The 40,649-nt window shown below is 58.1% G+C and carries 29 protein-coding genes, 3 tRNA genes and 2 pseudogenes; 26 read left to right on the forward strand and 8 right to left on the reverse strand.

Annotated features, from left to right (window positions below; all coding sequences use genetic code 11):
* Nucleotides 1-128 precede the first annotated feature (128 nt).
* The 16 genes from ftsH to FBY01_RS24135 all read left to right on the forward strand — a co-directional run bounded on the left by ftsH (nucleotide 129) and on the right by FBY01_RS24135 (nucleotide 16,760).
* A complete protein-coding gene (ftsH, locus tag FBY01_RS24060; RefSeq protein WP_010463496.1) occupies nucleotides 129-2,042 on the forward strand; it encodes an ATP-dependent zinc metalloprotease FtsH in 1,914 nt (637 codons plus the stop codon).
* Nucleotides 2,043-2,050: 8 nt separating this feature from the next.
* Nucleotides 2,051-2,902, forward strand: coding sequence for a dihydropteroate synthase (gene folP, locus FBY01_RS24065; RefSeq protein ID WP_077747388.1), 852 nt, complete (start codon nucleotides 2,051-2,053; stop codon nucleotides 2,900-2,902).
* Nucleotides 2,903-2,918: 16 nt separating this feature from the next.
* A complete protein-coding gene (glmM, locus tag FBY01_RS24070) occupies nucleotides 2,919-4,256 on the forward strand; it encodes a phosphoglucosamine mutase (protein WP_010463493.1) in 1,338 nt (445 codons plus the stop codon).
* Nucleotides 4,257-4,322: 66 nt separating this feature from the next.
* Entirely contained in the window at nucleotides 4,323-5,078 is a 756-nt protein-coding gene (gene tpiA, locus FBY01_RS24075) for a triose-phosphate isomerase (protein ID WP_145309768.1), read from the forward strand.
* 4 nt (nucleotides 5,079-5,082) lie between these two features.
* Nucleotides 5,083-5,466 carry a preprotein translocase subunit SecG gene (gene secG, locus FBY01_RS24080; protein ID WP_010463489.1) on the forward strand — a complete coding sequence of 128 codons (384 nt, stop codon included), beginning with the start codon at nucleotides 5,083-5,085 and terminating at the stop codon, nucleotides 5,464-5,466.
* Nucleotides 5,467-5,488: 22 nt separating this feature from the next.
* Nucleotides 5,489-5,574, forward strand: a tRNA-Leu gene (locus FBY01_RS24085).
* A 96-nt stretch (nucleotides 5,575-5,670) separates the two neighbouring features.
* A tRNA-Met gene (locus FBY01_RS24090) sits at nucleotides 5,671-5,747 on the forward strand.
* A 138-nt stretch (nucleotides 5,748-5,885) separates the two neighbouring features.
* On the forward strand, nucleotides 5,886-6,344 hold the full coding sequence (rimP, locus tag FBY01_RS24095) for a ribosome maturation factor RimP (RefSeq protein ID WP_010463487.1): 459 nt from the start codon (nucleotides 5,886-5,888) through the stop codon (nucleotides 6,342-6,344).
* A 47-nt stretch (nucleotides 6,345-6,391) separates the two neighbouring features.
* Nucleotides 6,392-7,873 (forward strand): transcription termination factor NusA, encoded by a 1,482-nt coding sequence (gene nusA, locus FBY01_RS24100; RefSeq protein WP_010463485.1) that lies wholly within the window; start codon nucleotides 6,392-6,394, stop codon nucleotides 7,871-7,873.
* Nucleotides 7,874-7,900: 27 nt separating this feature from the next.
* Nucleotides 7,901-10,429 carry a translation initiation factor IF-2 gene (gene infB, locus FBY01_RS24105; protein ID WP_010463483.1) on the forward strand — a complete coding sequence of 843 codons (2,529 nt, stop codon included), beginning with the start codon at nucleotides 7,901-7,903 and terminating at the stop codon, nucleotides 10,427-10,429.
* A 159-nt stretch (nucleotides 10,430-10,588) separates the two neighbouring features.
* On the forward strand, nucleotides 10,589-10,990 hold the full coding sequence (gene rbfA / locus FBY01_RS24110) for a 30S ribosome-binding factor RbfA (RefSeq protein WP_007942872.1): 402 nt from the start codon (nucleotides 10,589-10,591) through the stop codon (nucleotides 10,988-10,990).
* Nucleotides 10,991-10,993: 3 nt separating this feature from the next.
* Complete coding sequence (truB, locus tag FBY01_RS24115) at nucleotides 10,994-11,911, forward strand: tRNA pseudouridine(55) synthase TruB (RefSeq protein WP_010463480.1); 918 nt, start codon at nucleotides 10,994-10,996, stop codon at nucleotides 11,909-11,911.
* A gap of 117 nt (nucleotides 11,912-12,028) precedes the next feature.
* The gene (gene rpsO / locus FBY01_RS24120; protein WP_003176135.1) at nucleotides 12,029-12,298 is read left to right on the forward strand and encodes a 30S ribosomal protein S15; all 270 of its coding nucleotides are present in this window, start codon (nucleotides 12,029-12,031) and stop codon (nucleotides 12,296-12,298) included.
* Between the two features lie 195 nt (nucleotides 12,299-12,493).
* Nucleotides 12,494-14,599 (forward strand): polyribonucleotide nucleotidyltransferase, encoded by a 2,106-nt coding sequence (gene pnp / locus FBY01_RS24125; RefSeq protein WP_010463478.1) that lies wholly within the window; start codon nucleotides 12,494-12,496, stop codon nucleotides 14,597-14,599.
* Nucleotides 14,600-14,727: 128 nt separating this feature from the next.
* A tRNA-Thr gene (locus tag FBY01_RS24130) sits at nucleotides 14,728-14,803 on the forward strand.
* A gap of 622 nt (nucleotides 14,804-15,425) precedes the next feature.
* Nucleotides 15,426-16,760: an O-antigen ligase gene (locus FBY01_RS24135; protein WP_172792248.1), complete on the forward strand. Its 1,335-nt coding sequence runs from the start codon at nucleotides 15,426-15,428 to the stop codon at nucleotides 16,758-16,760.
* Nucleotides 16,761-16,850: 90 nt separating this feature from the next.
* On the opposite strand, the gene FBY01_RS24140 is transcribed toward FBY01_RS24135, so the two are convergent.
* The 3 genes from FBY01_RS24140 to FBY01_RS24150 form a co-directional block, all read right to left on the reverse strand.
* Nucleotides 16,851-17,918, reverse strand: a complete 1,068-nt coding sequence (locus FBY01_RS24140; protein ID WP_145309764.1) for a hypothetical protein — start codon at nucleotides 17,916-17,918, stop codon at nucleotides 16,851-16,853.
* Nucleotides 17,919-17,920: 2 nt separating this feature from the next.
* On the reverse strand, nucleotides 17,921-19,246 hold the full coding sequence (locus tag FBY01_RS24145; protein ID WP_145309762.1) for an MBOAT family protein: 1,326 nt from the start codon (nucleotides 19,244-19,246) through the stop codon (nucleotides 17,921-17,923).
* A 198-nt stretch (nucleotides 19,247-19,444) separates the two neighbouring features.
* Nucleotides 19,445-20,479 carry a hypothetical protein gene (locus tag FBY01_RS24150; RefSeq protein WP_083375049.1) on the reverse strand — a complete coding sequence of 345 codons (1,035 nt, stop codon included), beginning with the start codon at nucleotides 20,477-20,479 and terminating at the stop codon, nucleotides 19,445-19,447.
* Nucleotides 20,480-20,793: 314 nt separating this feature from the next.
* On the opposite strand from FBY01_RS24150, the gene FBY01_RS24155 reads away from it, so the two are divergent.
* Nucleotides 20,794-21,099 carry a DUF6388 family protein gene (locus FBY01_RS24155; protein ID WP_042932942.1) on the forward strand — a complete coding sequence of 102 codons (306 nt, stop codon included), beginning with the start codon at nucleotides 20,794-20,796 and terminating at the stop codon, nucleotides 21,097-21,099.
* A 90-nt stretch (nucleotides 21,100-21,189) separates the two neighbouring features.
* On the opposite strand, the gene nadC is transcribed toward FBY01_RS24155, so the two are convergent.
* The gene (gene nadC, locus FBY01_RS24160) at nucleotides 21,190-22,038 is read right to left on the reverse strand and encodes a carboxylating nicotinate-nucleotide diphosphorylase (RefSeq protein WP_010463472.1); all 849 of its coding nucleotides are present in this window, start codon (nucleotides 22,036-22,038) and stop codon (nucleotides 21,190-21,192) included.
* 285 nt (nucleotides 22,039-22,323) lie between these two features.
* Here nadC and FBY01_RS24165 point away from each other — a divergent pair, with 285 nt between their 5' ends.
* The 5 genes and pseudogenes from FBY01_RS24165 to FBY01_RS32305 all read left to right on the forward strand — a co-directional run bounded on the left by FBY01_RS24165 (nucleotide 22,324) and on the right by FBY01_RS32305 (nucleotide 28,343).
* The gene (locus FBY01_RS24165) at nucleotides 22,324-24,531 is read left to right on the forward strand and encodes a DUF1631 domain-containing protein (protein ID WP_145309761.1); all 2,208 of its coding nucleotides are present in this window, start codon (nucleotides 22,324-22,326) and stop codon (nucleotides 24,529-24,531) included.
* Between the two features lie 64 nt (nucleotides 24,532-24,595).
* Complete coding sequence (gene ampD / locus FBY01_RS24170; RefSeq protein WP_010463469.1) at nucleotides 24,596-25,171, forward strand: 1,6-anhydro-N-acetylmuramyl-L-alanine amidase AmpD; 576 nt, start codon at nucleotides 24,596-24,598, stop codon at nucleotides 25,169-25,171.
* Nucleotides 25,168-26,004 carry a regulatory signaling modulator protein AmpE gene (gene ampE, locus FBY01_RS24175; RefSeq protein ID WP_010463467.1) on the forward strand — a complete coding sequence of 279 codons (837 nt, stop codon included), beginning with the start codon at nucleotides 25,168-25,170 and terminating at the stop codon, nucleotides 26,002-26,004. Before ampD ends, ampE begins: the two co-directional genes overlap by 4 nt.
* Before the next feature lie 1,277 nt (nucleotides 26,005-27,281).
* A pseudogene (locus FBY01_RS32300) lies at nucleotides 27,282-27,485 on the forward strand (HAMP domain-containing protein); the annotation flags it as partial.
* A 153-nt stretch (nucleotides 27,486-27,638) separates the two neighbouring features.
* Entirely contained in the window at nucleotides 27,639-28,343 is a 705-nt protein-coding gene (locus FBY01_RS32305) for a methyl-accepting chemotaxis protein (RefSeq protein ID WP_371857853.1), read from the forward strand.
* Nucleotides 28,344-28,391: 48 nt separating this feature from the next.
* Here the strand turns inward: FBY01_RS32305 and FBY01_RS24185 are convergent, their stop codons facing one another.
* Entirely contained in the window at nucleotides 28,392-29,168 is a 777-nt protein-coding gene (locus tag FBY01_RS24185) for a TatD family hydrolase (RefSeq protein ID WP_010463463.1), read from the reverse strand.
* A gap of 3 nt (nucleotides 29,169-29,171) precedes the next feature.
* Complete coding sequence (cra, locus tag FBY01_RS24190) at nucleotides 29,172-30,167, reverse strand: catabolite repressor/activator (protein ID WP_010463461.1); 996 nt, start codon at nucleotides 30,165-30,167, stop codon at nucleotides 29,172-29,174.
* Between the two features lie 291 nt (nucleotides 30,168-30,458).
* Here cra and ptsP point away from each other — a divergent pair, with 291 nt between their 5' ends.
* From ptsP to FBY01_RS24210, 4 genes are all read left to right on the forward strand, one after another.
* Nucleotides 30,459-33,320 (forward strand): phosphoenolpyruvate--protein phosphotransferase, encoded by a 2,862-nt coding sequence (ptsP, locus tag FBY01_RS24195; RefSeq protein WP_145309759.1) that lies wholly within the window; start codon nucleotides 30,459-30,461, stop codon nucleotides 33,318-33,320.
* Nucleotides 33,320-34,261 (forward strand): 1-phosphofructokinase, encoded by a 942-nt coding sequence (pfkB, locus tag FBY01_RS24200; RefSeq protein ID WP_077747394.1) that lies wholly within the window; start codon nucleotides 33,320-33,322, stop codon nucleotides 34,259-34,261. Before ptsP ends, pfkB begins: the two co-directional genes overlap by 1 nt.
* Before the next feature lie 11 nt (nucleotides 34,262-34,272).
* Entirely contained in the window at nucleotides 34,273-36,012 is a 1,740-nt protein-coding gene (locus FBY01_RS24205; RefSeq protein WP_145309757.1) for a PTS fructose-like transporter subunit IIB, read from the forward strand.
* Between the two features lie 164 nt (nucleotides 36,013-36,176).
* Nucleotides 36,177-37,718: an alkaline phosphatase gene (locus FBY01_RS24210; RefSeq protein ID WP_102593602.1), complete on the forward strand. Its 1,542-nt coding sequence runs from the start codon at nucleotides 36,177-36,179 to the stop codon at nucleotides 37,716-37,718.
* A gap of 131 nt (nucleotides 37,719-37,849) precedes the next feature.
* Here FBY01_RS24210 and FBY01_RS24215 read toward each other — a convergent pair whose 3' ends face one another.
* The gene (locus tag FBY01_RS24215) at nucleotides 37,850-40,378 is read right to left on the reverse strand and encodes a sulfite reductase flavoprotein subunit alpha (RefSeq protein WP_145309754.1); all 2,529 of its coding nucleotides are present in this window, start codon (nucleotides 40,376-40,378) and stop codon (nucleotides 37,850-37,852) included.
* 169 nt (nucleotides 40,379-40,547) lie between these two features.
* Nucleotides 40,548-40,649, reverse strand: a pseudogene (locus tag FBY01_RS31965) (IS110 family transposase); the annotation flags it as partial.

The raw sequence follows: 40,649 nt of genomic DNA on the forward strand, positions 1-40,649 counted from the left end.
TGTTTCACAAAGGGTTACAGACGGCGCCTGCCAGAGTCGTAGGTAATGTAGTAAGTTAGGCCGGTGAATATCATGCGAAGCGCGCGCCATTAGCGGAGCTTGCTTCAGAGGGTAGTTAATTGAACGATATGGCAAAGAATCTGATCCTGTGGTTGATCATCGCGGCTGTCCTGGTGACGGTGATGAACAACTTCTCCAGCCCTAACGAGCCGCAGACCCTCAACTATTCCGACTTCATCCAGCAGGTCAAGGATGGCAAGGTCGAACGCGTAGCAGTTGACGGCTATGTGATTACCGGTAAGCGCACCGATGGCGATAGCTTCAAGACCATTCGTCCTGCCATTCAGGACAACGGTCTGATCGGCGATCTCGTGGATAACCACGTCGTGGTCGAAGGCAAGCAGCCTGAGCAGCAAAGCATCTGGACTCAACTCCTGGTCGCCAGCTTCCCGATCCTGGTGATCATCGCCGTGTTCATGTTTTTCATGCGGCAGATGCAGGGCGGTGCGGGCGGCAAGGGCGGGCCGATGAGCTTCGGCAAGAGCAAGGCACGCCTGCTCTCCGAAGATCAGGTGAAAACCACCTTGGGTGACGTTGCCGGTTGCGACGAAGCCAAGGAAGAGGTCGGTGAACTGGTCGAGTTCCTGCGTGATCCGGGCAAGTTCCAGCGACTGGGCGGCCGCATTCCACGCGGCGTGCTGATGGTGGGTCCTCCGGGTACCGGTAAAACCTTGCTGGCCAAGGCGATTGCCGGCGAAGCCAAAGTGCCGTTCTTCACCATTTCCGGTTCCGATTTCGTCGAGATGTTCGTCGGTGTCGGTGCCAGCCGTGTTCGCGATATGTTCGAGCAGGCCAAGAAGCACGCACCCTGCATCATCTTTATCGATGAAATCGATGCTGTCGGTCGTCATCGTGGCGCCGGCATGGGTGGCGGTCATGACGAGCGCGAGCAGACACTCAACCAATTGCTGGTTGAGATGGACGGCTTTGAAATGAATGACGGCATCATCGTCATTGCTGCAACCAACCGTCCCGACGTACTGGACCCCGCGTTGCTGCGTCCGGGCCGTTTCGACCGTCAGGTTGTGGTCGGTCTGCCGGATATTCGTGGTCGTGAGCAGATTCTCAAGGTTCACATGCGCAAAGTGCCAATGGGTGACGACGTCGCTCCTGCGGTGATTGCACGCGGTACGCCTGGTTTCTCTGGTGCCGACCTGGCTAACCTGGTGAACGAGGCCTCGTTGTTCGCTGCCCGTACCGGCAAGCGCATCGTCGAAATGAAAGAGTTTGAACTGGCGAAAGACAAGATCATGATGGGCGCCGAGCGCAAATCCATGGTCATGTCGGAAAAAGAGAAGCAGAACACCGCTTATCACGAAGCGGGTCACGCCATCGTCGGTCGTGTCGTGCCAGAGCACGATCCGGTCTACAAGGTGTCGATCATCCCGCGCGGTCGTGCGCTGGGTGTGACGATGTTCCTGCCGGAAGAAGATCGCTATAGCCTGTCCAAGCGTGCGCTGATCAGCCAGATCTGCTCGCTGTACGGTGGCCGTATCGCTGAAGAAATGACCCTGGGCTTTGACGGTGTTACCACCGGCGCGTCCAACGACATCATGCGTGCCAGCCAGATTGCGCGGAACATGGTGACCAAGTGGGGCCTTTCGGAAAAACTCGGTCCGTTGATGTATGCCGAAGAAGAGGGCGAAGTATTCCTTGGTCGCGGCGGCGGTGGTCAGGGTGCGAGCTTCTCTGGTGAGACAGCCAAGCTGATTGACTCCGAAGTGCGCAGCATCATTGATCAGTGCTACGGCACGGCCAAGCAGATCCTCACGGATAACCGTGACAAGCTCGACGCCATGGCGGATGCCTTGATGAAGTACGAGACGATCGATGCCGATCAGATCGATGACATCATGGCCGGACGTACCCCTCGCGAACCACGCGACTGGTCGGGTGGCGGCACCGGTACTTCCGGGACACCTCCGGTGGTCCAGGATGAGCGTCCGCAAACACCGATCGGCGGTCCGGCTGCTGACGTCTAAGGTTTGAAATGACTTCTGTTCAGTCCTCGACCCGGTTGCCTTGCGGCAACCGGGTTCTTGATTTGGCCCAGACGCATGTCATGGGTATTCTCAATGTCACTCCCGATTCCTTTTCTGATGGCGGCCGATACAGCCAGCTCGACGCGGCCCTGCGCCACGCCGAGGCGATGGTAGCGGCGGGCGCCACGCTGATCGATGTCGGTGGCGAATCGACCCGGCCCGGTGCAAGGGCGGTTTCGCCACTTGAAGAGCTGGAGCGCGTGGCGCCTATCGTTGAACTCATCAATCGCGAACTGGATGTGATTATTTCGGTTGATACCTCCACTCCGGCGGTCATGCGCGAAACCGCACGGCTCGGAGCGGGCTTGATCAATGATGTGCGCTCGCTGCGCCGAGACGGTGCCCTGGATGCGGCAGCCGCCACCGGATTGCCGGTGTGTCTGATGCATATGCTCGGTGAGCCGGGCGATATGCAGGATAATCCGCACTACGAGGACGTGACTAAAGAGGTCTGCGAGTTTCTCGCTGAGCGTATGGCCCAGTGTGCGTTGGTGGGAATCCCTGCTGAGCGGATTATTCTTGATCCGGGGTTTGGGTTCGCAAAAACCTTGCAGCACAATCTAAGCTTGTTCAAACATATGGAAGACCTGCATGCCTTGGGGCGGCCCTTGTTGGTTGGGGTTTCGCGAAAGAGCATGATAGGTCAGGCCTTGAATCGCCCGGTTGGAGAACGCCTGTTTGGTGGTCTGGCGCTCGCGGCGCTGGCTTCGGCCAAGGGTGCGCGTATATTGCGCGTCCATGATGTAGCCGAAACAGTGGACGTGGTGCGGATGATCGCCGCAGTGGAATCAGCCGAATAAGAATGATGGAGCACTTATGAGCAAAAAATACTTTGGCACCGACGGTATCCGTGGTCGGGTCGGTGAATACCCGATAACTCCTGATTTCATGCTCAAGCTCGGTTGGGCTGCAGGCATGGCGTTCCGCAAAATGGGCGCCTGCAAGGTGCTGGTTGGCAAGGACACCCGGATCTCCGGTTACATGTTTGAGTCCGCGCTCGAGGCTGGTCTGACGTCGGCAGGTGCTGACGTGATGCTGTTGGGCCCGATGCCAACGCCGGCGATCGCTTACCTGACGCGTACCTTTCATGCTGAAGCCGGTATTGTGATCAGTGCCTCGCACAATCCTCATGATGACAACGGCATCAAGTTCTTCTCCGGAAAGGGCACCAAGCTGCCGGATGAAGTCGAACTGATGATTGAAGAGTTGCTCGACACCCCGATGACCGTGGTTGAGTCGAGCAAGATCGGCAAAGTTTCGCGAATCAACGATGCCTCTGGCCGCTATATCGAATTCTGCAAGAGCAGCGTGCCGACCGGTACCAACTTCGCCGGCCTGAAAATCGTGATCGACTGCGCTCACGGCGCGACCTACAAGGTTGCACCTAGCGTGTTCCGCGAGTTGGGTGCCGAAGTCGTTGTGCTTTCTGCTCAGCCAAACGGCTTGAACATCAATGACAATTGCGGTTCGACCCATATGGGGCAGTTGCAGGCTGCGGTATTGGCCGAACACGCCGATCTGGGTATTGCCTTTGACGGTGACGGTGATCGCGTCTTGATGGTCGACCACACAGGCGCCATCGTAGATGGTGACGAGTTGCTGTACATCATCGCCCGCGATCTGCATGAGCGCGACAAGCTGCAAGGCGGCGTGGTTGGTACATTGATGAGTAACCTTGGGCTCGAATTGGCCCTGGCGGATCTGTCGATTCCTTTCGTGCGTGCCAACGTTGGCGACCGTTATGTGATCGCTGACTTGCTGGAGCGTAACTGGTTGGTAGGCGGTGAGAACTCGGGTCATATCGTCTGCTTCAATCACACCACCACAGGTGATGCGATCATCGCGGCGTTGCAGGTGCTGATGGCGCTGAAAACGCGCTCGGAAGGACTTGCTCAGGCCCGTCAGGCGCTGCGCAAGTGCCCTCAGGTGCTGATCAATGTCCGGTTCGGTGGGGGCGCGAGTCCGCTCGACCATCCGGCGGTCAAGGAAGCCAGCGACCGTGTTACCCAGGCTATGGCCGGCCGCGGGCGCGTGTTGTTGCGCAAGTCCGGGACGGAGCCGTTGGTGCGCGTGATGGTTGAAGGCGAGGACGAAACACAGGTCCGTGGCTACGCCGAAGAGCTGGCAAAACTGGTTACTGAAGTTTCTGCCTGAATTCGGCTTGCCAGCCATGATTGTGTTGGGTAACATCTGCGCCCACTTTGACCGACGAGGTACAGCATGCGTCGCCCTATGGTAGCTGGTAACTGGAAGATGCACGGTACCCGCGCCAGCGTCGCTGAGCTGATCAATGGCCTTCGTCATCTGGCCTTGCCGAGCGGTGTTGATGTAGCGGTATTCCCGCCTTGCTTGCATATCAATCAAGTGATTGATGGCTTGAACGGCAAGTCGATTTCGGTCGGCGCGCAGAACTCTGCGGTGGAAGCCATGCAAGGTGCACTGACCGGTGAAATCGCGCCGAGTCAATTGGTGGATGCAGGTTGTTCCCTGGTTCTTGTCGGGCATTCCGAGCGCCGCCAGATTATGGGCGAGCAGGACGGTGTGCTGATTCGCAAGTTCGCAGCGGCGCAGGCATGTGGCTTGATCCCGGTGTTGTGCATAGGGGAAACCCTTGAGCAGCGCGAAGCCGGTAAAACTCTAGAGGTTGTCGGGCGTCAGCTAGGCAGTATCATAGAGGAGCTGGGTGTAGGTGCCTTTGCAAATGCAGTAATTGCTTACGAGCCAGTCTGGGCCATTGGCACTGGGCTGACTGCTTCGCCGCAACAAGCGCAGGATGTGCATGCAGCCATTCGCGCTCAGTTGGCGGCAGAGAATTCTGAGGTCGCACAAGGTGTGCGGCTTCTATACGGCGGCAGCGTGAAGGCGGCCAATGCGGTCGAACTGTTCGGCATGCCGGATATCGATGGGGGGCTCATTGGTGGAGCTTCCCTGAATGCAGATGAGTTCGGTGCGATTTGTCGCGCCGCGGGAAACTGAAAAAATGCTGGAAACAGTCGTAGTCGTTTTTCATCTGCTGGGTGCATTGGGCGTAGTTGCTCTGGTATTGCTGCAGCAGGGTAAAGGTGCGGATGCTGGCGCGTCTTTCGGAGCAGGTGCTTCAAATACTGTGTTCGGAAGCCAAGGTTCCTCTACCTTTCTTAGTAAGTTTACTGCTATACTTGCCGCCGGTTTCTTCATAACCAGCTTAGGGTTAGGTTACTTTGCTAAAGAGAAAGCTCAGCAGCTGACTCAAGTAGGTTTGCCAAACCCGGCAGTGTTGGAAGTTCCAAAGCAACAACCGGCTTCTGATGATGTACCGGTGCTTCAAGAGCAAAAGTCGGCTACTCCAGCGACTGACGTGCCTCCAGCTCAAGAGCAAAAGTAAGAAGGGTTTCAAACGTAGTATTGCCGAGGTGGTGGAATTGGTAGACACGCAACCTTGAGGTGGTTGTGCCCATAGGGTGTAGGGGTTCGAGTCCCCTTCTCGGTACCAATTATCAGGAGAGCCCGCTGTTGCGGGCTTTCTTGTAGGTGGAAGGTTACATTGACCCTGTCAGGGATCGGTCGTATACTTCCGCCCCAGCTTTGTCGCGGGGTGGAGCAGTCTGGTAGCTCGTCGGGCTCATAACCCGAAGGTCGTCGGTTCAAATCCGGCCCCCGCAACCAGTTTAAGGAGCCCCTTTTAAGGGGCTTTTTGTTAGCTGGACACTTTCTACGCCGCTGTTCGACGGCGTTTCAAGGATGGGCGTTTCGCCCATTTTTTTATTTTGCATAGCATGCACATACATGCACGAGGGGGTTCAGGTGTCGAGCAAGCTAGAAGAGTTGCAGGCCTTGTTGGCCCCGGTGGTCGTGGCCCTGGGCTATGAATGCTGGGGTATTGAGTTTTCGGCTCAAGGTCGCCACTCAATGTTGCGCGTTTATATTGATAAAGAGGGCGGTGTGCTGGTGGACGATTGTGCCATCGTCAGCCGTCAGATCAGCGGTGTCCTGGATGTTGAAGATCCAATCGCCGTTGAATACACCCTTGAAGTTTCCTCGCCTGGCATGGAACGCCCGCTGTTCACTATTGAGCAGTTTGCAAAATTTGCCGGTGAACAAGTGAAGATCAAGCTGCGCTCGCCTTTTGAGGGACGACGCAACTTTCAGGGCCTTCTGCGCGGTGTAGAAGAGCAGGACGTCGTGGTGCAGGTAGAAGACCATGAGTTCCTGTTGCCGATCGATATGATCGACAAGGCCAACATTATTCCCAGTTTTGACTGAGACGCGGATCCCGCGGATCCAATGGCTTGCGAAAGGCGAGGCGTACGATGAGCAAAGAAGTACTGCTGGTTGTTGAGTCGGTATCCAATGAAAAGGGCGTACCGGCAAACGTAATTTTTGAAGCGCTGGAGCTGGCCCTGGCCACTGCTACCAAAAAGCGTTTCGAGGACGAAGTCGATCTGCGTGTGGAAATCAATCGCCACACCGGTGCTTACGAGACATTCCGTCGCTGGACGGTCGTCGAAGAAGCAGACCTGGATGATCCGGCCATCGAAACCTGGCCGAGCAAGGTTGCCGAAACGCACCCGGGCGCCCAGGTGGGTGATGTAGTCGAAGAGAAAATCGAATCCATCGAGTTCGGCCGCATTGCTGCACAGACTGCCAAGCAAGTCATCGTGCAGAAAGTTCGCGAAGCCGAGCGCGCTCAAGTCGTTGACGCTTATCGCGAGCGCCTGGGGGAAATCATCTCCGGCACCGTGAAGAAAGTGACCCGCGACAACGTGATCGTCGACCTGGGCAACAACGCTGAAGCGTTGCTGGCTCGTGAAGACATCATCTCTCGCGAAACCTTCCGGGTTGGCGTGCGCTTGCGTGCGCTTCTCAAGGAAATCCGCACCGAGAACCGCGGCCCGCAGCTGATCCTGTCGCGTACCGCGCCGGAAATGCTGATCGAGTTGTTCCGCATCGAAGTGCCGGAAATCGCTGAAGGCCTGATCGAAGTAATGGCAGCCTCCCGTGACCCGGGTTCGCGTGCCAAGATCGCGGTCCGCTCGAAAGACAAACGCATCGACCCGCAGGGCGCTTGCATCGGTATGCGCGGTTCGCGCGTCCAGGCAGTGTCGGGTGAGTTGGGCGGTGAGCGTGTGGATATCGTCCTGTGGGATGACAACCCGGCTCAGTTCGTAATCAACGCCATGTCCCCGGCTGAGGTTGCGGCAATTATCGTTGACGAAGATGCCCATGCAATGGACATCGCCGTTGGCGCAGACAATCTGGCTCAGGCCATCGGTCGCGGTGGTCAGAACGTGCGTCTGGCTAGCCAGTTGACTGGCTGGACCCTGAACGTGATGACCGAATCGGACATCCAGGCTAAGCAGCAAGCAGAAACCGGCGACATCCTGCGCAACTTCATCGACGAGCTGGAAGTCGACGAAGACCTTGCACAGGTGCTGGTAGATGAAGGCTTCACCAGCCTGGAAGAGATTGCCTACGTACCGTTGGAAGAAATGCTCAACATCGAAGGCTTTGACGAAGAAACCGTCAACGAGCTTCGCGCTCGCGCCAAGGATCGTTTGTTGACCAAAGCCATCGCTACTGAGGAAAAGCTGGCAGACGCCCATCCGGCCGAAGACCTGCTCTCGCTTGAGGGTATGGACAAGGATCTGGCGATGGAACTGGCGGTGCGCGGCGTAATTACCCGCGAAGACCTGGCCGAGCAGTCTATTGACGACCTGCTCGACATCGACGGCATTGACGATGATCGTGCCGGCAAGTTGATCATGGCCGCCCGAGCCCACTGGTTCGAGTAATTAGGCGCGGCCTGAGGAGAGAAGTGCATGACGCAAGTCACGGTGAAACAACTGGCCGATGAGGTCAAAACACCGGTAGAGCGCCTGTTGCAGCAGATGCGTGAGGCAGGTCTGCCGCACACCGCCGCCGATGAAGGTGTGAGCGATAGTGAGAAGCAGTCTTTGCTGACTCACTTGAAGAGCAGCCACAAGGCGAAAGTGGAAGAACCGCGCAAGATCACACTGCAGCGCAAAACCACCAGCACCCTGCGTGTTGCTGGCAGCAAAAGCATCAGCGTTGAAGTACGCAAGAAGAAAGTCTTCGTACAGCGCAGCCCGGAAGAAATTGAAGCCGAGCGCAAACGCGAACTGGAAGAACGTCGCGCAGTAGAAAATGCTGCTCGTCAGAAGGCTGAAGAAGAAGCCAAGCGTCGCGCCGAAGAAGAAGCGCGTCGCCAGCCTGCTGCTGCGCAATCCGCTACTAACGACGCCGTTGCAGCCCCTGCTGCAGTTGCTGAGCCAGTACGCGAAAGCGCGCCGGTTGTAGCCGCTGCTCCAGCACCGTCTGCTGACGTTCGCAACAAGCAGAACGAACAGCGCCGTCCGGACAAACCACGCGCCGACGATAACAATCGTCGTGGCAGTGGCGATGGTGAGCGCAAAAACGCTCCGCATCGTGCTTCGGTTAAAGAGAAAGCGCCTGCTCCACGCGTTGCACCACGTACTACCGACGAAGAAAGCGATGGCTTCCGTCGTGGTGGTCGCGGCAAGGCCAAGCTGAAGAAACGCAACGCCCACGGTTTCCAGAGCCCAACCGGCCCTGTCGTGCGTGATGTGCAGATCGGCGAGACCATCACTGTTGGCGATCTCGCCAATCAGATGTCGGTCAAGGCTGCTGAAATCATCAAGTTCATGTTCAAACTGGGTACGCCAGCGACCATCAACCAGGTGCTTGATCAGGAAACTGCTCAACTGGTAGCCGAAGAACTGGGCCACAAAGTGACCCTGGTCAGCGACACCGCCCTGGAAGATTCCCTGGCCGAGTCCCTGAAGTTTGAAGGTGAGACGTTCTCCCGTGCGCCAGTCGTGACCGTAATGGGCCACGTTGACCACGGTAAGACGTCGCTGCTCGACTATATCCGTCGTGCCAAGGTAGCTGCAGGCGAAGCCGGCGGTATCACCCAGCACATCGGTGCGTACCACGTTGAAACTGATCGCGGCATGGTCACTTTCCTCGATACCCCGGGTCACGCCGCGTTTACCGCAATGCGTGCCCGTGGTGCCAAGGCGACTGACATCGTGATCCTGGTGGTTGCAGCGGACGACGGCGTAATGCCGCAGACCATTGAAGCGGTCCAGCACGCCAAGGCTGCCGGTGTTCCACTGGTTGTTGCAGTGAACAAAATCGACAAGCCGGGCGCTGATCTCGATCGCATCCGTAGCGAGCTGTCGGTTCACGGCGTGACTTCGGAAGAGTGGGGCGGCGACACCCCGTTCGTATCGGTTTCGGCGAAAGTCGGTACTGGCGTGGACGAGTTGCTCGAAGCTGTTCTGCTGCAAGCCGAAGTTCTGGAACTGAAAGCGACGCCTTCGGCTCCTGGCCGTGGTGTGGTGGTTGAATCGCGTCTCGACAAGGGTCGTGGCCCGGTTGCAACCGTTCTGGTTCAAGACGGTACCCTGCGCCAAGGCGACATGGTCCTGGTCGGTTCGAACTATGGCCGTGTACGCGCCATGCTCGACGAGAACGGCAAGCCGATCAAAGAAGCCGGTCCTTCCATCCCTGTCGAGATCCTCGGCCTGGACGGTACCCCGGACGCTGGCGATGAGATGAGCGTGCTGTCGGACGAGAAGAAAGCCCGTGAAGTGGCTCTGTTCCGTCAAGGCAAGTTCCGCGAAGTCAAACTGGCTCGCGCTCACGCCGGCAAGCTGGAAAATATCTTCGAAAACATGGGTCAGGCAGAGAAGAAGACGCTCAACATCGTCCTCAAATCCGACGTCCGTGGTTCGCTGGAAGCGTTGAACGGTGCCTTGAACGGCCTGGGTAACGACGAAGTGCAAGTGCGTGTTGTCGGTGGCGGCGTCGGTGGTATCACCGAGTCCGACGCTAACCTGGCACTGGCCTCCAACGCTGTACTGTTTGGCTTCAACGTGCGTGCCGATGCTGGCGCTCGCAAGATCGTCGAGCAGGAAGGTCTGGATATGCGTTACTACAACGTGATCTACGACATCATCGAAGACGTCAAGAAAGCCCTCACCGGTATGCTGGGCAGCGATGTTCGCGAGAACATCCTGGGTACCGCTGAAGTGCGTGACGTGTTCCGTTCGCCGAAGTTTGGCGCGATCGCCGGTTGCATGGTTATCGAAGGTGTTGTTCACCGTAACCGTCCAATCCGTGTACTGCGTGAAGACATCGTTATCTTCGAAGGCGAGCTGGAATCCCTGCGCCGCTTCAAGGATGACGCTTCCGAAGTACGTGCCGGCATGGAATGCGGTATCGGCGTGAAGAGCTACAACGACGTCAAAGTCGGTGACAAGATCGAAGTCTTCGAGAAGGTTCAGGTTGCTCGCAGCCTCTAACTCGCGCACTTCAAGGGCCACGCCAAGCCGCCGCATGCAAATGCGCGGCACCGCGTCAGGACTCTAAACGCAACGCCCGGTCTGGCTTTTGTCAGGCCGGGCGTTTGCCGCTTTCAGACCCCTCGGGTTTCACCGTGGGGCAGTAACAGGTAACAAGACATGGCAAAAGAATACAGCCGTACCCAACGTATCGGCGATCAGATGCAGCGTGAGCTGGCACAGCTGATCCGTCGTGAAGTCAAAGACCCGCGCGTCGGTCTGGTCACCATTACCGCTGTTGAAGTCAGCCGTGACGTCGGTCACGCCAAGATCTTCATCACCGTGATGGGCCAGGACAACGCCGAAGACATCGCGCAAAGCATCAAGGTGCTCAACTCAGCCGCCGGTTTCCTGCGCATGCAGTTGGCTCGTGAAATGAAGTTGCGCAGCGTTCCGCAGTTGCACTTCCACTACGACGAAAGCGTCGTGCGTGGCGCGCACCTGTCGGCCCTGATCGAGCGTGCGGTGGCTGAAGACAATCAGCACCCGGTAGCGGCTGAACCCGAAGACGCCAAGGAGTAATCGGTGGCTCAGGTCAAACGTATCCGTCGTAACGTCAGCGGTATCATTCTGCTCGACAAGCCATTGGGGTTCACCTCCAACGCCGCGTTGCAGAAGGTTCGCTGGCTGCTGAACGCCGAGAAAGCCGGTCACACCGGCAGTCTCGATCCGCTGGCCACCGGCGTGTTGCCGTTGTGCTTCGGTGAGGCCACCAAGTTCTCGCAGTACCTGCTCGATTCCGACAAGGGTTACGAAACCCTGGCGCAACTGGGCAAGACCACCACCACGGCCGATGCCGAGGGTGAAGTTTTGCAGGAGCGTCCGGTGACCGTTGGTCGCGCAGATGTCGAAGCTGTTCTGCCGAATTTTCGCGGGCAAATCAGTCAGATACCGCCGATGTACTCGGCGCTCAAGCGTGATGGCCAGCCGCTGTACAAGCTGGCCCGTGCAGGCGAAGTAGTGGAGCGTGAACCGCGTTCTGTTACTATTGCGCGCTTGGAATTGCTGGCCTTTGAAGGTGATACTGCGCGGCTTGCGGTGGATTGCAGCAAAGGCACCTATATCCGCACCCTGGTGGAGGATATCGGTGAGCAACTCGGTTGTGGCGCTTACGTGGCTGAATTGCGACGTACCCAGGCCGGGCCTTTCACGCTGGCGCAGACGGTCACGCTTGAAGAGTTGGAAGCGGTACATGCCGAAGGCGGCAACGAAGCGGTCGACCGCTTCCTGATGCCATCGGACAGCGGCCTTCTGGATTGGCCACTGTTGCAGTTCTCGGAGCACAGTTCGTTCTACTGGCTTAACGGCCAACCGGTACGAGCCCCGGATGCACCGAAGTTCGGCATGGTACGGGTACAGGATCACAACGGTCGCTTCATCGGTATCGGTGAAGTGAGCGAAGACGGGCGCATCGCGCCACGTCGACTGATTCGGTCAGAATGACCGGACGAGGGTGGCTGTTAACAGGCACGGTCACTACTCATTTTTAGATACAGGGATTTGTCCCTGGCCTGTTGAAGCTGTTTCTTTGAAACAGTTTCCTGATAAAAGGATTGCCTCATGGCTCTCGACGTTCAAGAAAAAGCTCAAATCGTAGCTGACTACCAGCAAGCTGTTGGTGACACTGGTTCGCCAGAAGTGCAAGTTGCACTGCTGACCCACAACATCAACAAGCTGCAAGGTCACTTCAAGGCCAACGGTAAAGATCACCACTCCCGTCGTGGTCTGATCCGCATGGTTAACCAGCGTCGTAAGCTGCTGGACTACCTGAAAGGCAAGGATCTGGGTCGTTATCAGGCTCTGATCGGTCGCCTGGGTCTGCGTCGCTAATAAGCGATTGCGCTAGAGGTTGGTTGTCTGTCGTGCGCCAGTGGGTTTCCCGCTGGCACATGGCAGGCTCCCAGCCTCAAGTTTTATCTGGATAGTCGTTTTACCCTGGACAGGCGTTGGGCCGATTCCCGACATTGCCCAAGAATTTCGCAAGAAGACAAGTTCCCCAAGAGCCACAAAAGAAGGTAGGACACCGTGAACCCGGTAATCAAAAAATTCCAGTTCGGTCAGTCGACCGTTACCCTCGAGACTGGCCGTATCGCCCGTCAGGCCTCCGGCGCAGTATTGGTCACCGTTGACGACGACGTCAGCGTGTTGGTGACTGTGGTCGGCGCCAAGCAAGCCGATCCAGGCAAGGGCTTCTTCCCTCTGTCTGTTCACTACCAGGAAAAGACTTACGCTGCCGGTAAGATCCCTGGCGGTTTCTTCAAGCGTGAAGGCCGTCCTTCCGAGAAAGAAACCCTGACTTCCCGACTGATCGACCGTCCGATCCGTCCGCTGTTCCCAGAAGGCTTCATGAACGAAGTGCAGGTTGTCTGCACCGTCGTTTCCACCAGCAAGAAAACCGATCCGGACATCGCTGCGATGATCGGTACCTCGGCTGCGTTGGCTATCTCCGGTATTCCTTTCGATGGCCCGATCGGCGCTGCCCGCGTTGCGTTCCACGAAAGCACTGGCTACCTGCTGAACCCGACTTACGAACAACAGAAAGCTTCGAGCCTGGACATGGTCGTTGCCGGTACTTCGGAAGCCGTGTTGATGGTTGAATCGGAAGCCAAAGAGCTGACCGAAGACCAGATGCTGGGCGCGGTACTGTTTGCTCACGACGAGTTCCAGGTGGTGATCAACGCCGTCAAGGAACTGGCCGCCGAAGCTGCCAAGCCGACCTGGACCTGGGCTCCACAGCCAGAAGCCACTGCTCTGCTGGGCGCTATCCGTGCCGAGTTCGGCGACGCGATCTCCCAGGCTTACACCATCACCATCAAGGCCGACCGTTACGCTCGCCTGGGTGAGCTGAAGGACCAGGTGGTTGCCAAGCTGTCCGGTGAAGAAGGCCAGCCTTCGTCCAGCGAAGTCAAAGCCGCTTTCGGCGAAATCGAATACCGCACCGTTCGCGAAAACATCGTAAACGGCAAGCCACGTATCGACGGTCGCGACACCAAGACTGTACGTCCTTTGAACATCGAAGTCGGTGTTCTGCCAAAGACTCACGGTTCGGCTCTGTTCACCCGTGGCGAAACCCAGGCGCTGGTTGTTGCAACACTGGGCACCGCCCGTGACGCACAGCTGCTGGACACCCTGGAAGGCGAGAAAAAAGACCCGTTCATGCTGCACTACAACTTCCCTCCGTTCTCGGTAGGTGAGTGTGGTCGCATGGGTGGCGCTGGCCGTCGCGAAATCGGTCACGGCCGTCTGGCCCGTCGTTCGATTGCAGCCATGCTGCCTGCTGCCGACGTGTTCCCATACACCATTCGTGTTGTGTCGGAAATCACCGAATCCAACGGTTCGAGCTCGATGGCTTCCGTTTGCGGCGCTTCCCTGGCTCTGATGGACGCCGGCGTTCCGATGAAGGCACCGGTTGCCGGTATCGCCATGGGTCTGGTTAAAGAAGGCGAGAAGTTCGCCGTCCTGACCGACATCCTGGGTGACGAAGACCACCTCGGCGACATGGACTTCAAAGTAGCCGGTACCGCCAAAGGTGTTACCGCGCTGCAGATGGACATCAAGATCAAAGGCATCACCGAAGAAATCATGGAAATCGCTCTGGGCCAAGCCCTGGAAGCGCGCCTGAACATCCTCGGTCAGATGAACCAGATCATTGGTCAGTCCCGCACCGAACTGTCGGAAAATGCTCCGACCATGATCGCGATGAAAATCGACACCGACAAAATCCGTGATGTCATCGGTAAAGGCGGCGCGACCATTCGTGCGATCTGTGAAGAGACCAAGGCTTCGATCGACATCGAAGACGACGGCTCGATCAAGATCTTCGGCGAAACCAAGGAAGCGGCTGAAGCAGCACGTCAGCGCGTTCTGGGCATCACCGCAGAAGCTGAAATCGGCAAGATCTACGTTGGTAAGGTTGAGCGCATCGTCGACTTCGGCGCATTCGTCAACATCCTGCCTGGCAAGGACGGTCTGGTACACATCTCGATGCTGAGTGACGCTCGCGTTGAGAAAGTGACCGACATCCTGAAAGAAGGCCAGGAAGTGGAAGTACTGGTACTGGACGTGGACAACCGCGGCCGTATCAAACTGTCCATCAAAGACGTAGCAGCGGCCAAGGCTTCGGGCGTTTAATCACCCCCGCTTGATTGCTTCAACGTTATAAAAAATGCCCCGCAGTGAAAGCTGCGGGGCATTTTTTTGTCTGTAAAACAGGGTGTGAAGTTGCTGGCTTTCGAACCCGGTGCTAGGTTTAGCCCACCGCCCGTGTAGCTCAGCCGGTAGAGCAGCGCACTCGTAACGCGAAGGTCGCAGGTTCGATTCCTGTCTCGGGCACCAATTCAAATTCCACCGGGTGCCGGTGAGCAACAGTTTGGAATCACGGACGAAAGCGTCATCAACTGGTTTTGAACGACGGAAATCAGCTGCTGGATATCATGTAGAACTCAAGATCGACAATGAAGGGGGCGGCACTACGACTGCTCCCCTTATTACGGTATCTTGCTCGACACAGGCGCGGTACGCCGATATGGAAAATAACCAGTTCGATAGTGGCACCACACTGTCAATCTTTTACTGGATAACGTCCTTAAGCGCCGGTCGGGATCTCAGGCTACGGTTTCCGGTGCGATGCCGAGGCAATCAACCAAGAGGATCGACAACCAAATCACGAACTCGAGATTGTGAATGTGAAGGTGAATGTGTCCTTGAGCAAGTATGTGATCGGTGATGAGGCCGTATGACGAACGGGGGCGGAATTACTGCAGCAGGCTGGCTGGAAACTGAAACCTAGAGAAACATTTTTGCCTGATGTATCCTCGGTGCGCCGCTGACGCTTTTTTCCAAGGATTCGGTACCTTGTGCCGCACCTTGCCAGCAGCACTTAGGGCAGATGCAAAGCTGTTTGGCTTCCTCGATACAGACTTGCATCAGCTCATTTATATTTTCAGGAAGAGTTAGAATGTCTCTCGCGCAAACGCTGAATTATTCAAATACCAGGAGCGGGGTACTTGTACCTGTGATTGGGGCTGCAATGTCGTTACCAATAGTGATGTTTTCGCTAATGGGCTATGATATTAATCCGGCATTTCTGCTTGCTCCTATTATTGGAGTCGCATTTTTGATGACCTTCGGCCGCACTGCGCTTGCGTATATTGCGACAATGGTTTTTGGCCTAATTTCAATATTCGCGGCCAATAAAATATCCCCTGACGGAGATGTGGTTAAACATATTTTTTCACTAGTGTTAATTATGTTCGCACCGTCTTTCTTGTTTCTTGGTAAATATGTCTCTAAAACTCATGAGATAGGAAAAGTTTTTTACTGGCTGTCACTCTTTTCTGCTCTATTTTTGATCGTGGTTACTACCCGCATACTTTACCTTGAGCAGGACGTTCGCATTTATATTGGCACCCAAGGTCTCGCGGCAATGAATGCCGAATTCTTTGGCCTTCCAGTGTTTGCAACGTTTGGCGTTCTGAGCCTCGCACACCTGGTGTGCTTGCAGGCAGTGATTCTTTGCGGAACTCTCATTGGTGGTAAAGCCAGCAAGCCGGTATCAGTATTGCTGTGGGTTGCGCTGTTCTGCGCATCCTTCCTGATCATCGGCAGCGATTCTCGAAGCGCCCAGATTCTGTTGGTGTGGATTCTTGGGGCTGTGGTGGTTTACGCATTCCGTAATGCTGACGCTCGGCGTGCTTGTGTCGTCGTCATTCTCACTATCCTGATGGCGTTTGCGGTGACGTACGCGCGGGGCATGAACGAAAGCCGCATGTTGTCTTCCATTGAAGCTATCAGAACTGATTCTGGAAATGACGTTTTGGCCGGCTACGAGCCGCTCGGTTCGCCGCAGGGCCAAATTGTTGATAAGAAGTGGGAGAAACAGGCCGATCAGTTTGCAACTGGCCGTGTAGAGTTGGCTATCGCTGGCTTTAATGAAGTTAAAGCGAGCCCAATCATCGGCAGCGGGTTCGCTGGCTACGGTCGGTATTCGACAGAGGGGCTGTCCAAGGCTTTGGAAGCTAACACCTCAACCCACGTTTATTACCTTACACTGCTGTGGAAAGGCGGGCTGATATTCTTCATTCCAATTGTGGTGATGCTCCTCCTAAACTTGAAGGCCGCGATAGCCGTAACGAAAACCACTGCCCGCTCTGCTGAGCGATTCTTTGCATGGGCTGCTGTTTTGATGGCGTTCGGACCAATGGCAATGGCTTGGGATATCCTGATCGTACCGAGCGCGGGGGCTTTGGCCTTCTTCCTGTTCGGATTGCTGGCGACAACGAAAAAAGCTTAGCTGCCCCATTAAGTTCAGCCGCCTTTGGGCGGCTTGTTTGTTTAGAAAAAGGGCGAGCATAAGGCCCCGTCGATCTTTTCTGGCAATCCGCTAGTTGGTGGCTCTGGGTGAAGCTGTCAGAGTCGTCTTTGGGAGGTAATCTTTTATTATGGTGTATAGCCTGCTAGTGCGCTCAACCGTGTTCTCACAATTTATATGAAATGCGGTGTCATAAAAACTGGATAAAGGGAAATAGAAGTCATCCGGGTTGCCCACGATAGGAACACCAGCAGCCCTTATTTGCTCCATCATAGTCATCAAAGCTTTGTGGTAGGACTCTTTGTTCGATCGTTCATCTTGAACGGTTACGCTTGGCGCAATGTAAAATGCAACACCTTTGCTTTTGAGCTCTTTTGCGGTATCTGAGAGCAGTTCTAGTACGTTCTTATTGACTTTTGGGTTTTGAGGGATATCAATGCTCACCATATTTGCTATGGGGTGAGTACCGCACGCGCCTTGAATGTCTCCAGAGGAGTTCATGTTAAGGTATGAATAGGAGAACGGTTGCGGGGCGGTTCGATCGATTTTTGCGTATTGGACTCTAATCTCATCCATAGTCAGAGCCCTGCGATAAGGAAACTCCTTCAATACAGCATCTTTCTTGGATTTTACGTCCATGTTTGTGTAAAGAGTCTTCATGTCAATCGCGGACATGTATTTGAGTTTCGTCAAAAAGGGAAGACTATAAAAATAGTCACCATACCAAGCTACCATTTCTCTTAAGATCCAATCCTCAGGCGTTCGGTAGTCTTTGAAGTAGTATAGCCACACCAAGGACATTACGACCGTGTCCCCCTCGCGGGAGTTTTTGATGACCGATTTGGTAAGGGCATCTAACGGAAGGCCGCCATGTAGCGCCATATTGGCAACTGGCATGCCAGTCTTTTTAGATAACAACTCGCTGTTAACGCCAAATACTGTGCTTGAATCGCCAAATAATAATATTCGTTTACCTGGTGTATTGATCCCTACCAGATTCTTATAAGTATTCCAGTTGGCCGCGTCATATCCGGATGGTATCGGCGCGTCAAACTGATACAGAAATGCAGCATAAAACGCACCAAAGGAAACAATGGTCGCGCAAGCCGCAGAAATGATGAATTTTCTATATAGGGTCATGGTCAGAATTGGAAATAGAGGAAAGGGCTGATGACGTTTGTTCCGAAAGTAGACAACATGCTTGCGCCTATCACCGCCACGCAGACGATCCCGGCTGTGACGCAGACCATCGAACTTACTCTATGACCTTCATCACCGTTAATCTGAATTCGTTTATGTAGCAGGTCTAATACCTCATAAACGTTTGGAAATGCCCAGATAATCAGCATTGATATTGAAAAGTAAGCGAGCAATGGCAGAAAGCTTATCGTTTTGAATATGGCCTCCCACGCAACTGGCTCTTCGAAACCCGCCATTGCGACAATTATAGTTTGGGCTGAATGGATGCTCTCGGCGCGGAAGAATACCCATGCGATGACAACCACGCAGAACGTTAGCAAGACACTCGCCGGAATTGTAATCGCTGCAGGAAGCAACCCTGACATCCTTAAGGGCGGCGGTATCTTCTGAAACATATGGTTGATGCATAGATAAGCGCCATGAAGAGCGCCCCAGATGACAAAGGTCCAATTCGCACCATGCCAAAGGCCACCAAGCAGCATCGTGAGCATTAGATTGACCAGGCGGCGTGTTTCTCCCTTTCGATTCCCGCCTAAGGGGATATACAGGTAGTCCCTTAAAAATTGGGACAGTGTCATATGCCAGCGGCGCCAGAATTCAATGATGTTTCGGGCTTTGTAAGGTGAGTTAAAGTTTATAGGGAGGTGGATTCCGAACAACATGGAGAGGCCGACAGCCATATCCGAGTAGCCAGAAAAGTCAAAGTAAATTTGCAACGTATAAGCGATGGCCCCGACCCAAGCAATCATTGGCCCAATCGCCTGTCCAGTGGCGGCCGCATGAAATACCGGGTCCGCATAGGTACTGATGGGATCAGCAAGCAATAATTTCTTACCGAGCCCGACCGCGAATAACGCAACACCAATAGAGATGTTCCTTGACCGGATGCGGTCGATCTCCGGGTCTTTGAATTGAGGCATCATTTGCCCGTGGTGCAAGATCGGACCCGCAATCAGGTGGGGGAACCAGGTTACGAACAGCAGGTAGTGCCAAAAATTGTATTCTTGGGCTTTGCCTTTCCAGGCATCAACGAGGAAAGCGATCTGGGTAAATGTGAAAAAAGAAATACCGAGCGGTAGCACGAGTTCAAGGGTCGGCATGTGGACGCCGGTAGATCGGGCAACCTCACCTAGAAAGAAATTGGAGTATTTGTAGTAGCAGAGCAGCAGTAGATTGCTGATGACTCCAACATACAGGGCTGCCTTAGATTTTGCCCGGGCTCGCTCATGGTTTTTCGCAATGATGTATCCAACGGTGTAGTTGAACACGATCGATGCCAGTAGGAGCGGGATATAGGTTGTGCTCCACCAGCCATAAAAAAACACAGACGCTGCTACCTTGATGAAGCAGAGGAATGCAGTCAGTCGAACCAAAAAAATTGCAATGACGGGGGGGGAAGGGTGGTGCCCAGAAAAAGCAGGGTTAAATCGGTGTTATGCGATTCCTGTCCAGGCACCGTTCCCTTGTTATTTCACCTTTCTGCTCAAATCTTCCACGGTGCGTTTCAGCTGATCCAGTTGGTTGTCCTGATCGCTGACTTCCCGCTTAAGGCTGGACAGGTCGCTGGAGCTCGAGCTGGAACTCGAACCGGCGCTACGCTTGAGGTCTTCCACCTGGCTGGCAAGTCTTTTCAAGTCGTTTTCCTGTTCATTGACGGTACGCTTGAGGTCGTTCACTTCGCTGGAGCTTGAACTGGAGTTCGAGCCGCCGCTGCTGCGCTTCAGATCGTCCATCTGACTGGCGAGCTTTTTCAGACCGTTGTCCTGTTCGCTGACCGCGCGTTTCAGATCACTCACTTCGCTTGAGCTAGAGCTTGCGCTTGAGCTGGAATTCGAGCTGCTGCTTCGCTTCAGATCGTCCATCTGACTGGCGAGCTTTTTCAGTCCGTTGTCCTGTTCGCTGACCGTCCGCTTGAGGTCGTTGACTTCGCTGGAACTGGAGCTGGAATTCGAGCTGCTATTGCGTTTGAGTTCGTCCACAGCCTTGGCAAGGTTGACCAAACCGGTGTTCTGTTCGCTGACCGTGCGTTTCAGGTCGTTCACTTCGCTGGCGCTGGAACTGGAGCTCGAACCACTGTTGCGTTTGAACTCGTCCATGGCCTTGGCGAGGTTTTTCAGCGCTGTGTCCTGATCACTGACGGTGCGCTTGAGTTTATCCACTTCGCTGGCAGTCGAACTCGAACCGGACACCGTGTTCTTTTTCAACTCTTCGATGAGCCGCGCCTGTGTACTGACGGTTTTCTTCAGCTCTTCAAGATCTGCCGTATCGGTTTTAACCATTCTTTGTAATTTTTCCACGTCTTCGATACTGAGGCCTGATTTGACCATCACGTCTGTGCCGTAATAGTTGTGGAAAACCAAAAATTTATCGGAAGAGTTTGCGCTGTCGAATTTGTACTCCAGACCGGCTTGAGCCGAATCGGGCATTGCCAGGCTGCCGAGAAGAAGGGCCGCCATGCCGGTTGCAAACAGGGTAGATGGAAGCTTGGGAAAATTGCGCATCACCGATTCCTTGTGAAGTGCCTATATGGCACATCGCTATGACTTTACCTTTTGAACGTTGTTCCTGGGTAGCGAGGGAAAATTTTCAGAAAGGCCGATCAACGGTTTTTTTGTAGATTTGATGTAAAAGTCCATATAAATCGTCGACCAAACGTCCTATATTCGGACGTTGCACACGTACCACTTTGCAGTTTTCAGATGATCCCCGAATGGTTCTGAAGGCCAGACAAACCGGGCTTCACACGGTTTTTTGCGTCAGAGAGATCCTTGATGATCCAGATCCATCTTCCATTCCCCAGATCAGCGAGAACGCCATGACCGTTAAAGAATTGACCCAAGAAGCCAGACACGAAGAAGCGCTGAAAAAGTACCTGCAGGAGTCGCCCCAGCTAGCCGACGAGATCAAGGACCTGCCGGCCGACGATCAAAAAGACCAGATCCAGTGGGCGTTCGAGGATGAGGCGGAGTCCCAGGGCTTGCAGCCATGGGAACTGACGCTCAAGTACACCTCGACCCCTGAAGAGTTCGAGGCTGCGCGCCTGGTGCTGCACAAGGAGGCGGCCGAGGTGTTAGGGGTCGAGTGGGAAGAGTACTGCGAGATGAACAATCTGGTGGTTTGAGAGCAGCTTCAGGCTTCAGGCTTCAAGCGGTAAGCTGCAAGTAAAAGCAAAACTGCTTGAAACTTGGAGCTTGCCGCTGGAGGCTGCGTTTTAGAGGCTTAAGCGCATCGACAGGTCGACAGCCTTCACATCCTTGGTCATCGCACCAATCGAAATGTAATCCACCCCGGTTTCGGCGATCGGCAGCAGCGTGTTTTCGTTGATACCGCCGCTGGCTTCCAGTTTCGCCTTGCCCGCGTTCAGGCGCACGGCTTCACGCATGTCATCCAGGCTCAACTCATCGAGCATGATGATGTCGGCACCCGCCGCCAGGGCTTCTTTCAATTCCGCCAGACTTTCCACTTCAATCTCGACCGGCTTGCCCGGGGCGATCTTGTGCGCGGCGTTGATGGCCTCAGGAATGCCACCGCAGGCGGCGATGTGGTTTTCCTTGATCAGGAAGGCGTCGTACAGGCCGATGCGGTGGTTGTGGCAACCGCCGCAGGTCACGGCGTACTTCTGCGCCAGACGCAGCCCTGGCAGGGTTTTACGGGTGTCGAGCAGCTTCACCTGGGTCTCGGCGACAAAATCCGCCAGGTATTGCGCGCGCGTGGCCACGCCCGAGAGCAATTGCAGGAAATTCAGTGCGCAGCGTTCGCCGGTCAGCAGCGAGCGTGCCGGGCCCTCGAGGTGAAACAGCGCCTGATTGGGTTTCACCCGTTCGCCGTCACGCACCTGCCAGTGCACCGCGACCCGTGGATCGAGTTGCCGGAAAACGGCATCGACCCATGCGGTGCCGGCAATGACCGCGGCGTCGCGGGTGATGATGGTGGCTTTTGCCAGGCGTTCGGCCGGGATCAGCTGTGCGGTGATGTCGCCGCTGCCGATGTCTTCGAGCAACGCACGGCGCACGTTGGCTTCGATTTCGGCGGTCAAATCGGCGAGACGTAGATTCGGCATAACGGGCTCCACAAACAAAGTGGCCCGATTATAGGGCCATGGCGCGAGGCAACCCAAGGCATCAGAGGCGTTCCCCTCACCTGCAAACCTGCATTTGGTCGATTCCCTTGAATCATCGGCACTAAGTCAACGTCTTTCCTATGCGTCTATTTCGATACGTAGCACAGAGTCTGCTGGTACACGGGAGCGCTTTTGCAAGATAATCCGCCTTGCTTTTGACGTCATGGCTTTGACGTTCGTTTGGATTTACGACTATTCGCAGAATCACCGTTTCAGGAGGCTTGGATGCACAACGACGGGAATGTAGTGCCTTTGCACAAGGCGGCTACCGGTCAGGCGACGCAATCGCCGCTCGCCCGCCTGCCTGTGATTCTGCTTCAGGTTCGCGACAAGGCCACTCAACAGCTCAGGCATGGCTTGCAGGAGCTGTTTGATAACGCCGACGACACGCTGTTCGAAATGGCTGATCGGGCCCGCAGCGATGTCGAGCAGAACCTCTTTTTCGAAGCCATGCGCGACTTGCGACTCAAGCGAAAAAGCATCGAACGCGGTTTTCTCGAACACTTCTTCGAGGCGTTCGTCAGTCTCTCGCAGCACGACAGCGCCCAGGCGGCCTTGCCTCAGGCATTGGCATTTGAAACCGATGCATTGCCCAATGACGATCTGGAACGCAGCGTCGCGGTGGACGCCATGGTCAGCAAAGTGCTGAGCCGCGACGGGTTCGCCCTTGACCAACTGACAGCCCGACTCAGTGCGTTGCTGGACAAGGCGCTGGACGATGAGCACAACCCGCTGGGGCCTGCGCGGCTCTGCGAGTATTTCTTGCAGGCCTGGCGCAACCTGGGGGTGGAGATCAAGGTCAAGCTGATCATTCTCAAACTATTTGATCGCTACGTGCTCAGCAGCACTGATCAGCTGTACGCCGAAGCCAATCAACTGCTCATCGCGACCGGCGTGTTGCCCGACCTCAAGCCCGCTCCCACGCGGCGAGCCAGCGATCATGCCGCCGCCAGCGCCTATGCCGAACCGATCGAAGTCGGCATCCACTCGGGCCATACACCGGTCGACGATGGCGTGGAGGAAGTCTTTGCCGCGTTGCAGGAGCTGCTGCTACACGTGCGCGGCAGTGTCGCGCCGACCCTCGAAGCCAGTGCCCAGACACAGCCCATTTCCACCCGAGACCTGTTGCGCCTGCTCTCGCACTTGCAGCAATACGTGCCGGCGCTGGCGACCCAGGACGACTTCGATCTGCGTAACCAGCTCGAACAGCTGCTAACCCGGGTCAGCGTCAAAAGTGGCAAGTCGCGCGTGGTCGGCGTGGCTGACGAAGACGTGATCAACCTGATCGCCATGCTCTTCGAATGCATCCTTGATGACCGCAACCTGCCTGACTCCCTCAAGGCGCTGATTGGTCGGTTGCAGATTCCGATGCTCAAAGTGGCGGTGCTCGACAAGAGCTTCTTCAGCCGCGCCAGCCACCCGGCCCGGCGTCTGCTCAACGAAATCGCTGCCGCCGCGATGGGCTGGGGGGAGTGCGATGACCACGAGCGTGACAGCCTGTACCTGCGCATCGAGCAAGTGGTCCAGCGTCTGTTGAACGACTTTGTTGACGATCCGGCGATCTTTTCCGAATTGCTGGCGGATTTTCTCGCCTTCACCAGTGATGAGCGCCGCCGCAGCGAACTGCTGGAACAGCGTACCCGTGACGCCGAGGAAGGCCGCGCCAGGACCGAACTGGCTCGCCAGCGTGTCGAGCAGGCGCTGAATCAGGCGTTATTGGGCAAAGTGCTGCCCCAGGCTGTGGTGGTCTTCGTGCAGGAGGCCTGGAGCAAAGTGCTGTTGTTGACCTGCCTCAAACATGGTGATGCGTCGGCGCAATGGCAGGCCGATGTGCAGACTATGGAGCAATTGATCTGGAGCGTGCAGCGCCATGACGAGCCCGATGCCGGCCTGCGTTTGTTGGCGCTGGTGCCCGGGCTGCTGAAGGCCTTGCGCGACGGATTGAGCAGCTCGGCGTTCGATCCGTTCGCCACCAGTGAGTTTTTCAGTGAGCTGGAAACCTTGCACGTGCAACGGTTCGAGCGCCCGGGTCAGACGGCTGAACAACCCGTCGACCCGCCGGTTATGGTCGAAGTGCTGCAGCAAATCGTGCTGCACACGGCGGACGAAGGCCTGGCCGATGTGGTGTCTGTGCGGTTGCCGGCGGACGATGCCGGTTTGCTTCAGGTCGATCAACTGCGTCCGGGCTGCTGGGTCGAGTTTCAGGAAGACGATGAAAACACCCTGCGTTGCAAGCTGGCAGCGATCATCGATTCCACCGGCAAATACATCTTTGTCGACCGCACGGGAATGAAAGTGCTGGAGCGCAGCCGCACCGGCCTGGCCCTGGAATTTCGCCGTGGCGCGGTGCGGGCGCTGGACGATACCTTGCTGTTCGACCGGGCCCTGGAGTCGGTGCTGGGCAATCTGCGGCGTCTCAATCGCGGCAAGTGATCGCGCCCCGAGGGCCTATCGCGGCATACTGGGCGCCAACACAGTCGTCGTTGAAGGAACCTGTATGCAGTTGGACCCCGCGAGCGGTTGGTGTCAGGGCGTGCGTGTATGCCGCTCGCCCAACTTCAATGCGCGCCCCTCGGGCGAAATTTCCTTGCTGGTGATCCACAACATCAGCCTGCCGCCAGCGCAGTTCGCCACCGGCAAGGTGCAGGAATTTTTCCAGAATCGTCTGGATGTCACGGAGCATCCCTATTTTGCAGGTATTGCTGACCTGCGGGTGTCTGCGCACTTTCTGATCGAACGTGACGGCACCGTCACTCAGTTTGTCTCTTGTCTTGAGCGCGCCTGGCACGCCGGTGTCTCGAGTTTCGAGGGGCGGGAGACCTGCAACGATTTTTCTGTGGGCATCGAACTTGAGGGCACGGATGATCTTCCGTTCGAGGACGCCCAGTATCAGGCGTTGACGACTCTGACCCGACAACTGCAAAGCACATTTACGGCGATCACGGCGCAACGCATCTGCGGGCATAGCGACATCGCACCGGGGCGCAAGACGGATCCGGGACCCGCGTTCGACTGGGCACGCTACCGCGCCGCCTTGGCAAAAGCCGCTTTGGAACAAGAGGAACAACGATGAGTTTTCTGGTGTTGCTGTTGGCCGTCTGGATCGAGAAATTCTCGGCCTTGCGCCATCGGGTCCAACGTGACGGCGGTTGGGTGCGTGAACTGAACAAGCTTGAAGTCAGCCCGCGCCTGATTGATCGGCCATGGCTGGTATTGGTGGTGCTGGTGTTGTTGCCGGTGGCGCTGCTGGGTTTGTTGCTGGTGGTGCTTGAACCGGTGGCCTACGGGTTGCTGGCATTGCCGGTGCACCTGCTGGTGGTGATTTACAGTCTGGGTCGCGGCGATTTGCTGGCTGGCCTGGGACCGTTTCGCGATGCCTGGCGCCGGGAAGACCTGCAAGCCGCCGCCCATGTGGCGAAGCGCGACGTGGACATCTGCGCCGATAGCGGCGAGCAACTGCTTGAGCGGGTCGAAGGGCATTTGCTGTGGGAGGCGTACCAGAGCTTTTTCGCGGTGATTTTCTGGTACTTCGTGCTGGGCCCGGTCGCCGCACTGAGCTACCGGCTGCTGGCGCTGGCTGAAGAGCACGGGCAGAACCCTGCTGTGGTCGAGCGCGCTGCACAGTTGCGTCATGCGTTTGATTGGGTGCCGGTGCGTCTGTTGGCGGCCAGTTTCGCGCTGGTCGGAAATTTTGTCGCGGTCAGCCGCGTCATGCTGCATGAACTGCTGAACTGGAACATCAGCGCTGCCCAGTTGATCGAGAAAGTTGGCCTGGTGGCTGGCGAAATTCCTGCACCGGTCGTCGGACCGGATGGTATCAACAGCCTGGACCGGATCTGGGAATTACTGCTGCGAGCGGCGGTGCTCTGGTATGCAGGTTTTGCGTTGTGGACGGTCCTTCCGTAAACCAACGGCTGTCTTGCGTGAACATCTTTGTGGGGAGGGGGCTTGCTCCCGGGGCGCAGCGTCCTCAAACGGCCAGGCGAATATGTCAGAAAACCCGCTCGCCTGCATTGCGTCTGCTTCGCAGACGAGCGGGAGCAAGCTCCCTCGCCACAAGATGATCATCGATCTCAAGTCCGGCGATCTGCCGTTAACCTTAAGTTACAAAACCCTCAGCCGATTTAAGCTATACAGGGATAGCGCTGAATAGTGGCTATCTGCCGTCGACCCGCGCCTGCCAATAAAAATAAGAATCAAAAGGGAGACTTCCAGTGAAGAGCTTGCTCTATCCCGCCGTCGCGCTGATGAATCGCCTGAGCTTCGGCATGAAGTTCAGCCTGATCAGTGTGCTGTTCCTCGTGCCGATGCTGGTGACCAACTTCTATCTGGTCCGCGACTCCTATCGTGAATTCCAGGGCACACAAGTCGAGCTGCAAAGCCTCGACCTGCTCGGCAGCAGCCTGACCCTGCGGCGTGATCTGGAAACCCTGAACAACCTGGTGCAAATCAACGTCACCCTTGGCCAGTCCGGCAAGGCCGGTAATGTCGAGACGAAGATCAGCACTCTGGAGCAAAGTGTTCTGGCCCGCCTGCAAGGGCTGACGGCGATGACCACTGATCCGGAGCAGATCACGGTTTTCGATGGCAAGCGCGATGAAATGATCGCCGCGTTCAAGGCCCAACAAGCGGAAAACTCCCTGCAAAGCAAAAGTGGGATGATCGGCAAGTTGCTCGGCAGCGCGCAGATTTTCAGCCAGATCATCGCCAGTCAAGCCGGCCTCAGCCGCGATACCCAGAGCGACATGCGTCAGCTCAGTGAACTCATTACCAACGTCACTCCGCCTGTGACGCAGATCCTGGGCGACGGCCGGGCGATGGGTTCCTATTCGCTGGGGCAAGGTTTTCTGAATTCGTCGTCGAGCACCCGATTTGATGAGCTGCTGGCGCAGATCGAAAAGCTCCAGGGCGAATACGGTCTGAAGCTCAATGATGCATTGGGTTCCAGCAAAGCGGCGCGTGACACCCTGGCCGCCCAGGCCGAGAGCAGCAAGGCCTCGCTGAAAAAGGCCAGTGAACTGTTCGAAGAACAGGTGGTAATGGCCGACACCCTCGATGCGCCATGGCAGGCCTTTTACGACCAGGTCACCGGCCTGATGGACCAGACCTACCAACTCAACGAAGCCACCCTGGCATTCCTCGGCACCCAGTTGCAGCAGCGACTGGAGCAGAACCGCACCCACATGATCTTGCAGGCCGTGGCGCTGTCGGTGGTGTTTGTGTTGATTTTCTACCTCTACGGCGGCTTCTACGCCTCGACCCGCACCACCCTCAAACGTCTGGGCGCGACGCTGGACAAAGTTGCAGCGGGCGACATGACCGTCACCTTCCGGGCCGAAAGCCGCGATGAGTTGGGCGAGTTGGGCGAGGTGTTCAACGGCACCGTGAAGAAAATCCATGACCTGATCGAGCGGGTAGGCCAGACCGTCAACGAGGTCGAGCGCCAGGCCGGACAAGTCGAAAGTGTCTCTGCCCAAAGCAACCAGGCGGTGGCGGGGCAGCGTTCGCAGATCGAGCAGGTCGCCACGGCCATGAACCAGATGTCTGCCACCTCCCTTGAGGTGGCGCGCAGTGCCGCCGCAGCAGTCAGCAGTGCCCACAGCGTCAACGACGAAACCATCAGCGGTCGCGGCCTGGTGGCGTCCCAGCAGGGCAGCATCGCGCAACTGGCCAGCGAGATCGATCAGTCGGTGCGGGTGGTCAACCAATTGGCCAGCGACAGTCAATCCATCAGCCGCGTGCTGGAAGTGATCAAAAGCATCGCCGAGCAGACCAACCTCTTGGCGCTCAACGCCGCGATCGAAGCCGCTCGGGCCGGTGAGCAAGGGCGTGGTTTTGCGGTGGTGGCCGATGAGGTCAGGACCCTGGCCAAGCGTACCCAGCAATCGACCGAAGAAATCGAGCAGATGATCACCAAGCTCCAGAATGGTGTCGGCGCGGCGGTGAAAGCCATGGGCGTCAGCCATCAGGTGGCCGATGGCACCGTCGGGCAGTCGGAAAAGGTCCAGCAGGCGCTGGAAAACATCCTCGGTGCCGTCGGCATGATCGTCGACCAGAACCAACAGATCGCCGCCGCGGTGGAGCAGCAGACCGCAGTGGCCCACGACATCGACCAGAACATCGTCGAGATCAACCGCGCGGGTGAACGTACCGCCGAAGGGGCGCACCAGACCGAGGATGCCAGTCGAGCATTATCGGCCCAAGTGTTGGAACTCAAACAACTGATCAGCGCGTTCCGGGTCTGACGGCACACAAGGATCAAATGTGGGAGCAGGTTTTTGTGCAGGGCTGATTTACCAGTTGAACAACTCGCAGGCATTGGCCGTGCTTGCGGCCGCCAATCGCTCGGGGCTGATCGCCATGATGCCGGCCAGCGCCGAGCAAATCGCCGGCAGGTGCGCCGGGCTGTTGCGTTGACCGGGAAACATGGCGGGCGCCATGTCCGGTGAATCGGTTTCCAGCACCACTGATTCCAGGGGCAGGTCAGCGAGGACGCGGTGCATGCGCAGCGCCTGCGGCCAGGTCGCGGCGCCGCCCAGGCCCAGTTTGAAACCGAGCTTGATGTATTCGCGCGCCTCTTCCTTGCTGCCGGCGAAGGCATGAATGATGCCCGCGCGTTTCAATCGAAACCGTTTGAGCGTGGCAATCACCGCGGCATGGCTGCGCCGCACATGAATCAGCGCCGGAAGATTGAAGTCCACCGCCAGTTGCAGTTGCGCGTCGAACAAGGCCTGCTGGCGCTCACGGTCGAGGGTTTCGATGAAGTAATCCAGACCGATCTCGCCCACGGCACACAATTGCCGATGACCCGCCAGGCGGGTCAGCCAGTCACCGAGTTCGAGTAAATCGTCAGGGCGATGCTGGTCCAGGTACACCGGGTGCAAACCGAGCGCCGCATGCAGGTCGGGATCGCTTTGCACCAGGTCCCAGACCCGCTGCCAATTGCCCTGATAAACCCCCAGCACCACCATCCGCCGTACCCCGAGGGCGCGGCTTTCGGCGAGCAGTGCCGTGCGGTCCTCGTCGAAGTCCGGAAAATCCAGATGAGTGTGGCTGTCAATCAGCTCCACGGTTCAGTCCTGGCGAATACGCTGCTTGAAGGTCCGCGCGATGGCTTGCACGCCGGGTTGGTAGTCGGACTGCTCGATGGCGGCCAGCGCCAGCGCCAGCGCCTTGTCGGCAATCAACTGATGCTGCTGGGCCATGGCATTGACCGGCAGCGGCAAGAAGTCCAGCAACTGCGTGTCGCCGAAGGTGCCTAGGCGCAGCGGACGGGTTTTCAGCGGGAAGTCGTGCAAGGCATCGAACACGCCTTGAAGCAGCACGTAAGACGTGGTCACCAGCGCATCCGGCAAATGCCCAAGGCGCTGTAACAATTCCTCCATCAACTGCTTGCCGCACTCACGGCTGAACGATTCGCCGTGCTCGATCAGCACGTCGCCTTTGAACCCGCTTAACGCCTCCTTGAACCCGGCGGCACGTTCCTGGCTGATGCTCAGCTCGGGGCGGGCACCGATCAGCGCGATTTGCTTGGGCAGCGGGTCGAGCAGACTGCGGGTCAGTTGCAGGCTGGCCTCGCGATCATCGCTGATCACCGAACAGAAATGCTCAGGCTCCATCACCCGGTCGATGGCGATGATCGGAATGCCTTTGGCCTGCAACAGACGATAACTGTCATCACCGGCCGGCAGGCAACTGGCGACGATCAAGGCATCACAGCGCCGGGCGCGGAACAGTTGCAGCAATTGCCGCTCACTGTCCGGCGCATCGTCGGAACTGGCGATCAGCAATTGATAACCGCGCGCCCGGGCGCCTTGCTCGAGCAGTTTGGCGATTCTCGCGTAGCTGGGGTTTTCCAGGTCCGGCAGAATGAAGCCCAAAGTGCGGGTGTGCCGACTGCGCAGCCCCGCCGCCTGAGGGTTGGGCGTGAAGCCATGTTGTTCGACGACCGCACGAACGCGCTCGACGGTGGCACTGCTGATACGTTGCTGCTCGGCCTTGCCATTAATGACATAACTGGCGGTGGTAACGGACACACCGGCCAACTGTGCGATATCACTGAGTTTCAACTCGGGATTTCCTTGTTTGTTCGAGCTTGCCCCGACATTTTCGACAATCCTACCCGATTCGGGCAGACGACCATTGTCGCAACGCTTCCGACAAGTTGGACTTCAAGGATGGGACATAATCGAGTAACGTGCCAATCATTCTAGATTAAACGTTTCAGCAAGCGTATTTTCTACGTTATAAGCGCATTTGGCCGGTTCTGCCGTGAAACCGCCAAAAATGATGACGAAGCGCCTAAGCTGGAATCATCCAAAACAATACCTGGCGCCCACAGACGCCAAAAAGGAGAAAGCATGCTCGAGCTCACCATAGAGCAGATATCCATGGGCCAGTCGGCTATGGATAAGTCCGAAGCCTTGCAATTACTGGCCGGGCATCTGGTCACCGATGGCCTGGTGGCCGAGGGTTATCTCGCCGGTTTGCAGGCGCGGGAAGTCCAGGGCTCGACCTTTCTCGGTCAAGGTATTGCCATCCCCCACGGTACGCCGGAAACCCGCGATCAGGTGTTTTCCACCGGTGTGCGGCTGATGCAATTCCCCGAAGGCGTGGACTGGGGCGACGGCCAGATCGTTTACCTGGCGATCGGCATTGCCGCCAAATCCGATGAACACCTGCGACTGCTGCAACTGCTGACCCGTGCCCTCGGAGAAACCGACCTGGGCCAGGCCCTGCGTCGCGCCAGTTCCGCCGAAGCCTTGTTGAAACTGCTGCAAGGGGCACCGCAGGAACTGGCGCTGGATGCACAAATGATCGGCCTTGGTGTCTCCGCCGATGACTTCGAAGAACTTGTATGGCGCGGTGCGCGTTTGCTGCGTCAGGCCGATTGCGTGAGTAACGGGTTCTCCGCCGTCTTGCAACAGGTCGAAGCGCTGCCGCTGGGCGATGGCTTGTGGTGGCTGCACAGCGAACAAACGGTCAAGCGTCCGGGCCTGGCGTTCGTCACGCCGGACAAGCCCATGCGCTACCTCGGCCAGCCCCTCAGTGGCCTGTTCTGCCTGGCCAGCCTCGGCGAGGCGCATCAGGCTTTGCTCGAACGCCTGTGTGCGCTGCTGATCGAAGGCCGTGGCCATGAATTGGGTCGCGCCACCAGCAGCCGTAAAGTCCTCGAAGTGCTGGGCGGTGAACTGCCGGCGGATTGGCCGAGCGCACGCATTGCCTTGGCCAACGCCCACGGTTTGCATGCCCGCCCGGCGAAGATCCTCGCGCAGTTGGCGAAAAGTTTTGAAGGCGAAATCCGCGTGCGCATCGTCGATGGCCAGGACAGCGCCGTGTCGGTGAAGAGCTTGAGCAAACTGCTCAGCCTCGGCGCCCGGCGCGGTCAGGTATTGGAGTTCGTCGCTGAACCGAGCATCGCCGCCGATGCCTTGCCAGCCTTGCTGGCCGCCATCGAAGAAGGCCTCGGTGAAGACGTCGAGCCGTTGCCCGCGGTGAGCCAGCAGCGCGAGGTGTTTGCCGATGTCGCCGAAGTGCTCCTGGCGCCAGCGTCCGGCAGTCTGGTCCAGGCCATTGCCGCTGCACCGGGCATCGCCATTGGCCCGGCGCACATTCAAGTGCTGCAAACCATCGAATACCCGTTGCGTGGCGAGTCTGCCGCCATTGAGCGTGAACGTCTCAAGCAGGGCTTGGTGCACGTGCGCCGCGACATCGAAGGCCTGATCGAACGCAGCAAATCCAAAGCCATCCGCGAGATTTTCATCACCCACCAGGAAATGCTCGACGACCCGGAATTGACCGATGAAGTCGACACCCGCCTCAAGCAAGGCGAAAGCGCTGAAGCGGCGTGGATGGCGGTGATTGAAGCGGCGGCCAAACAACAGGAATCGTTGCAGGACGCCTTGCTCGCCGAACGGGCTGCCGACCTGCGCGACATCGGTCGTCGGGTGCTGGCGCAACTCAGCGGCGTCGAAACCCCGAGTGAACCCGATCAGCCGTACATTCTGGTGATGGACGAAGTCGGCCCGTCCGACGTTGCCCGTCTCGATCCGACCCGTGTGGCCGGCATTCTCACGGCCCGTGGCGGCGCGACCGCTCACAGCGCGATTGTCGCCCGGGCGCTGGGCATTCCGGCCTTGGTCGGCGCTGGTGCGGCGGTGTTGCTGCTGGCGCCGGGCACGCCGTTGCTGATTGATGGTCAGCGCGGTCGCCTGCATGTGGACGCCGACGCGGCAACCTTGCAGCGCGCCACCGAAGAACGCGACACCCGCGAACAACGCCTGAAAGCCGCCGCCGAACAACGCCATCAACCGGCGCTGACCACCGACGGCCATGCGGTCGAAGTGTTCGCCAACATCGGCGAAAGTGCCGGCGTGACCAGCGCGGTGGAGCAGGGTGCCGAAGGCATCGGCTTGCTGCGCACTGAACTGATTTTCATGGCCCATTCCCAGGCGCCGGACGAGGCCACCCAGGAAGTCGAATACCGCCGCGTCCTCGACGGCCTGGCCGGTCGTCCCCTGGTGGTTCGCACCCTCGATGTCGGTGGCGATAAACCACTGCCGTACTGGCCGATTGCGAAAGAAGAAAACCCGTTCCTCGGCGTGCGTGGCATTCGCCTGACCTTGCAGCGTCCGCAGATCATGGAAGCGCAATTGCGCGCCTTGCTCCGTGCAGCGGACAACCGTCCGTTGCGGATCATGTTCCCGATGGTCGGCAGCGTCGATGAGTGGCGCCAGGCGCGGGACATGACCGAGCGTCTGCGTCTGGAAATCCCGGTGGCTGATCTGCAACTGGGGATCATGATCGAGGTGCCATCGGCGGCCTTGCTGGCGCCGGTGCTGGCCAAGGAAGTCGACTTCTTCAGCGTCGGCACCAATGACCTGACTCAATACACCCTGGCCATCGACCGGGGGCATCCAACCTTGTCGGCCCAGGCTGACGGCTTGCACCCGGCGGTGCTGCAACTGATCGACATCACCGTGCGCGCGGCCCATGCCAACGGCAAGTGGGTCGGCGTGTGCGGCGAGCTGGCAGCCGATCCGCTGGCGGTGCCGGTGCTGGTCGGTCTCGGCGTGGACGAACTCAGCGTGTCCGGTCGCAGCATTGCCGAGGTCAAGGCACGCATCCGCGAACTCAGCCTCAGCCAAACCAGAATTCTCGCCCAACAGGCCCTGGCCGTGGGCAGCGCCAATGAAGTGCGCGCATTAGTGGAGGCCCTGTAATGGCCAAAATCCTGACCCTGACGCTCAACCCGGCGCTGGACTTGACGGTGCAGTTGCCGCGCCTCGAGCCCGGCCAAGTCAATCGCAGCGACGAAATGCACACCCACGCCGCCGGTAAAGGCGTGAACGTGGCGCAGGTGCTCGCCGACCTCGGCCATCAGCTGACGGTCAGCGGTTTCCTCGGTGAGGACAACCTTCAAGCGTTCGAAACCCTGTTCGCCAAACGCGGTTTTGTCGATGCGTTCATCCGGGTGCCCGGGGAGACGCGCAGCAACATCAAACTGGCGGAAAACGATGGGCGGATCACCGACATCAACGGTCCGGGGCCGATGGTCAATGCGACGGCTCAGCAGGCGCTGCTGGATCGACTCGAGCAGATTGCGCCCGGTCATGACGCGGTCGTGGTGGCCGGCAGCCTGCCGCAGGGGATAAGCCCGCAGTGGTTGCAGGCGTTGATTGAACGTTTGAAAAACCTCGGTCTGAACGTTGCCCTCGACAGCAGCGGCGAAGCCTTGCGTGCAGCGCTCAAGGCCGGCCCGTGGTTGATCAAACCGAACACTGAAGAGCTGGCCGACGTGCTGGGCTGCGAGGTGATATCGGTGGCGGCACAAGCCGAAGCGGCGAGCCGTTTGCACGCTCAAGGCATCGAGCATGTGGTGATCTCCCACGGGGCCGATGGCGTGAACTGGTTCAGTGTCGGCTCGGCGATGCACGCCACGCCGCCCAAGGTCAGTGTCGTCAGCACCGTGGGCGCAGGCGATTCGTTGCTGGCCGGCATGCTCCACGGTTTGCTCAGTGCCGACACGCCTGAACAGACCCTGCGCACCGCCACGGCAATCGCCGCGATGGCGGTCACGCAGATCGGTTTCGGAATTGGCGATGTCGCGCAGTTGGCGCGGCTCGAACAGGGCGTGCGCATCCGCACCCTGACAGAACAATAAGAGGGTTTGTCATGAAACTAGCCATTGTTACGGCCTGCCCGAACGGCATGGTCACCAGTGTGCTGTGCGCCCGTTTGCTCGATGCAGCGGCCCAGCGTCAGGGCTGGAGCACCAGCGTCGAAGTGGTCGATGCCGCGCATCCGGAACGTCAGCTGTCGGCTGCCACGATTGAAGCGGCCGAGTGGGTGCTACTGGTCACCAGTGCGCCGGTGGAGATGTCGCGATTCGTCGGCAAGAAAGTGTTCCAGAGCACGCCCGCGCATGCCCTGCAGGATGTCGAAGCGGTGCTACGACGCGGGGCTGAAGAAGCTCAGGTGTATGTCGCGCCCGAAGCTGTCGAGCAACCTGCTACCACCGTTCAAAACGCGCCACGCCTGGTGGCGATCACGGCGTGTCCGACCGGTGTCGCTCACACGTTCATGGCGGCCGAAGCCTTGCAGCAAGCGGCGAAGCGTCTGGGCTACGACCTGCAAGTGGAAACCCAAGGCTCGGTCGGTGCGCGCAATCCACTCAGCGCTGCAGCGATTGCCGATGCCGATGTGGTGCTGCTGGCGTGCGATATCGAAGTCGCCACCGAGCGTTTTGCCGGCAAGAAAATCTACCGTTGCGGTACTGGCATTGCGTTGAAGCAAGCCGAGGCGACGCTGAATAAAGCGCTGGCCGAAGGCAGGCAGGAAACCGCGTCGACCGGTGCCAAAGGCCCGGCCAAACAAGAGAAGACCGGTGTCTATAAACACCTGCTGACGGGCGTGTCGTTCATGCTGCCGATGGTGGTGGCGGGCGGTCTGATGATCGCCTTGTCGTTCGTGTTCGGCATTTCCGCATTCAAGGAGGAAGGCACACTCGCCGCCGCACTGATGCAGATCGGTGGCGAGACTGCGTTCAAGTTGATGGTGCCGCTGCTGGCGGGTTACATCGCCTACTCGATCGCCGACCGTCCGGGCCTGGCGCCGGGGATGATCGGTGGCCTGCTGGCGAGCACCCTGGGCGCCGGTTTTATCGGCGGGATCATTGCCGGTTTCATTGCCGGTTATGCGGCGCAGGCGATCAATCGTTATGCGCGCTTGCCGCAAAGTCTTGAGGCACTGAAACCGATCCTGATCATCCCGTTGCTGGCGAGCCTGTTCACCGGCCTGGTGATGATTTACATCGTCGGCAAACCGGTGGCCGGCATGCTCGAAGGGCTCACGCACTTCCTCGACAGCATGGGCACCACCAACGCGATTCTGCTCGGTGTGCTGCTCGGCGGGATGATGTGCGTCGACCTTGGCGGGCCGATCAACAAAGCCGCGTATGCGTTCTCGGTGGGGCTGCTGGCCTCGCAAAGTTATGCCCCGATGGCCGCGACCATGGCCGCCGGCATGGTGCCGCCGATTGGCTTGGGCATCGCCACGTTTATCGCACGGCGCAAATTTGCCCAGACCGAGCGCGAGGCCGGTAAAGCGGCGCTGGTATTGGGGCTGTGTTTCATCTCCGAAGGGGCGATTCCGTTTGCCGCCAAAGACCCGTTGCGAGTGATTCCGGCGAGCATTGCCGGTGGCGCGCTGACCGGTGCGTTGTCGATGTATTTCGGCTGCAAACTGATGGCGCCGCACGGTGGGTTGTTTGTGTTGGCGATCCCGAATGCGATCAATCATGCGCTGTTGTATCTGCTGGCGATTGTGGCGGGGAGCCTGCTGACGGCGGTGGCGTATGCGCTGCTCAAGCGGCCGGAAGCTGTTGAGATGGCACTCGAACCCGCCAAAGCCTGACACCACGTTGTAGGAGCGAGGCTTGCCCGCGAAGACGGTTTAACATTCAACAAACAGGTGTCTGTAAGATCGCCTTCGCGGGCAAGCCTCGCTCCTGCAGGGGGGGCGGTGTCACACCGGTTTCATGCGCACGTGCTTTAGTTTTCCTTTTCAGGGAGAACACCATGAGCGAATTCGACCTCGGCCGTCGCCGTGTCATGCAAGCCGTCGGCGCCGGGCTATTGCTTCCAGGGCTGGCGCCGGCCGTCATCGCCTCGGTCAAGGACCGTCCGCAGCTCACCGATGGCGTGCAGTCCGGCGATCTGATGGGCGACCGGGCGATGATCTGGAGCCGCAGCGACCGACCGGCGCGGATGGTGGTCGAATGGGACACCCGCAGCCTGTTTGGCAACCCACGCCGCTTCGTCTCGCCATTGGCCGATGCGCGCAGCGATTTCACCGCACGGGTCGAGCTCACGGGGCTGCCGGCCGATCAGGCGATTTTCTATCGCGTGTATTTCGAAGACGCCCAAAGCGGTGTCACCAGCGAACCCTGGTTCGGTCATTTGCGCAGCGTGCCGCAAACCCGGCGCGACCTCCGTTTTGTCTGGAGCGGCGACACCGTCGGCCAAGGCTTCGGCATCAACCCGGACATTGGCGGCATGCGCATCTACGAAGCCATGCGTCTGCGCCTGCCCGACTTCTTTATCCACAGCGGCGACACCATCTACGCTGACGGCCCGGTGCCGGCGCAACTGGCCACCGAAAGCGGCCGGGTGTGGCGCAATATCACCAGCGAAGCCAAGAGCAAGGTCGCCGAGACACTCGACGATTATCGCGGCAACTACCGCTACAACCTGATGGACGAGAACATCCGTCGCTTCAACGCCGAAGTCCCGCAGATCTGGCAGTGGGATGACCACGAAGTGGTGAACAACTGGTCACCGGGCAAGCAATTGGATGAGCGCTACAAGAGCAAAGATATCCACAGCCTGGTCGGTCGCGCCCGCCAGGCCTGGCTCGAATATGCACCCATGCGTTTGCAGAGCGCCGATGGCGGCGGGCGGATTTATCGCAAGCTCGGCTACGGGCCGATGCTGGATGTGTTCGTGCTGGACATGCGCAGCTATCGCGAAGCCAATGACGACAACCTCGGCACTGCCAAACCGTTTCTCGGTCGTGAGCAACTCGACTGGCTCAAGGCTTCGTTAAAAGCCTCCAGTGCTCAATGGAAGGTCATTGCTGCTGACATGCCGATCGGCCTCGGCGTCCCCGACGGAGAAGTCAGCCCCGGTGTCGCGCGCTGGGAAGCAGTGGCCAACGGTGATCCAGGACCGGCCCAGGGGCGTGAGCTGGAAATCGCTGAACTGTTGGGCTTTTTACGGGCGCAGCAGGTGCGCAATTACGTGTTCCTGACGGCCGATGTGCATTACTGCGCAGCCCACCATTACCACCCGGACCGCGCCGCATTCCAGGACTTCGAACCGTTCTGGGAATTTGTGGCCGGGCCGTTGAATGCCGGGAGCTTCGGACCCAATCCGCTGGACAAGACCTTCGGGCCCGAGGTGGTTTTCGAGAAAGCACCACCGGCGCAGAACACCTCGCCGTTTGCCGGGTTCCAGTTTTTTGGCGAGGTGAATATCGATGGGCAGACGGGGGAGATGAGTGTGGTGTTGCGGGATCTGGATGGGGTGGCGGTGTTTGAGCGCAAGCTTCAGCCAGCCTGACCGTTTCCACCAACAACACACAACCAATGTGAGAGCGAGCCTGCTCGCGAATGCGGTTTCACATTCAACAGCGTCGTTGTCTGACCCACCGCTTTCGCGAGCAGGCTCGCTCCCACAGGGATTGTGGTGGTTCAGTAGACGTCGCGGCGGTAGCGGCCCTGCTCGATGAGGCGGTCGACTTCTGCAATCCCGAGCACTTCGTTGAGTACGTGATCCACGCCTGAAGCCATCCCCTGCAAGCTCCCGCAGATGTAAATCACGGCGCCGTCAGCCAGCCATTGCTTCAATAGATCGGCCGACTCACGCAGCCGATCCTGCACATAAATCTTCTCGGCCTGATCCCGCGAGAACGCCAGATCCAGTCGCTCCAGATCGCCTGAAGTCAGCCATTCCTCAAGCTCATCGCGGCACAGATAGTCGTATTCCCGATGACGCTCACCGAACAGCAGCCAATGCCGTTGCTGCCCATCGGCAATGCGTGCCTTGAGCAAACTGCGCAGTCCAGCCAGCCCGGTGCCGTTGCCCAGGAGGATCATCGGCACCGGCTCGGTCGGCAGGTGGAACCCGCTGTTGCGCCGCACTCGCAGGCTGATGGTGCCCCCCACCGGCGCGTGTTCGGTCAGCCAGCCGGAGCCGATGCCCAGGCTGCCATCGGTGTGCATTTCCTGGCGCACGATCAGTTCCAGAATGCCGTCAGCCGCAATCGAAGCAATGGAGTATTCGCGCATGGCCAACGGCACCAGTGCATCGACCAGTGCCTGAGCGTGCAGGCCGACCAGATGGGTTCTGTTTTCCGGTAGTTGTCGGCTGGCGAGGGCGTGCTCCAGCGGTTGCGACAAGCCATTGAAGGTCACCATCGCCCGGCCTTCAATACCCAGGCCATCAAGGAAATGCTCGATTGCCCACGGGCAATTGCGGGGCAGGACTTCCACCAGATCCCCCGCCAGCCAACTGCTGGTGGTCGGTGCGGTGAGGCCCAGCAAGTACACCGGTGAGCCGCTGCTATCCGGGTTCATCAACTCGCGGCGGGTCAGGGTCCAGTTGTCGTAGCTCGGCGCCTGCCAGGTGTCGACCGGTGCTTGCCCGGTCAACAGGCCGAGTTGCTGCTGCCAGTGACGCAAGGCGTAAGGGTCGCCGCTGTCGACTTCCACTGGGGCGAACAATGTCTTGCCGCCATGCTCGCCAAGCCAGGTGTGCAAGCGTCGGGCGAAACCGCAGAAGTGGTGATATTGGCGATCACCGAGACCCAATACCGCGTAGTTCAGGCTTTCCAGGTTCGACGCCTGGCCCAGCACCTTGCGTTCGAAACCGCGGGCGCTGTCCGGCGCTTCGCCGTCGCCGAAGGTGCTGACTACGAACAGCGCATTGCTGGATTCACGCAAATCCTGTTCGCTGACATTCGCCAAGGGTTGGACTTTCACCGGCAGGCCGGCCGCCTGCAATTGCCCGGCAGTTTGCCACGCCAGTTGCTCGGCAAAGCCGCTTTGGCTGGCGAAGCCGATCAACCAGGCTGGCGCATTGTTGCCCGTTTGCGCGAAGTTTTTGCGGGCGTCCTTGATCTGCTTTTTCTTGCGGCGACGGTCCAGGTACAACAACCAGCCAGTGACAAAGAACAGCGGCATGGTCAGCGCGGTGAGGGTCAGGATGATCCGCCCGACGATGCCGAAGTAACTGCCCACGTGCAGCGCGTAAATGCTGGTCAGCAGTTGTGCCTTGAGGCTCTTGTCGCTGTAACGGTCATGCCGTTTGACGAGGCCGGTGGCCGGATCGAGGCTGATCTGGTTCAGCGCACGGTCATGGGGCGAGGAGTTCAACAGGTAGAAGACCGTCGCCGGTTGGCCGGCCACGGGCGGCATGCGGATGTTGTAGGCACTGAGTGCCGGACCTGCGGCGCTGTAGATACTGCTCCACATGGCGGCGTAATCGGCGGTGGGCGCCGGGCCGCTTGGGGCAGGACCTCGACCGCCGCGCACGCGCTCGTTCTGCGGAGAGTCGGACAGCAATTGGGTCAAGCCCTTGTTGTACCACTCATAGGACCAGGACAACCCGGTCAGCGCTGACAGGAGGTAAAACACCAGGCACCAGGTACCGGCCACCGAGTGCAGGTCCCAGTTGAAACTGCGGCCCTTTTTCTTCCAGTCGAGGGTCAGCCAGGCGCGCCAGTTTTTCCATTGGCGCGGCCAGCGCAGGTACAGGCCGGACAGGCAGAAAAATACCAGGATCAGCGTGCAGGCCCCGGTGATCTGCCGCCCGGTATCGCCCATGGCGAGGAAGCGGTGCAGTTGCAGCATCAGGCCGAAGAAGTCCTGACCGGTGGCTTCACCCATGAACTGGGCGGTGTACGGATCGAAGTAGCGCATCTCGCCCCGGCGTTCGCCCGGTGGCGGGGTGAAACTCACCCGCGCGGCGTTGCCGCTGTCGGTCTCGACCCAGAGCATCGCGACTTTCTTGCCGGAGGCGCCCTCGATTTTTTCCACCAGTTCGGCGGGCGGCAGGACGCCGGCAACCTGCTTCTCGACCTGCAACACAGAAGGATTGAGCACGCTGAGGATCTCATCCTCAAACGACACCATCGCCCCGGTGATGCCCATCAGGGCCAGGACCAGCCCGGCACTGATGCCGAAAAACCAGTGCAACTGGAACAGGGTTTTCTTCAACACGTCGCTCGCCTTGTTCGTTCGAAATAATCATCACGGCGCGCATTATGCCGTGGGTTGCTGAGAAACATTCTTTTTTACGTACAAAAGCCCCGTTCATGCAGATGAACGGGGCCTGACCTTATATCGCCGGCTGCTTTATGTGGGAGATTCTATGGTTGAGGGGAAACCCTCAACTCACCTTTGACTGATATTCGCTTTGCCCTTTCAGCAAGGCGAATGCCACCCGCGCAAGCTTGCGAGCCAGCATCACCAGCGCCTCAGTGGTGCTGAA

This window comes from Pseudomonas sp. SJZ077, assembly GCF_007993905.1.
GTDB classification, from domain to species: Bacteria; Pseudomonadota; Gammaproteobacteria; order Pseudomonadales; family Pseudomonadaceae; genus Aquipseudomonas; species Aquipseudomonas mandelii.

Bases quoted from the DNA above. Each gene is read 5' to 3' on its own strand.
- ftsH (WP_010463496.1), top strand. From the start codon at position 129: ATGGCAAAGAATCTGATCCTGTGGTTGATCATCGCGGCTGTCCTGGTG.
- folP (WP_077747388.1), top strand. From the start codon at position 2,051: ATGACTTCTGTTCAGTCCTCGACCCGGTTGCCTTGCGGCAACCGGGTT.
- glmM (WP_010463493.1), top strand. From the start codon at position 2,919: ATGAGCAAAAAATACTTTGGCACCGACGGTATCCGTGGTCGGGTCGGT.
- tpiA (WP_145309768.1), top strand. From the start codon at position 4,323: ATGCGTCGCCCTATGGTAGCTGGTAACTGGAAGATGCACGGTACCCGC.
- secG (WP_010463489.1), top strand. From the start codon at position 5,083: ATGCTGGAAACAGTCGTAGTCGTTTTTCATCTGCTGGGTGCATTGGGC.
- nusA (WP_010463485.1), top strand. From the start codon at position 6,392: ATGAGCAAAGAAGTACTGCTGGTTGTTGAGTCGGTATCCAATGAAAAG.
- infB (WP_010463483.1), top strand. From the start codon at position 7,901: ATGACGCAAGTCACGGTGAAACAACTGGCCGATGAGGTCAAAACACCG.
- rbfA (WP_007942872.1), top strand. From the start codon at position 10,589: ATGGCAAAAGAATACAGCCGTACCCAACGTATCGGCGATCAGATGCAG.
- rpsO (WP_003176135.1), top strand. From the start codon at position 12,029: ATGGCTCTCGACGTTCAAGAAAAAGCTCAAATCGTAGCTGACTACCAG.
- FBY01_RS24135 (WP_172792248.1), top strand. From the start codon at position 15,426: ATGTCTCTCGCGCAAACGCTGAATTATTCAAATACCAGGAGCGGGGTA.
- FBY01_RS24140 (WP_145309764.1), bottom strand. From the start codon at position 17,918: ATGACCCTATATAGAAAATTCATCATTTCTGCGGCTTGCGCGACCATT.
- FBY01_RS24150 (WP_083375049.1), bottom strand. From the start codon at position 20,479: ATGCGCAATTTTCCCAAGCTTCCATCTACCCTGTTTGCAACCGGCATG.
- FBY01_RS24155 (WP_042932942.1), top strand. From the start codon at position 20,794: ATGACCGTTAAAGAATTGACCCAAGAAGCCAGACACGAAGAAGCGCTG.
- nadC (WP_010463472.1), bottom strand. From the start codon at position 22,038: ATGCCGAATCTACGTCTCGCCGATTTGACCGCCGAAATCGAAGCCAAC.
- FBY01_RS24165 (WP_145309761.1), top strand. From the start codon at position 22,324: ATGCACAACGACGGGAATGTAGTGCCTTTGCACAAGGCGGCTACCGGT.
- ampD (WP_010463469.1), top strand. From the start codon at position 24,596: ATGCAGTTGGACCCCGCGAGCGGTTGGTGTCAGGGCGTGCGTGTATGC.
- ampE (WP_010463467.1), top strand. From the start codon at position 25,168: ATGAGTTTTCTGGTGTTGCTGTTGGCCGTCTGGATCGAGAAATTCTCG.
- FBY01_RS32305 (WP_371857853.1), top strand. From the start codon at position 27,639: ATGTCTGCCACCTCCCTTGAGGTGGCGCGCAGTGCCGCCGCAGCAGTC.
- ptsP (WP_145309759.1), top strand. From the start codon at position 30,459: ATGCTCGAGCTCACCATAGAGCAGATATCCATGGGCCAGTCGGCTATG.
- pfkB (WP_077747394.1), top strand. From the start codon at position 33,320: ATGGCCAAAATCCTGACCCTGACGCTCAACCCGGCGCTGGACTTGACG.
- FBY01_RS24205 (WP_145309757.1), top strand. From the start codon at position 34,273: ATGAAACTAGCCATTGTTACGGCCTGCCCGAACGGCATGGTCACCAGT.
- FBY01_RS24210 (WP_102593602.1), top strand. From the start codon at position 36,177: ATGAGCGAATTCGACCTCGGCCGTCGCCGTGTCATGCAAGCCGTCGGC.